At 48.8% G+C, this 56,879-nt stretch carries 54 protein-coding genes, 2 pseudogenes and 1 other annotated feature; of the genes and pseudogenes, 21 read left to right on the plus strand and 35 right to left on the minus strand.

Going from position 1 to position 56,879, the window contains the following annotated elements; all coding sequences use genetic code 11:
• Nucleotides 1-137: 137 nt before the first annotated feature.
• Both ADA01nite_RS10245 and comER read left to right on the plus strand, forming a co-directional pair.
• Nucleotides 138-386, plus strand: a complete 249-nt coding sequence (locus ADA01nite_RS10245) for a DUF2533 family protein (RefSeq protein WP_146809869.1) — start codon at nt 138-140, stop codon at nt 384-386.
• 102 nt (nt 387-488) lie between these two features.
• The gene (comER, locus tag ADA01nite_RS10250) at nt 489-1,325 is read left to right on the plus strand and encodes a late competence protein ComER (protein ID WP_146809870.1); all 837 of its coding nucleotides are present in this window, start codon (nt 489-491) and stop codon (nt 1,323-1,325) included.
• A gap of 32 nt (nt 1,326-1,357) precedes the next feature.
• On the opposite strand, the gene ADA01nite_RS10255 is transcribed toward comER, so the two are convergent.
• From ADA01nite_RS10255 to ADA01nite_RS10310, 12 genes and pseudogenes are all read right to left on the minus strand, one after another.
• Nucleotides 1,358-2,368, minus strand: a complete 1,011-nt coding sequence (locus tag ADA01nite_RS10255) for an ABC transporter substrate-binding protein (RefSeq protein WP_146809871.1) — start codon at nt 2,366-2,368, stop codon at nt 1,358-1,360.
• A gap of 92 nt (nt 2,369-2,460) precedes the next feature.
• A complete protein-coding gene (leuS, locus tag ADA01nite_RS10260) occupies nt 2,461-4,920 on the minus strand; it encodes a leucine--tRNA ligase (RefSeq protein WP_174760604.1) in 2,460 nt (819 codons plus the stop codon).
• A gap of 200 nt (nt 4,921-5,120) precedes the next feature.
• Nucleotides 5,121-5,352, minus strand: a binding site (T-box leader).
• Between the two features lie 57 nt (nt 5,353-5,409).
• Nucleotides 5,410-6,171, minus strand: a complete 762-nt coding sequence (locus ADA01nite_RS10265; protein ID WP_246147294.1) for a class I SAM-dependent DNA methyltransferase — start codon at nt 6,169-6,171, stop codon at nt 5,410-5,412.
• Nucleotides 6,155-6,496, minus strand: coding sequence for a ribosome silencing factor (gene rsfS / locus ADA01nite_RS10270; RefSeq protein ID WP_146809874.1), 342 nt, complete (start codon nt 6,494-6,496; stop codon nt 6,155-6,157). The genes ADA01nite_RS10265 and rsfS overlap by 17 nt, the downstream gene beginning before the upstream one ends.
• A gap of 5 nt (nt 6,497-6,501) precedes the next feature.
• A complete protein-coding gene (gene yqeK / locus ADA01nite_RS10275; RefSeq protein WP_246147299.1) occupies nt 6,502-7,074 on the minus strand; it encodes a bis(5'-nucleosyl)-tetraphosphatase (symmetrical) YqeK in 573 nt (190 codons plus the stop codon).
• Nucleotides 6,989-7,678 (minus strand): annotated as a pseudogene (locus ADA01nite_RS10280) (nicotinate-nucleotide adenylyltransferase). The gene yqeK and the pseudogene ADA01nite_RS10280 overlap by 86 nt, the downstream one beginning before the upstream one ends.
• Nucleotides 7,662-7,955, minus strand: a complete 294-nt coding sequence (gene yhbY, locus ADA01nite_RS10285) for a ribosome assembly RNA-binding protein YhbY (RefSeq protein WP_146809877.1) — start codon at nt 7,953-7,955, stop codon at nt 7,662-7,664. Before yhbY ends, ADA01nite_RS10280 begins: the two are co-directional and overlap by 17 nt.
• An 11-nt stretch (nt 7,956-7,966) precedes the next feature.
• A complete protein-coding gene (gene aroE / locus ADA01nite_RS10290; RefSeq protein WP_146809878.1) occupies nt 7,967-8,830 on the minus strand; it encodes a shikimate dehydrogenase in 864 nt (287 codons plus the stop codon).
• A 98-nt stretch (nt 8,831-8,928) separates the two neighbouring features.
• Nucleotides 8,929-10,038, minus strand: a complete 1,110-nt coding sequence (yqeH, locus tag ADA01nite_RS10295; protein WP_146809879.1) for a ribosome biogenesis GTPase YqeH — start codon at nt 10,036-10,038, stop codon at nt 8,929-8,931.
• Nucleotides 10,031-10,558 (minus strand): YqeG family HAD IIIA-type phosphatase, encoded by a 528-nt coding sequence (locus ADA01nite_RS10300; protein ID WP_146809880.1) that lies wholly within the window; start codon nt 10,556-10,558, stop codon nt 10,031-10,033. Before ADA01nite_RS10300 ends, yqeH begins: the two co-directional genes overlap by 8 nt.
• Nucleotides 10,559-10,881: 323 nt before the next feature.
• Complete coding sequence (locus ADA01nite_RS10305) at nt 10,882-12,255, minus strand: S-layer homology domain-containing protein (RefSeq protein WP_146809881.1); 1,374 nt, start codon at nt 12,253-12,255, stop codon at nt 10,882-10,884.
• A gap of 70 nt (nt 12,256-12,325) precedes the next feature.
• Nucleotides 12,326-13,753 carry a nicotinate phosphoribosyltransferase gene (locus ADA01nite_RS10310; RefSeq protein WP_146809882.1) on the minus strand — a complete coding sequence of 476 codons (1,428 nt, stop codon included), beginning with the start codon at nt 13,751-13,753 and terminating at the stop codon, nt 12,326-12,328.
• A gap of 102 nt (nt 13,754-13,855) precedes the next feature.
• On the opposite strand from ADA01nite_RS10310, the gene ADA01nite_RS10315 reads away from it, so the two are divergent.
• From ADA01nite_RS10315 to ADA01nite_RS10330, 4 genes are all read left to right on the plus strand, one after another.
• The gene (locus tag ADA01nite_RS10315; RefSeq protein WP_246147295.1) at nt 13,856-15,535 is read left to right on the plus strand and encodes a sensor histidine kinase; all 1,680 of its coding nucleotides are present in this window, start codon (nt 13,856-13,858) and stop codon (nt 15,533-15,535) included.
• Nucleotides 15,536-16,333 carry a LytR/AlgR family response regulator transcription factor gene (locus ADA01nite_RS10320; RefSeq protein ID WP_246147296.1) on the plus strand — a complete coding sequence of 266 codons (798 nt, stop codon included), beginning with the start codon at nt 15,536-15,538 and terminating at the stop codon, nt 16,331-16,333. It abuts the gene before it with no gap.
• A 237-nt stretch (nt 16,334-16,570) separates the two neighbouring features.
• The gene (locus ADA01nite_RS10325; RefSeq protein ID WP_146809883.1) at nt 16,571-18,670 is read left to right on the plus strand and encodes a carbon starvation CstA family protein; all 2,100 of its coding nucleotides are present in this window, start codon (nt 16,571-16,573) and stop codon (nt 18,668-18,670) included.
• Nucleotides 18,671-18,688: 18 nt separating this feature from the next.
• On the plus strand, nt 18,689-18,949 hold the full coding sequence (locus ADA01nite_RS10330; RefSeq protein ID WP_146809884.1) for a CstA-like transporter-associated (seleno)protein: 261 nt from the start codon (nt 18,689-18,691) through the stop codon (nt 18,947-18,949).
• Nucleotides 18,950-19,091: 142 nt separating this feature from the next.
• Here the strand turns inward: ADA01nite_RS10330 and ADA01nite_RS10335 are convergent, their stop codons facing one another.
• Nucleotides 19,092-19,529: a DUF2621 family protein gene (locus ADA01nite_RS10335; protein ID WP_146809885.1), complete on the minus strand. Its 438-nt coding sequence runs from the start codon at nt 19,527-19,529 to the stop codon at nt 19,092-19,094.
• 221 nt (nt 19,530-19,750) lie between these two features.
• On the opposite strand from ADA01nite_RS10335, the gene trhO reads away from it, so the two are divergent.
• Both trhO and ADA01nite_RS23040 read left to right on the plus strand, forming a co-directional pair.
• Nucleotides 19,751-20,710 (plus strand): oxygen-dependent tRNA uridine(34) hydroxylase TrhO, encoded by a 960-nt coding sequence (gene trhO / locus ADA01nite_RS10340; RefSeq protein ID WP_146809886.1) that lies wholly within the window; start codon nt 19,751-19,753, stop codon nt 20,708-20,710.
• Nucleotides 20,711-21,328: 618 nt separating this feature from the next.
• Nucleotides 21,329-21,542, plus strand: a pseudogene (locus ADA01nite_RS23040) (methyl-accepting chemotaxis protein); the annotation flags it as partial.
• 264 nt (nt 21,543-21,806) lie between these two features.
• Here the strand turns inward: ADA01nite_RS23040 and lpdA are convergent.
• From lpdA to pdhA, 4 genes are read right to left on the minus strand one after another with little or no spacing between them, the layout of a single operon-like run.
• The gene (gene lpdA, locus ADA01nite_RS10350; protein WP_146809888.1) at nt 21,807-23,219 is read right to left on the minus strand and encodes a dihydrolipoyl dehydrogenase; all 1,413 of its coding nucleotides are present in this window, start codon (nt 23,217-23,219) and stop codon (nt 21,807-21,809) included.
• Between the two features lie 3 nt (nt 23,220-23,222).
• Nucleotides 23,223-24,584 (minus strand): dihydrolipoamide acetyltransferase family protein, encoded by a 1,362-nt coding sequence (locus ADA01nite_RS10355; RefSeq protein ID WP_146809889.1) that lies wholly within the window; start codon nt 24,582-24,584, stop codon nt 23,223-23,225.
• A 57-nt stretch (nt 24,585-24,641) separates the two neighbouring features.
• The gene (locus ADA01nite_RS10360; RefSeq protein WP_146809890.1) at nt 24,642-25,622 is read right to left on the minus strand and encodes an alpha-ketoacid dehydrogenase subunit beta; all 981 of its coding nucleotides are present in this window, start codon (nt 25,620-25,622) and stop codon (nt 24,642-24,644) included.
• Nucleotides 25,623-25,625: 3 nt separating this feature from the next.
• Nucleotides 25,626-26,672: a pyruvate dehydrogenase (acetyl-transferring) E1 component subunit alpha gene (gene pdhA / locus ADA01nite_RS10365; protein ID WP_146809891.1), complete on the minus strand. Its 1,047-nt coding sequence runs from the start codon at nt 26,670-26,672 to the stop codon at nt 25,626-25,628.
• Nucleotides 26,673-26,870: 198 nt separating this feature from the next.
• Between pdhA and ADA01nite_RS10370 the strand changes: the two genes are divergently transcribed.
• Both ADA01nite_RS10370 and ADA01nite_RS10375 read left to right on the plus strand, forming a co-directional pair.
• Nucleotides 26,871-27,590 carry an alpha/beta hydrolase gene (locus ADA01nite_RS10370; RefSeq protein WP_146809892.1) on the plus strand — a complete coding sequence of 240 codons (720 nt, stop codon included), beginning with the start codon at nt 26,871-26,873 and terminating at the stop codon, nt 27,588-27,590.
• A 4-nt stretch (nt 27,591-27,594) separates the two neighbouring features.
• The gene (locus ADA01nite_RS10375; RefSeq protein ID WP_146809893.1) at nt 27,595-28,197 is read left to right on the plus strand and encodes a TVP38/TMEM64 family protein; all 603 of its coding nucleotides are present in this window, start codon (nt 27,595-27,597) and stop codon (nt 28,195-28,197) included.
• 149 nt (nt 28,198-28,346) lie between these two features.
• On the opposite strand, the gene lepB is transcribed toward ADA01nite_RS10375, so the two are convergent.
• Nucleotides 28,347-28,859, minus strand: coding sequence for a signal peptidase I (gene lepB / locus ADA01nite_RS10380; protein WP_146809894.1), 513 nt, complete (start codon nt 28,857-28,859; stop codon nt 28,347-28,349).
• A 250-nt stretch (nt 28,860-29,109) separates the two neighbouring features.
• Between lepB and ADA01nite_RS10385 the strand changes: the two genes are divergently transcribed.
• Nucleotides 29,110-30,183 carry a YkvI family membrane protein gene (locus tag ADA01nite_RS10385; protein WP_146809895.1) on the plus strand — a complete coding sequence of 358 codons (1,074 nt, stop codon included), beginning with the start codon at nt 29,110-29,112 and terminating at the stop codon, nt 30,181-30,183.
• A gap of 43 nt (nt 30,184-30,226) precedes the next feature.
• On the opposite strand, the gene ADA01nite_RS10390 is transcribed toward ADA01nite_RS10385, so the two are convergent.
• From ADA01nite_RS10390 to ADA01nite_RS10400, 3 genes are all read right to left on the minus strand, one after another.
• Nucleotides 30,227-30,913, minus strand: a complete 687-nt coding sequence (locus ADA01nite_RS10390; RefSeq protein ID WP_246147297.1) for a L,D-transpeptidase family protein — start codon at nt 30,911-30,913, stop codon at nt 30,227-30,229.
• Between the two features lie 165 nt (nt 30,914-31,078).
• A complete protein-coding gene (locus ADA01nite_RS10395) occupies nt 31,079-31,816 on the minus strand; it encodes an NADPH-dependent oxidoreductase (protein ID WP_146809896.1) in 738 nt (245 codons plus the stop codon).
• Between the two features lie 198 nt (nt 31,817-32,014).
• Nucleotides 32,015-33,295 (minus strand): ArsB/NhaD family transporter, encoded by a 1,281-nt coding sequence (locus tag ADA01nite_RS10400; RefSeq protein WP_146809897.1) that lies wholly within the window; start codon nt 33,293-33,295, stop codon nt 32,015-32,017.
• Nucleotides 33,296-33,530: 235 nt separating this feature from the next.
• On the opposite strand from ADA01nite_RS10400, the gene ADA01nite_RS10405 reads away from it, so the two are divergent.
• A complete protein-coding gene (locus ADA01nite_RS10405) occupies nt 33,531-34,295 on the plus strand; it encodes a TSUP family transporter (RefSeq protein WP_146809898.1) in 765 nt (254 codons plus the stop codon).
• Here the strand turns inward: ADA01nite_RS10405 and ADA01nite_RS10410 are convergent.
• The gene (locus tag ADA01nite_RS10410; protein ID WP_146809899.1) at nt 34,292-35,515 is read right to left on the minus strand and encodes a M14 family metallopeptidase; all 1,224 of its coding nucleotides are present in this window, start codon (nt 35,513-35,515) and stop codon (nt 34,292-34,294) included. The genes ADA01nite_RS10405 and ADA01nite_RS10410 overlap by 4 nt on opposite strands.
• Before the next feature lie 15 nt (nt 35,516-35,530).
• Nucleotides 35,531-35,794, minus strand: a complete 264-nt coding sequence (locus ADA01nite_RS10415; RefSeq protein WP_146809900.1) for a YqhV family protein — start codon at nt 35,792-35,794, stop codon at nt 35,531-35,533.
• A 127-nt stretch (nt 35,795-35,921) separates the two neighbouring features.
• Here ADA01nite_RS10415 and ADA01nite_RS10420 point away from each other — a divergent pair, with 127 nt between their 5' ends.
• Entirely contained in the window at nt 35,922-36,635 is a 714-nt protein-coding gene (locus tag ADA01nite_RS10420) for a 2-phosphosulfolactate phosphatase (protein WP_146809901.1), read from the plus strand.
• A gap of 421 nt (nt 36,636-37,056) precedes the next feature.
• On the opposite strand, the gene ADA01nite_RS10425 is transcribed toward ADA01nite_RS10420, so the two are convergent.
• The 4 genes from ADA01nite_RS10425 to ADA01nite_RS10440 all read right to left on the minus strand — a co-directional run bounded on the left by ADA01nite_RS10425 (nt 37,057) and on the right by ADA01nite_RS10440 (nt 39,944).
• Nucleotides 37,057-37,347 (minus strand): hypothetical protein, encoded by a 291-nt coding sequence (locus ADA01nite_RS10425; protein WP_146809902.1) that lies wholly within the window; start codon nt 37,345-37,347, stop codon nt 37,057-37,059.
• Between the two features lie 335 nt (nt 37,348-37,682).
• Nucleotides 37,683-38,369 carry a transposase gene (locus ADA01nite_RS10430; RefSeq protein WP_170230222.1) on the minus strand — a complete coding sequence of 229 codons (687 nt, stop codon included), beginning with the start codon at nt 38,367-38,369 and terminating at the stop codon, nt 37,683-37,685.
• The gene (locus tag ADA01nite_RS10435) at nt 38,324-38,869 is read right to left on the minus strand and encodes a hypothetical protein (protein ID WP_146809904.1); all 546 of its coding nucleotides are present in this window, start codon (nt 38,867-38,869) and stop codon (nt 38,324-38,326) included. Before ADA01nite_RS10435 ends, ADA01nite_RS10430 begins: the two co-directional genes overlap by 46 nt.
• Before the next feature lie 496 nt (nt 38,870-39,365).
• The gene (locus ADA01nite_RS10440) at nt 39,366-39,944 is read right to left on the minus strand and encodes a pyridoxamine 5'-phosphate oxidase family protein (protein WP_146809905.1); all 579 of its coding nucleotides are present in this window, start codon (nt 39,942-39,944) and stop codon (nt 39,366-39,368) included.
• Nucleotides 39,945-40,262: 318 nt separating this feature from the next.
• Between ADA01nite_RS10440 and ADA01nite_RS10445 the strand changes: the two genes are divergently transcribed.
• The 4 genes from ADA01nite_RS10445 to hemY all read left to right on the plus strand — a co-directional run bounded on the left by ADA01nite_RS10445 (nt 40,263) and on the right by hemY (nt 44,578).
• On the plus strand, nt 40,263-41,045 hold the full coding sequence (locus ADA01nite_RS10445; protein WP_371863552.1) for a M15 family metallopeptidase: 783 nt from the start codon (nt 40,263-40,265) through the stop codon (nt 41,043-41,045).
• A gap of 89 nt (nt 41,046-41,134) precedes the next feature.
• Nucleotides 41,135-42,172 (plus strand): uroporphyrinogen decarboxylase, encoded by a 1,038-nt coding sequence (gene hemE, locus ADA01nite_RS10450; protein WP_146809906.1) that lies wholly within the window; start codon nt 41,135-41,137, stop codon nt 42,170-42,172.
• A gap of 21 nt (nt 42,173-42,193) precedes the next feature.
• Nucleotides 42,194-43,129 carry a ferrochelatase gene (hemH, locus tag ADA01nite_RS10455; protein WP_146809907.1) on the plus strand — a complete coding sequence of 312 codons (936 nt, stop codon included), beginning with the start codon at nt 42,194-42,196 and terminating at the stop codon, nt 43,127-43,129.
• A 6-nt stretch (nt 43,130-43,135) separates the two neighbouring features.
• Entirely contained in the window at nt 43,136-44,578 is a 1,443-nt protein-coding gene (gene hemY / locus ADA01nite_RS10460) for a protoporphyrinogen oxidase (protein ID WP_146809924.1), read from the plus strand.
• A 105-nt stretch (nt 44,579-44,683) separates the two neighbouring features.
• Here hemY and ADA01nite_RS10465 read toward each other — a convergent pair whose 3' ends face one another.
• From ADA01nite_RS10465 to ADA01nite_RS10480, 4 genes are all read right to left on the minus strand, one after another.
• Nucleotides 44,684-44,875 carry an alpha/beta-type small acid-soluble spore protein gene (locus ADA01nite_RS10465; RefSeq protein ID WP_146809908.1) on the minus strand — a complete coding sequence of 64 codons (192 nt, stop codon included), beginning with the start codon at nt 44,873-44,875 and terminating at the stop codon, nt 44,684-44,686.
• 214 nt (nt 44,876-45,089) lie between these two features.
• Nucleotides 45,090-46,514: an aspartate ammonia-lyase gene (aspA, locus tag ADA01nite_RS10470; RefSeq protein WP_146809909.1), complete on the minus strand. Its 1,425-nt coding sequence runs from the start codon at nt 46,512-46,514 to the stop codon at nt 45,090-45,092.
• 40 nt (nt 46,515-46,554) lie between these two features.
• The gene (locus ADA01nite_RS10475; RefSeq protein ID WP_146809910.1) at nt 46,555-47,871 is read right to left on the minus strand and encodes an anaerobic C4-dicarboxylate transporter family protein; all 1,317 of its coding nucleotides are present in this window, start codon (nt 47,869-47,871) and stop codon (nt 46,555-46,557) included.
• A gap of 263 nt (nt 47,872-48,134) precedes the next feature.
• Nucleotides 48,135-48,404: a hypothetical protein gene (locus ADA01nite_RS10480; protein ID WP_146809911.1), complete on the minus strand. Its 270-nt coding sequence runs from the start codon at nt 48,402-48,404 to the stop codon at nt 48,135-48,137.
• A 259-nt stretch (nt 48,405-48,663) separates the two neighbouring features.
• Between ADA01nite_RS10480 and ADA01nite_RS10485 the strand changes: the two genes are divergently transcribed.
• Nucleotides 48,664-48,894, plus strand: a complete 231-nt coding sequence (locus ADA01nite_RS10485) for a hypothetical protein (RefSeq protein ID WP_146809912.1) — start codon at nt 48,664-48,666, stop codon at nt 48,892-48,894.
• On the opposite strand, the gene ADA01nite_RS10490 is transcribed toward ADA01nite_RS10485, so the two are convergent.
• Entirely contained in the window at nt 48,886-49,473 is a 588-nt protein-coding gene (locus ADA01nite_RS10490; protein ID WP_146809913.1) for a PilZ domain-containing protein, read from the minus strand. The two genes, ADA01nite_RS10485 and ADA01nite_RS10490, sit on opposite strands and share 9 nt — an antisense overlap.
• A gap of 351 nt (nt 49,474-49,824) precedes the next feature.
• Here ADA01nite_RS10490 and ADA01nite_RS10495 point away from each other — a divergent pair, with 351 nt between their 5' ends.
• Together ADA01nite_RS10495 and ADA01nite_RS10500 are read left to right on the plus strand one after the other, a co-directional pair.
• Nucleotides 49,825-51,270, plus strand: coding sequence for a hypothetical protein (locus tag ADA01nite_RS10495; protein WP_146809914.1), 1,446 nt, complete (start codon nt 49,825-49,827; stop codon nt 51,268-51,270).
• A gap of 122 nt (nt 51,271-51,392) precedes the next feature.
• Nucleotides 51,393-51,590: a hypothetical protein gene (locus ADA01nite_RS10500; RefSeq protein WP_146809915.1), complete on the plus strand. Its 198-nt coding sequence runs from the start codon at nt 51,393-51,395 to the stop codon at nt 51,588-51,590.
• Between the two features lie 84 nt (nt 51,591-51,674).
• Here the strand turns inward: ADA01nite_RS10500 and ADA01nite_RS10505 are convergent, their stop codons facing one another.
• The 3 genes from ADA01nite_RS10505 to ADA01nite_RS10515 form a co-directional block, all read right to left on the minus strand.
• The gene (locus ADA01nite_RS10505; RefSeq protein WP_246147298.1) at nt 51,675-52,706 is read right to left on the minus strand and encodes a cytochrome d ubiquinol oxidase subunit II; all 1,032 of its coding nucleotides are present in this window, start codon (nt 52,704-52,706) and stop codon (nt 51,675-51,677) included.
• Nucleotides 52,707-52,740: 34 nt separating this feature from the next.
• Nucleotides 52,741-54,078: a cytochrome ubiquinol oxidase subunit I gene (locus ADA01nite_RS10510; protein ID WP_146809917.1), complete on the minus strand. Its 1,338-nt coding sequence runs from the start codon at nt 54,076-54,078 to the stop codon at nt 52,741-52,743.
• Between the two features lie 132 nt (nt 54,079-54,210).
• Nucleotides 54,211-56,193, minus strand: a complete 1,983-nt coding sequence (locus ADA01nite_RS10515; protein WP_146809918.1) for a methyl-accepting chemotaxis protein — start codon at nt 56,191-56,193, stop codon at nt 54,211-54,213.
• Between the two features lie 387 nt (nt 56,194-56,580).
• On the opposite strand from ADA01nite_RS10515, the gene ADA01nite_RS10520 reads away from it, so the two are divergent.
• Nucleotides 56,581-56,778, plus strand: a complete 198-nt coding sequence (locus ADA01nite_RS10520) for a hypothetical protein (protein ID WP_146809919.1) — start codon at nt 56,581-56,583, stop codon at nt 56,776-56,778.
• Nucleotides 56,779-56,879 lie beyond the last annotated feature (101 nt).

The following is a 56,879-nucleotide window of genomic DNA, read 5'->3' on the forward strand; positions in this document are numbered from 1 at the left end:
CTACTAATAATCCACTTTTTCCTGGCCACCAGCAGACTTCTCATTATGCTTACCCCTTTGCTTGTGGTTTTTTTACAGATTACCTATAATTTTTATATAAACATTCTGAATGGATATGAAAAAAGGAGGATGTAAAAATGAGCGTTCATAAAGCCATTACTGCCCACTCAGCCAAACAAGCTGAATACATCACACTGTACCGGAAATTGGATGCCATGCGGGAAGCCTGGATCGAGAAGGCGGTAGAGCAGTGCAAAAATGGAGAAGAAATCAATGTCGAAGAAATTAACAAAGTAACCGAGCAAATTAACCAGCTGGCACAGCGTTATCACCTGCCACCGCGCAAAACTGTAACAGTTGATATGGTACGGGATATATGCAAATAATTACCGTATATCGGTATTTTAGCACAATTGGAAAAATATGTGTACTGAATTCCCCAATCTCTCCATACACATTAAACAATTATAATCGCCGGGGGGATTCAGATGCACATTGGCTTTATTGGAACGGGAAGTATGGGAACGATTCTCATCGAAGCCTTTATTGAATCCGGCGCCGTACCGCCCGCTCACATCATTGCCTCGAACCGGACGCCGGAAAAGCTGCGTGCGCTCGCATCTAAACACACTGCGCTTAGAACCGGAACAAATACGGTCGTCGCACAGGAGGCGGACGTGCTGTTCTTATGCACCAAACCGCTTGAATACAGAACGGTACTGGATGAAATTCAACATGATTTGACCCCCGATAAACTGCTGCTCTCTGTCACCAGCTCCGTCAATGTGCAGCAGTTGGAGGCTTATACCCCCTGCAAAGTGGCCCGCGTCATTCCAAGCATTACCAATACAGCGCTCAGCGGAGCTTCGCTTGTGACGTTCGGAAGCCGTTTCCATGATGCCGACCGTACAAGGTTGATTACGCTGTTATCTGCCATCAGCACACCAATTGAAATTGAAGAACAGGACACCCGTATCTCTTCCGACATTGTTAGCTGCGGCCCTGCCTTCTTCAGTTTTCTGCTGCAGCGTTTCATTGACAGCGCGGTGGCGAAAACAACCCTTACGGAGGAGCAGGCGACGAAGCTGATAACAGAGATGATTATCGGACTTGGGCGCCTGCTTGAAGACGGACGTTTTTCCCTGCCAGCTCTACAGGCCAAGGTGTGTGTACCAGGCGGCGTAACCGGTATTGGTCTGCATGTACTTGATAAGGAGACGCGGGACGTATTCCTCCACCTAATCGAAGCGACTCACCGCAAATTTGATGTGGATGTTCTTGAAGTAAAAGAGATGTTCGCCGACAAAAAAAACTCCTTCCACTAAACGGGGAAGGAGTCTTTTCACATCTGCACCGGTTATTTGACAACCTGGGCATTCGCTTTCAATTTGTCAGGGACGGACAATCCAAAATTCTTGGCTGCAGCTTCATTCATGACCAACTGTACGTCTTTCAGCGTTTCCACCGGCATGGAACCCGGCTTCTCGCCTTTCAGTACGCGGGACGCCATTACACCGGTTTGCCGGCCAAGCTTATAATAATCGATGCCGTAGGTGGCTACTGCGCCGCGCTTTACCGTGTCGCTGTCGGAAGCGAACACCGGCACCTTAGACGCCTTGGCTGCGGTTAGCAGCGCTTCAAACGAAGATACAACCGTGTTGTCGACAGGAATAAGAATGGCATCCACCTTGCCCACAATCGACTCGGTACGCTGTTTTACTTCGTTCGAGCTGGACACACCGGCTTTTTCCACCGTTACTCCCAGCGCTTTGGCCGCTTCCTCAATCATACCCACCTGTACTTCGGCATTGACCTCGCCCGTGTTGTAGATCACACCAAGTTTTTTCAAAGAAGGAATAAACTCTTTCACAAGCTGCACCTGTTTATCCATTGGAGATACATCGGACGTGCCTGTAATATTTTCCGCCGGTTTATCCAGCGCCGGCACAATCTTGGCTGCCACCGGATCGGTTACCGCAGAGAATACAACCGGAATCTCCTTCGCCTGCTGGGCAACCGCCTGTGCAGACGGCGTCGTAATCGGGATAATCAAATCCTTCTTGTCCGCTACCATCTGCTGGGCAATTGTCGCCACATTGTTCATATCGTTCTGGGCGTTCAGATATTCCAGCTGCATCGTCTCCCCGTCTTTAAATCCTTCTTCTGCCAGCTGGTCAATAATTCCTTTGCGAATCGAATCAAGCGCCGGATGCTCGGCAATCTGCGTAATGCCGACCTTAACCTTCTTCTCCGGGCTTGCCTGTTCCGCCTTCTGCTGCACGGATTCCGTTTTCGTCGCCTGACCGCACCCTGCCAGGGCGAGCAACATCGCCACAAGCAAAGCTATGATAACCTGCACTCTTCTCATCTTCTCTCTCCTCCGTACTCTCTCATCTCAAATTTTAAAGCTTGAATGCTCTTCAAAAGTATAGCACGCAAGGTATCAAAATTCTATAACATTTATCCCACAACAATATTCACGAGCTTTCCGGGAACGGCGATGACTTTACGGATTGTCTTTCCGGCCGTCAATTCTTTAATCTTCTCGTTTTCGTTCGCGATCGCTTCCATCTCCTGCTTGGTCGCATTCGCTGGAATTACCATTTTCTCGCGTACTTTACCGTTAATCTGCACGACGATTTCTACTTCATCAAGCACGAGAGCGGACTCGTCAAATGCAGGCCAGCTTTGATGATGAACGCTGTCTTCGTGGCCGATGGTACGCCACATCTCTTCGGTAATATGCGGCGCGAACGGTGCAAGCAAGATAATTGTGCTTTCAACCGCGTGTGCCAGCATGCCGGGATCACCATCTTTCGGGTATGCATAGATTTTGTTGACGAGTTCCATAATGGAGCTAATCGCCGTATTGAATTGACGGCGCTCACCGATGTCCTCGCTCACCTTTTTAATTGTAGCATGTAGCGTCCGGTTCAAATCTTTGGCGGCACTATCGGACAGATTGATTTGCGGATGAGTTGCCACTAAGTCGGCATGGTTATCCACCATACGCCATACACGGTTGAGGAAACGATAGCTGCCCTCCACCCCGCTGTCGCTCCATTCGAGATCCCGATCCGGCGGAGCCGCGAACAGGATAAAGAGGCGTCCGGTATCTGCACCATACTTAGCGATAATTTCGTCCGGACTGACGACGTTGCCTTTCGATTTGGACATTTTTGCGCCGTCTTTCAGTACCATGCCCTGGGTAAGCAGGCTCTTGAACGGCTCCGTGAAATTTATCATCCCCGCGTCATACAACACTTTGGTGAAAAAACGGGAATACAACAGGTGCAGAATCGCATGTTCGATACCGCCGATGTATTCGTCTACCGGCAGCCATTTGTTCGCTTTTTCCGAATCAAACGGGATTTCATCATTTTTCGCATCGGTAAAACGCAGGTAATACCAGGAAGAATCAATGAACGTATCCATCGTATCTGTCTCCCTGCGTGCATGGCCACCGCAGGACGGGCAGGTTGTGTTGACAAACTCTTCGGACTTGGCCAACGGGTTGCTCATCCCGTCAATGACGACATTCTCCGGTAACATCACCGGCAAATCTTCTTTCGGCACCGGAACGATACCGCAATCATCGCAGTAAATTATCGGAATCGGCGCTCCCCAGTAGCGCTGGCGGGATACGAGCCAGTCGCGCAGGCGGTAGGAAACGGTCGCCCCACCCAATCCATTCTCTTTTAGATGCTCTGCGATTTTCTCAAGCGCTTCACGGTTCGGCATTCCGTCGAATGAACCGGATTGCACCAGTACTCCGTCTTCCGTATACGCTTCCGTCATCGTCTCGTTTGCATCAAATGTTTCACCTTCCGGCACGATGACCCGCGTAATCGGCAAATTGTACTGACGTGCAAAAGCGAAGTCACGCGTATCGTGTGCAGGTACCGCCATGACCGCTCCTGTGCCGTAATCCATCAATACATAGTTGGCAATCCAGATCGGCACATCCTGGCCGGTCAGCGGATGACGGGCATACGCGCCGGTAAACATGCCTTCTTTCGGCGCATCGGCCGCAGTCCGGATAATGTCGGATTCTTTTTTCGTTTTCTCGATGAATGCGAGCACATCCGCTTCGTTTTCTTTGCCTTTCACCAGCTTGCGCACAATCGGATGCTCCGGCGCCAGAACCATAAACGTCACGCCGTACAGCGTATCCGGACGGGTAGTAAATACGGTCAGCTTCTCGCCTGCTTCCGGCACGTCAAACGTTACCTCGGCACCGGTGCTGCGCCCGATCCAGTTGCGCTGCATCGTTTTGACCTTTTCCGGCCAGCCAGTCAATTGATCCAGATCGTTCAGCAGGCGATCGGCGTAGTCAGTAATTTTGAAATACCACTGCTCAAGGTCGATTTTAGTTACTTCGGTACCGCAGCGCCAGCAGCATCCGTCTTCTACCTGCTCGTTGGCGAGCACCGTTTGATCGTGCGGACACCAGTTAACCGTACCGTTCTTGCGGTACGCCAGGCCTTTTTCATAGAAAAGCAGGAACAACTGCTGGGTCATTTTGTAGTATTCCGGCGAGCAGGTCGCAATTTCACGCTCCCAGTCATAGCTTACACCCAGCTGCTTCTGCTGATTTTTCATAAAGTCAATGTTTTCATATGTCCATTTGGCCGGCTGCGCGCCCAATTTGATCGCTGCGTTTTCTGCCGGCATGCCGAACGCATCCCATCCCATGGGGTGCAGAACCTGATAGCCATTCATCCGCTTGTAGCGAGCTACCACATCTCCGATAGAGTATACGCGCATATGCCCCATATGAAGGCGTCCGGAAGGATACGGGAACTGCTCCAGGCAGTAGAATTTTTCTTTTGTATCGTCCTCGTTCGTACGATGTGCGTTCGTTTCATTCCAATACTGCTGCCATTTTTTTTCGATTTCGTGCGGCTTGTAAGCTTTCATCAATGACTAACCTCCATCATGCATAGTTCAATCGAGAAGCGGAATGCGAGAGAAAGCACAACGGCTGATACGTTGTACTCTCTATGTAGTTTGAAACTTAGAAATATAAAAGAGAAAGCAGAACATAAGGTTTCTACCTCATGTTTTTCTTGCTTTTTGTTCTCAATTTCACATAAAAAACGCCTCTCATCCCTGTATCATCCAGGGACGAGAGGCGTGACTCCCGCGGTACCACCCTAGTTAACGCCACGCAATTGTGCTACCGGCGTCCACTTTAGCATCCGTAACATGGATGAGGCGGATAACGGTACTCGCTGCCTTTCCCGCTATCGGCTCCAAGGCGAGTTCATTGCCCGAAACGGTTAACTCACACCGACCGTTAACTCTCTGCTTCGCTTCCTGACAACTACTGCTCCTTATCAAAGCCATGATTTGCAATTTATCTAAAATTATATGCAACTTACCTATCCTATGTCAACTTCTCCATCATTACGGTTTTTGAGCCGCGAAAAATGCACGCTCACTCTCTTCTTCTACCGCCTGTGACGAGAAATCGGCCGTTAGAGACAGCAGGGTAAAACCGGCTTCAACAAGCCAGTCCCGCAGGTCATCAAGCCGATACGCCCGCTGGCGATGCAACTCATGAAACCGCCGGAAAAGACCATCCCGCTCCGCTACAAACAGCGTTAAATCATGCTCTACCGTCTCTGTATATTCGTCATATGAACTCTGCCAGATATACGCCACCTGCTCATCTTGATAGCAAAACGACTCGTTGCCGAATACTTCGGCGATTTTATATGGCGTATGCACATCAAACAGGAAGGTGCCGCCGGGTTTCAACGCTTCGAACACTCCCGCGAACACCTGACGTATTCCCTCGGCGTCCGGGATATAATTCAGCGTATCACAAAAGCTCACGATGCTGTCCATCTGCCCGGGGAGCGAAAGGCGGCGGATATCCTGGTTGAGCCAGTGTACGGGCGCCCCCGGATGACTGCGCTCCACCTTCTCCCGCGCCACTTCCAGCATATCGGCGGATAAATCTACGCCCCATACTTCCAACTTCCGTTCGAGCAGATAGCGGGTAAGCGATCCTGTACCGCAGCCTAGCTCAGCGACGCGATGCGGGGCCGTGCCGGTCAAGCGCCACACTTCCGCCGCAAACTGCATCCATTGGTCGTATGGTGCGTCCGCCATAAGATGATCATATACATCGGCCAATTGCCGGTAACTACTGGACGGCGACAACGGGAGCATCCTTCCAAAGGCGTTCGATATTGTAGAACTCACGCTCGTCACGATGGAATACGTGAACAACCACATCGCCTAAATCAACAAGCACCCAGCGGGCTTCATCGTAGCCCTCCCGGCCGCGCACCGTAAGCCCGGCCTCTTCTACGCTGTCTTTAATATTGTCAACGATGGCCTGAACCTGCGTCTCGGAATTTCCATGGCAGACCACGAAGTAATCCGCGATAATGGAAAGACCTTTCAAGTCCAGGATTACTACATTATTCCCTTTCTTATCCTCGGCCGCCTTTGCGGCCAGCTGTGCGATTTGAAGTTCTGTCATATTCGCTATTCTTCCTCCTTTACGTTTTTCATTTTCGGTTTTACCAAGGAGTTGCGGGCCAGAACGGTGAGGGGATATATTCTTTTTTCCCGATTAACAAGAAATGTAATCGTCCCTCCCAGTCCTTTCGCCAGGGCGCGGTCCAAATCTTCCTCCGCTGCCGTTCGCAGTTCGTCAACACCGGGAAACTGCCGGCCGGGCTCAATATAGTCGGCCAGACAGACTACTTTTTCAAGCAATGTCATGTTCTCACGGCCCGAAGTGTGATAGCGGATCGCGTCCAAGATTTCCTCATCCTCGATACCTAAATCCCTTCGTACAACCTCAGCCCCAACATGCGCATGCCACAGCTCTGTATCATATTCAAGCAGATCTTTCGGAATGTGCGGTGTATTCTCAATAATGTTACGCATTTTGTCTTCCGGCCAGAATTTGCAGTAGTCATGGAGAATGGCCGCTGTTTCCGCTTTCTCTTTGTCGGCGCCGTATTTTTCAGCGAGCCGAATCGCGGTCTCTACCACACCGAGCGTATGCTCGTAGCGGTGCTTGGTAATCTGTCCGCGTACGGCTTCCAACAATTGTTCACGCTTCATACAATCGCTTCTCCTCTATATACATTCTTACCGCATCCGGAACAAGATACCGGATGGACCTACCTGCCGACGCTTTTTCGCGAATCATGGTCGAAGAAACATCCAGCTGCGGCATTTCCGTTTCAATCACACGCTGCATATATTTGTTCTCCATCGTATAACCGGGACGCGCCAATGCCACGAACTGTACCATCTGAACCAGTTCATCGATCCGGTGCCACTTAGGCAGGTAGTTCGCCATATCCCCGCCGATGATGAAATAAAAATCCACTTCAGGATGCCGCACCTTTAGCAACCGTACGGTATCATACGTATAGGAAGGCTGCCCGGAGTCTCTCTCAAGTTCGACCGTATTTAGCAAAAAACGCGGATTGTCTGCGATAGCAAGCCTGATCATCTCGACCCGGTGAATATCGGCCGTAATCCGTCTGGAGCGTTTATGAGGTGGAATATGCGCAGGCAGAAACCATATTTCATCAAGATTCAACGCATCCCGGGCCTGCTCGGCGACGATTAAGTGGACGGTATGAATGGGATCGAACGTGCCGCCGTACAGCCCGACCTTTTTTTGCTCATTTTGGAAGCTCAATCGTCTTATGCTCCCTCGATTCTTTATAGAGCACGATCGTATTGCCGATAATCTGCACGATTTCTGCGCCGCTCCCGGCCGCGATTGCTTCCGCCACCTCTTCCTTATCTTCGCCGCAATTGTTCAATACCGATACTTTAAGCAGTTCACGTACCTCAAGCGTCTCTTCAATTTGCTTGATTAAATTTTCATTGACCCCGCCTTTGCCTACCTGGAAAATCGGACTCAAGTGGTGCGCCTGTGAACGCAGATAACGCTTTTGCTTTCCTGTTAGCATGATGTTCCTCCTTATTCTTGCCGCCGGCTGTACAGCGCATCCGATACGGCTTTGCGCATCGCTTCTACGGGAGCCGGCTGTCCTGTCCAATATTCAAAGCTGAGTGCGCCCTGATAGATAAACATGCCCAAACCATGGTGGATACGAGCACCTTTTTCTTTCGCGTCACGCAATAGTTTCGTCTCAAGCGGATTATAAATTAAGTCGCTGACCAGCAAACGTTCGTGCAACGCTTCTGCCGCGACCGGGCTCGCGTCTATGTTCGGATGCATGCCGATGGATGTTGTCTGTACCAGGAGCGTGGCATCCGTAAGCGCATCTGCAATCTCCTTCATCGGCAGCGCAGCTATCCGGGCCTGCGGGTTCATCGCCTGCAACTGCTCGGCCAATCGCTCGGCTTTCTCTTCCGTACGATTGGCGATGGCAAGCGAGGGAAGACCGGCACGCAGTAGAGACACCGCTACACCTCGTGCAGCACCGCCTGCGCCTACCAGTATGGCAGACTGCCGCTTCACATCGATGCCCGTTTCTTCAATCAACGAACGCACAAAGCCCCTTCCATCCGTATTGTAACCGATGAGTTTACCACCTTCATTGACAATCGTATTGACGGCACCGATCGCTTTTGCCTCTTCCTCCACTTCATCCAGATAGTCCATCACCGCTACTTTATACGGGATGGTAACATTGACACCCCGCAAACCTAGAGCGCGGATAGCTGCGACCGCTTCCCGTACCTGACCCGGATCGATATCGAATGCGGCATAATGAAAGTTAACTCCGAGCTCCGCAAACGCCCGGTTATGCATCAGCGGCGACAACGAGTGGCCCACCGGATGTCCGAATAACCCGGTCAGTATCGTTTGACTGTTCATCGACTCTCTCCTCTTCTCTGCTATTGTTTCCTATTCCTTTTGTTACCTCACCCGTTATGTATAAAAAACCCCCTGAAGACCAGGGGTAAACAAACCGCTTATATTAGCGAGTGTCTAAGGCCTACAGCTACGCCCTTCGGCACATGTACGTTTACGTTTGCGCCTTTTCCGTGCAGCGCAATCCAGCCCAGACCGGAAATGACGATGTCGTGCGTACCGGATGGAACTTTGAATGTGAATGTATCCCAGACGATTTTCTCTGCCGCTTCCCTGCCCGGAGGGGCAAGCAATTCCCCCTTATGCTTTGCGTACAGCTCATCCGCTTTGGCAAGCTTCGTACGATGCACGTTCAAATGGTTCGACAAGTAAAATACAAACGGCTGCCGCTCGCCCTTAACAAAATCGATGCGGGCCAGACCGCCGACAAACAGCGTCTGTTCGGCATTCAACTGGTACACTCTTGGCTTAATCGGCTTGTCAGGCATAATCAATTTAAGTTCCTGCGGCGCAACTTTGTGTACCAGCTGGTCACGGTTCACAATACCTGGCGTATCGAACAGCGATGACGTCGTATCCAGCGGAATCTCGATGACATCAAGCGTTGTGCCGGGGAACTGGGATGTCGTAATATCCATCTCCGATTCACCGAATTGCTTAAGCAGCCGGTTGATTAAGGACGACTTTCCGACATTGGTAACACCCACGATGTAAATGTCCCGTCCTTTGCGGTGTTCGTTCATCGCCGCCACCAGACGATCTATACCTTCTCCTTTGCGCGCGCTCACCAGCACGACGTCAAGCGGCTTCAACCCAAGATCGGCAGCCGATTTGCGCATCCAATTAACCAACCGGTTACGATTGACATTCTTCGGCAGAAGATCGACTTTGTTACCGACCAGGAGAATCGGATTGCCGCCGACGAACCGGGGCAGACCGCGCAACCAACTGCCGTTGAAATCAAAAATGTCCACGACCTGCACAACCAGCGATTTTGTGTTGCCGATGCTGTTCAAAATACGCACGAAATCATCGTCGCCCAGCGTGACGGTAGAGGCTTCATTGTAATGTTTAATTCGGTGGCATCGCTGGCAAATCACCGTTTCTCTTTCCAGTGCCTGCGGCGGTGCGTAGCCCAGCTTTTCCCTGTCTTCCGTTTGGATGGCTACGCCGCAGCCGACGCAGTGCAGTTCCATTTCTTGCTTATCCATTTTGATCCTCCCACGGAATTTTTCCGCGTTTTCTCATCCAATTTAACGCTACTTTCTCCATTCTTCGGTTAAAGCGGGTTATTAATCCGTCGCTCTGCGCGACCGGAACAACCAGAATGGTATAAAAGCCCATCCGCTTTCCGCCCAGCACATCGGTGAAAAGCTGGTCACCAATGACGACCGTCTCATGCACGGACAGGCCCATCTGATGTGTGGCTCGGCGGAAGGCGGACGATGTCGGCTTCTTCGCCTGATGAATGAACGGTACCCCAAGCGGCTCTGCTACTTTGGATACGCGGGTTCTTCGGTTGTTCGAGACGATGACAACGGCAAAGCCCTGCTCCTTAAGCTCTTTCATCCATTTCACAAGTTCAGGGGTTGCATCAGGACGGTCCCACTCAATTAGCGTGTTGTCCAGATCCGTGATAATCCCCTTAATGCCACGCTTTTTAAGTTCAAATAAATCGATATCGTACACGGATTCGACATGCAGATCCGGCAACAATAATGAGTAGAGCATGCAACCACTCCATACTTCCATCTGTAGTTGTTGGCTTACGAATAGAGTTTGTATAAATCCGGCATTTACTATACCATATTCCTGCTGCCGCTGTCATCAATATACCTGTAGTCGATTCTATTGACATTCTATAGCGGATAGCTGACTTTTGCGGCACGAAGGAAAAAAGAAGAGAATAAGGGCTGATTTCAATGGGGAAAAGGCGAACACCTTCTTCTTCCCTCGATTTTATTTCTTCTTTCCTCTCCTTCTTCCTCACCATTGACACATAAAAAAGCATGCATGTTTGCATGCTTTTTTATGTGTATTCGCGATACAACCCGCTAATTTTTTGCTGGCTGTTCAAAAGCTTGTGTATCGGCAGAAACTGCAGGCATTTCTTTAGCTTTCTTGGCCGCTTCCGGAAGTTCGACTTTCACGTCACCGTTATAATCGCTGTACGCAATATCCTGAGACAGTGTGATTTGTTTAAACGGTATATCTTCTGCGCCGCCGTCTTTATCTTTGAGAGTAACGACTACCTGCATTTTGGTATCTTTGGGCAGCTTGGTGTTTGAATCCAGCGTCATAACGCCCTGCATGTAAATTGATTGGATGACGTTTTCCGCTTCCTTAAGTGAGGCCGTCATATCCTCCATGCCCTGTACGCCATTCATCATGGAAGCCAAATCGGTCAATTTGTCGATGCGACCCTGGAACGCTAACTGGCCATTGCCTAGATCACGATAGAAGAGCTTCTTTTCTAATTGCGGCGGGATGCCCGACATCTGCTGTTCCATCATCGCTTTCATATCCATCGGAAAGGCGTCTTTCATCTTCACCCAACCGGTCGGATTTTCCGGATCGGCAGGCGCACCTTCCGGCATCTTCATATACATGTCTTTGCCGATAATGTATTGTTCAATATCCATCGGCCCCGTTTCTGTACCCGGCATCAGAGGGAGTGCGTTAATATTCGTCTTCATATACATTGCGTCCGGAACCATGAAGGCGCCCTCGAATGTCATGGACATGGGCTTACCATCGATTTTCTCGAACATTTCACGGTCTTCGGCCGGCATATCAGCAATCGCCTTCTCTTTCAAAGCCATACCAAGCGACATGGAACCTTTCATTTGGAACGATTTGACGGCCTGCTGGGCTTTCTGGCTTTCCTCCAGCAATTTTTTTGCGCTGTCTGAAGTGGAAAGCATCTGTTTAATCAGTCCCTGCGCTTCCTGTCTGGTCAGCGTGCGATCCAGGTTGTCCCATGCAAAATCGACTTTGGCGCTAGTTAGCCAGGCTGCGATATGGCGTGCCCAGTGTGAAGACGGCAGCGGAGAAGCCGTGCCCGGTGCCGGCTGATTCGGGATTCCTAAGGCACCGCTAATCAGCGCAACCGCTTCGCTTGCTCTTATCTCACGCTCCGGTCGAACGGTACCGTCCCTGTATCCGTGAAGAATGCCGGCTGCCTGCAGCTTACCCACGATTCCGGACAATTCGCTGTGCTGCGCTATATCTTTGTATGTATGCTGCGACCCGGCTTCCGGCAAATCAACGGCCTCATTCAACATCTTAAAAAATTCGCCGCGCGTAAGCCTATCCGACTGCGGTTGTACAACGGCGGACGGCTCCGCCGCCAGCACATTCACCGCAGGCATTCCCGCAAGCACCGCCAGGCTCAGCATTCCTGCTGTCATCGCTCTTCTTTTTTTCATTCCGATTCCCCCTCCAAATTTTTTCCTTACATTTCTTTTTACGGAAGGAGATTGGGAAAAGTTGCATTTTTTATTCGCGCTCCTGATGAATTAAACGCTGCTTTAAATCCCACAGTTTCTGGCTCAAATCGACATGATACTCATGCGGGTTAGTCAGACGCTTGATCTCGGGCGAGAAACGGGCCAAATCTTTGCGGGAATATTCTCGGATATCATCCAGCGAAGGTGTTTTATAGCAACGTTGACCTCGCTCAATCATCGGATGCAGCAGCGATTCGATCCGATAATTGCAGATTGTCTTACGCTTATGCGGAAACAACGGATGGAACAAAGTAATTTTGTCGCGCGGAATTTCCTCGTCCTCAAGCGCAATCAAATCCGCCAGGGGTCTATCCGTCGCCAGATCATAGAAGCGCACGACCTGCTTATAGCCCGGATTCGTAATCTTAGTCGGGTTCTCGGAAATCTTCAGACGCGGCAGCCATTCGCCGTCTTTCTCCACTGCAGCCAGCTTATATACGCCTCCTAACGCAGGGCAATCGGATGACGTAATCAGGTTCGTTCCTACGCCCCATATCGTAATCTGCGCTTCCTGGCTTTTCAAATCCTGGATCAGGTGCTCATCCAAATCGCTCGAAGCAATAATAGCTACATCCTCAAGCCCCGCATCGTCCAGCATGCGGCGCGCTTCCTTGGATAAATACGCAAGGTCACCGGAGTCAAGCCGGATGCCGAGCAGTTTCTTTCCTTTTTCTTTCATGGCAAGGCCAAGCTTGATGGCATGCGGAATACCTACGCCCAGCGTGTCATACGTATCGACGAGCAGCACCGTCTCATCCGGGAATGCCTCGCTATATGCCGTAAACGCATCCAATTCGTGTTCGAAAAGCTGTACAAAGCTGTGTGCGTGCGTGCCCCGTACCGGAATACCAAAATCGCGGCCTGCCATCACATTCGACGTGGCATGCACGCCCCCGATGTACGCGGCACGCGCACCGTAATAACCCGCATCCGCCCCCTGAGCTCGGCGCAGGCCGAATTCAAGAACAATATCTCCTTTCGCTGCACCGACAATCCTTGCCGCTTTCGTGGCGATAAGTGTCTGGTGATTAATGATTGTCAGCATGGTTGTCTCGATTAATTGCGCTTCACAAACGGGCGCCTCTATGCGAATCAGCGGCTCGCCAGGAAAGACGATTGTTCCTTCTTTCATCGCAGAGATACTTCCGGTAAAGCGGAAATTCCGCAGCATGTCAAGAAAACCTTCTTCATATGGATAGACGCTTCTAAGATATGCGATGTCTTCTTCCGTAAAGCGAATGTTTTCAATATAATCAAGCACCTGTTCAAGTCCTGCAAAAACCGCATAACCGTTGCCACAGGGGGCCTTACGGAAAAAAACATCAAATACCGTGCGCTGCCGATCCATCCCTTTTTTATAGTAGGCATACATCATATTAATCTGATATAAATCTGTACTCATTGTCAGGTTGTTCATCTGCTCATCTCCTTGTATCCTCTCTTCTCAAAATTGACGGGGCACATACGAATGATATACTTTGAGTAACAACGTTACCGCTCATAATAAGGAGGCGTACGTATGCCGCTGCTTCATCCGCTGTTTATCGATTTGGCTGAGCGCACTGCTACTCTTGTCGTGCTGGGCTTTTTTCTCTCTCGTTTCCGCTTCTTCCGGCGCATGCTCAGACGCACGGATGGACCGCGTGATAAAGTAATTACGATTATAGTATGTACACTTATCGGTATTTACGGGACGTACGCGGCGATCCCCATTGAGGGGGCGCTCGCCAATTCCCGTGTTATCGGTCCCGTCATGGCAGGTCTTCTGGGAGGTCCGCTTGTCGGTACCGTAACCGGTTTTTTGGCCGGTCTGCACAGGTATTTTCTCGGCGGATTTACCGATGTGGCCTGTGCTGTCTCAACAACGGTAGAAGGACTGCTTGCCGGTCTTGTGTACCTCAGATATCACCAGCGTTCCATGCATTGGGGTGTTGCCTGGATGGTCGGCTTTCTGGCCGAAGGCGTTCAGATGCTTATTATTCTTGCCATCGCGCGACCGTTTCCGGAAGCGCTTCGCCTTGTCGAAATTATTGCACTCCCGATGATGCTCGTCAATGCCTCAGCTATCGCGTTGCTCGTCATGATCGTGCAAGCAGCAAAGGCGGAAGAAGAAAAAATCGGGTCGATGCAGGCGCAGCGCGCACTGCAAATTGCAGACATTACACTGCCAATTCTGCGCCAGGGATTGGATGAATATTCCGCAGAGAAGGCAGCTCGAGTCATCTACAACATGACCGAGGCGGCCGCGGTAGCCATTACAGACCGGGAGAAAATCCTTGCCCACATCGGTGCCGGAAACAGTCACCATCGCAGAGGCACACCGCTGCAGACGGAAGCGACACTTGAAGCGCTGCGCACTCAGAAAGTACTCTGGGCGAAGAACAAAGAGGAAATCGGCTGCAGCAGCAAGGACTGCCCTCTCCATTCCGCGATTGTCGTGCCGCTGAAAAAGAAAGACTCGACGGTTGGAACGTTGAAATTGTATTTTAAGCGTCATCACGAGGTTTCAGTGGTTGATTGGGAACTGGCCCGCGGACTGGCTCAGCTATTCTCAACCCAGCTTGAAATCGCGGATCTGGAAAAACAAGCGGCGCTTCTGGCCGACGCAGAGATTCGCGCTCTACACGCGCAGATTAATCCGCACTTCCTGTTTAACGCTCTGAACACCATCTCTTCATTCATTCGCACAAAACCGGAAACGGCCCGCCGCCTTATCGTGAATTTGGCCGAATTTTTCCGGCGGAATCTGCACCAGGGCGACCGAATGATTACAGTAGAAGAAGAGATGAAGCATGTCGAGGCCTATCTTGAGATTGAGCAGGCCCGCTTCGGCGATAAGCTCCGGGTTGAAACTTCCATTCATCCGGATGCCTGGAAGCAGCATATCCCCGGCTTGATTCTTCAACCGATTGTAGAGAATGCGGTCAAGCATGGCCTGCTTCCAAAAAAGAAAGGCGGCACGATTCATATCTTTATCGGCAAAGAGAAGGGCGTACTCACCGTACGCGTCACTGACAACGGTGTGGGATTTACGCCGCACACTCATACACCTCCACTGTCCGGCATCGGACTTGCGAATGTGCGGAGCCGACTGCATGCATTGTACGGCAAGCCGTACGATCTGGTAATCGAGAGCAATCCGGGCGGCGGTACCGTTTGTACTCTCACCATGCCCTGGGAAGAAAGGAATGTATCGTAAATGATGCTGCGAGTAGTTATTGTCGACGATGAAGCTCCGGCGAGGTCGGAGCTTCGCTATTTGCTGGAACAATATAACGATGTTGAGATTGCGGACGAAGCCGCAAGCGGCGAAGAAGCACTGGAAGTAATCGCCGACTGCAAGCCGGATGTGGTATTCCTCGACATTCATCTGCATGATATGGAAGGTCTTGAAGTGGCGGAAAAGCTGGCCGCGGGTGGCGCAAGCCCCTATATCGTCTATGCTACCGCATATGATTCCTATGCTCTGCAGGCGTTTGAGACGGAAGCTGTGGATTATATTTTAAAACCGTTTAACGAGGAGCGATTGGACAAAACAATGGAGCGGCTGCGTAAACACATGCGCAGCACGCAAAAGGGCGTGCCGAATGAGCCGCACGCCTTGGAGCATACTTTGCGCCAGATTATCGAGACAATGCAGCCGGTGTCGAGATCATCCTCTTCCTTCTCCCGCATTCCTGTGGAAAAAGCGACAAGCGTAGCATTCGTTGACATTGATGACATCGTTTATGCTGCCGCCGAAGGACGGAATGCACGAATTTACGCCCGGTATGAAAACTACATTACATCGTTTTCCCTTCAGGACTTAGAGAAAAAACTGCCAAAGGAGAAATTCTACCGCATCCACCGCACCTACATTGTCAATCTACGTCATATTATGGAATTTATCCCGTGGTTCAAAGGCACAGTTCAGGTTAAAATGAACAACACAGAAGAAACCGTCCTCCCCGTAAGCAGAACAGTAGTCAAAGATTTGAAATCCCGGCTTGGTTTTTAGAAATTGCACTCCACAAGACAGAACTCAGGCAGCCAACACGTGTGAACCCTTTTTAGGCACATGCTGGCTGCCTCCATTGTTCTCTGCAAATAATTACGATTTTTTTACTGTTCATGTATCATTTACTACCATTTATTCAAAAACGATAGTGGAGATCCTTTTCATATATTACAATAAGTTAAAATTTTAGAAAATTTAAAATCATAGAATTTAACAGAAAGAAAGAGGGGATTCATTATGAAAAGCCGTATACTCTCCATTCTCATCTGGGGTGCGATTTCGATCGTCGGCGCGGTAGCCTGGGGATGGCTGGCGCTTGTACGCGGTGAAGAAATCAACGCAGCCTGGCTACTGGTTGCCGCCCTGGCCAGCTATGCGGTGGCTTACCGGTTTTATAGCCGATTTATCGCCCATAAAGTCTTCAACCTAAATGACAGACGGGCCACGCCCGCCGAAGTTCACAATGATGGCAAAGACTATATCCCAACAAATAAATGGGTGGTATTCGGCCATCACTTTGCGGCAATTGCCGGTGCCGGTCCGCTGGTCGGTCCAACGCTTGCCGCCCAGATGGGATATCTTCCCGGCACGATCTGGATTGTTGTAGGCGTTATTCTTGCAGGTGCCGTACAGGACTTCATCATCCTCATCGGTTCCATGCGCCGCGACGGAAAAAGCCTGGGACAAATCGCGAAGGAGGAAATCGGACCCGTAGGCGGCTTGATTGCCATGGTTGGTATTCTTGCCATTATGATTATTTTAATTGCCGTACTGGCGCTTGTCGTCGTTAATGCGCTGGCCGAAAGTCCATGGGGTACCTTCACGATTGCCATGACGATTCCGATTGCGCTCTTTATGGGCTTCTACATGCGCTATATCCGTCCAGGACGCGTTGGTGAAACTTCGTTCATCGGTTTTGCTCTCATGATGTTTGCGCTTGTGGCCGGCCAATGGGTGGCGGAATCTCCGACTCTCGGACCTATGTTCACGCTCAGTCCGGAAGCGCTTGCTATTTTAATGATTATCTATGGTTTTATCGCATCCATTCTGCCTGTATGGATGCTGCTCGCACCGCGTGACTATTTGAGCTCGTTCCTGAAGATTGGAACCATCGGCTTGCTCGGCATCGGTATCATCCTGACGCTGCCGAATCTGCAAATGCCTGCGGTAACGAAATTCATCGACGGAACCGGACCGGTTTTCACAGGTAATCTATTCCCGTTCTTGTTTATTACAATTGCCTGCGGTTCCATCTCCGGGTTCCACTCGCTCATATCGAGCGGTACGACGCCGAAGTTGATTGCAAAAGAAAGCCACAGCCGTATGATCGGTTACGGTGGCATGCTAATGGAATCGTTCGTAGCCATTATGGCTCTCATCGCTGCAACCATTCTGACGCCGGGCACATACTTTGCGATTAATAGTCCGGCCGCCGCTATCGGCACCGACGCTGTGACCGCAGCCCGCACGATTACAGAATGGGGCTTTACCATCTCTGCCGCCGAATTGACGCAGTTGGCCGAAGACGTAGGGGAGAATTCAATCCTATCCCGCACAGGCGGTGCACCGTCGCTTGCGGTCGGTATGTCCGTCATCTTCTCGGCTATTGTCGGCGGTAAAGCGCTGATGGCATTCTGGTATCACTTTGCGATTTTGTTCGAAGCTGTATTTATATTGACTACCATCGACGCCGGTACGCGGGTCGGGCGCTTCATGGTAAGCGAATTGATCGGCAACTTCGCTCCGAAATTTAAAGACACGACATGGCTGCCCGGCAATATCATTTCCAGTGCCGTAATTAGCGTGGCCTGGGGATACTTCCTGTATGCCGGGGTTATCGACCCGCTAGGTGGTATTAAGACACTGTGGCCACTGTTCGGTATTGCGAATCAGATGCTGGCTGCGATTGCTCTGGCGGTCGGAACGACGATTATCCTGAAGATGGGCAAAAAAGCGTATGCCTGGGTTACGCTCGTGCCGCTCTCCTGGCTGCTCACCGTTACGATGACAGCGGCCTGGCAGAAGCTGTTCCATCCCGATCCAAAAATCGGCTTCCTCTCTCATGCCTCCGCTTTCTCAAAAGCGGTGGAGCAAGGTCAGCTGCCTAAGGGCGTAAAAACGATAGAAGCCGCAAAACAGATGATTTTCAACGACCGTGTAGACGCTGTAATGACCGCAATTTTCGCAGGCATCGTGATTTTGCTTATTATCGACTGCCTGAGAGTCTGGATTAGCATTCTGCGCGGCACATACCGCGGTTCGCTGCAGGAGGCGCCTTACGTGGAATCCAAGGGCGACGCGTCTCTCATCTACAACAACCATTCGCACACTGCGTAAAGTAAGGAGGAATAATGTATGTGGCGCGATGAATCATGTCCGCAGCGCACCTATGTTCCGCCGGAAAAAATCAAGGAGTTGTCCGCAAACCATTCGCTTATGCGCCGGGTTCGGTCTACAATCCGGATGATTTTCGGCATCCCGGACTATGAGCTGTATCTTGATTACTGGTACGCGGCGCCTCCAAAAGACGAAGCGGCTCCGCTGTCGGAGAAGGAATTCTTCCGGCAGGCGATTGACGAACGGTACGGAAACGGAAACCGCACACGCTGCTGCTAAGCGGCAGGCATTAAAATAAAAACAACCCCGAATATGGTAACCATCTCCGTTTCCTGAGTCATCTATGTTTTTACTTTTCCCCGTAACCGTTTAAAACACGAAAGAGAAGGGCATTCAAGCGAACGCTCCTTCTCTTTTTCCGTTATTCTACATTAATTTTTAAATGCTGTTTGTACGGCGAAAAATCAATCTGCTTTTTCTTTAAATGAGCGACCAAAAACTTATGATCGCGTGCCGGTGTCGCCAGAATATACCCTTTGATGACAAGGTCATTCGTCATCTTCTCCGCACCTTCCTCAAGCGCCAGCTTGCCGATTTTGGCGGCAATGCTGCGGCGGGCCACATCGCGGAACAACTCCGGAACCGGGCTGACCAGTTCGTTCAGCAGCTCCATCGTATCTTCCGTCCACATATGACGCGTCCTATCAATATAGTGATCCTGCCAATCCAAGTCTGACATTCCATCCTGTTTCGGCATCGATTTCAAAAACTTTCGAAACATGAAGTAACCGCCGATGGCGAACAATGAAATAAGAAGAATCATCCAGCCGATAATGAAAGAACCGAACCATGCTGACATTTCTACAAATCCCCACTTCCCTTTTCGGCATTGACTGTGATATGATGTAGTACCGTAATATAAACAACATAATTATATTGTTTAATATACACAGCCAGTTCCCGTATAACATAAACTGGTTGTTTCTTATTATGCATGATTTTCGTATCGCTTGTCTATATGAGCTATACCCGGGAAATTCATTAATGCAGCAAAACTATACCACAGGGAGGAATGTTCTCATGCAGCAAACGCATAGAGAGAAGGAAAAGCCGTATCGCGTGCTTTTATATTATAAATACGTCCATATTGAGAATCCGGAAGAATTCACAGCTGAACATTTAGTATTCTGCAAAGAACTTGGAGTGAAAGGCCGGATTATCATCGCCGAAGAAGGGATTAACGGCACGCTGTCTGGAACAAAGGAACAAACGGACGCTTACATGGCAGAACTGCGCAAAGACCCGCGCTTTACCGATATCTTCTTCAAAATCGATGAGGCCGATAAGCACACATTCAAAAAAATCTTTGTCCGCCACAAAAAAGAAATTGTAACCTGGCGTTTCGACGAAGACATAGACCCGAACGAGACGACAGGAAAATATCTAAGTCCGAAAGAATTCTACGAGCATCTGCAGCGTGATGATGTGATTGTCATTGACGGTCGTAACGACTACGAGTACGAACTCGGCCATTTCCGTGGCGCCATTCGCCCCGGCGTTAAAACCTCACGTGAGTTCCCGGAATGGATCCGCGAGAATCTGGGCCAGTACAAAGATAAAAAAGTTATCACGTACTGCACAGGCGGCATCCGCTGCGAAAAGCTGTCCGGTTTTCTGATTAAAGAAGGGTTCAGGGACGTAGCGCAGCTGCACGGCGGAATTGTCACATACGGCAAAGATCCGGAAGTGCAGGGACGCCTGTTTGACGGTAAATGCTACGTATTCGACGAGCGAATTTCCGTACCGATTAACCGAACCGAAGAAGATGTAATCATCTCTACCTGTAAACACTGCGGCACGCCAAGCGACCGCTATGTGAACTGTGCGAACCCGTGGTGCAATGTACAGCATTTCTGCTGTGAAGCATGCGAAGATGAACATAAGCGTTCTTGCTCGCCAGAATGTGCGGAGCACAAAGACAACCGCTATGTGAAGGAACAACTTGCAAAACAAGAAGCAAAGGCTGCAGCAGTTAAATAATGTAATTCAAAAGCCGGGGATAGCTCCCCGGCTTCGTTGTATACTTATAGAACTAAATTTATCTATTTCTTTGTTCTCTTATTCCATGTTTTGGTTTATGATAAAAGGAGCAGAAAATACCAGTCAAAAAACATACCATTTCTTAAATTGAATAGGAGTGTGCTCCCTATGATTATGGAAACCGAAAGAAACCAGAATCTTCACGATGAACTTGACTCACTGAAGAGAGCTTGTCTGCGCCTTTACGAATTATTTAATGAAGAAAACACGTTTGTGCTGACCGATACAGAAAAAGTGATTGGATACTGGGAAGGAAAACATGTGAAATTTGGTTTTAAGGTCGGAAGCCCCATCCCCGAAAATAGCACACTGCGCCGCACGCTGGACCAGAAACGGAAGATTAATCAAATCATCAGCGAGAAAGAATCGCCGTTCGGATTCGGTTATTCTGCCAACACGGTTCCCCTGTTTGACGAAACCCGTCGCCTCATCGGCGCCATGGCTATTGCCATGCCGATTCACAAGCAGGAACAGCTGAAGAAGATGGCGTCCGAACTGATGCAGACTTCCGAACAGACCACTCAGGCCACCGAAGAAATTGCGGCGGGAGCAACAGGTATGGCAGACGCGGTCAGCGCTCTTTCCGTAAACTCTCAGAAGGCGCAGAATGCACTGAGCACCGTAGGCAAAGTCATCAACTTAATCAAGCAGGTGGCCGATCAAACCAATCTTCTCGCTCTCAATGCGGCAATCGAGGCGGCACGTGCAGGCGATGCCGGACGGGGATTTGCGGTTGTCGCCGACGAGGTGCGCAAGCTGGCCTCCAGTACGCGGGAAAATGTAGAAGAAATCTCGAAAAATCTCATGGAAATGTCCAGTACCATCGAAGAGATTGTAAAAGAGGTCAAAAACCTCGATAGCCTGGCCCAACAACAGGCCGCAGCCACGGAGCAAATCAGCGCTTCCATGACGTCCCTGGAAGAAAACTCCCGCAAAATGGCGGACGTGTCCGAATCGCTTATTTAGCTAAAAGAAGGAATGTAGAAAAAGAGCAGGCTGAGTATAACTTCGCCTGCTCTTTCTGTTCTATATTGTCTTACTTCGATAACGAGTGAATACTGTGTCCGAGCGCCGCTTCCGCAGCTTCCATCGTCACTTCCGCCAGTGTAGGATGCGCATGGATAGTCAGTGCAATGTCTTCGAGCGTCGCGCCCATCTCGATCGCAAGGCCTGCTTCTGCAATCAGGTCAGACGCTTCCGGACCAACAATTTGTACGCCCAGCACGCGGCCATCTTCCTCGTTAGCCACCACTTTTACAAAGCCGTCCGTTTCATTGACGCTCAGCGCGCGTCCATTTGCAGCAAACGAGAAGCGGCCGGTTTTCACCTTGTAGCCTTCTTCTTTCGCCTGCTCTTCTGTCAAACCAACCGTCGCCATTTCCGGGTCAGAGAAGACGACCGCTGGAATCGCCATGTAGTCGATTTCGCTCGGCTGACCGGCAATGACCTCTGCCGCCACCTTGCCCTCGTAAGATGCTTTATGAGCAAGCGCCGGACCTGCCACAACGTCGCCGATCGCGTAGATGTTCGGTACGCTTGTCCTGCACTGTTTGTCGATTTCGATCAGGCCGCGATCCGTCAGCTTCATGTCGATCGCTTCAAGACCGAGTCCGTCCGTATTCGGGCGGCGTCCAACCGTTACCAGGCAATAATCCGCTTCGAATACCTCTTCTTTGTCTTTAATTTTCGCCGTTACTTTTACGCCGTTCTCCGTCACTTCACTTGACTGCGCCATTGCTTCGGTGTGAATTTCCACACCGAGCTTTTTAAGTTTCTTGCGCACCATTTGCACCATCGGCTTCTCAAAGCCCGGCAGAATGTTCGTCATACCTTCAAGCACGGTTACTTTCGATCCCAGCTTGGCGAATGCCGTTCCCAGCTCGATGCCGATATATCCTCCGCCGACGACCAGCATTTTTTCCGGAATGTGATCAAGCATTAGCGCTTCGGTCGAAGACAGAATGCGCTCGCCGAACGGAAGCGCCGGAATTTCAATCGGACGCGAGCCTGTGGCGATAATGCAGTGGTTAAATTTATAACGGTTTACTTCATAGCCGTGGAATACGCGCACTTCATTTTCGCTTACGAATAACGCCTCGCCCGGAATTACTTCAACGCCGTTTCCTTTAAGAAGGGTTCCTACCCCGCCTGTCAGCTTATTTACAACGCTCTGCTTCCACTCTTGCACTTTCTTCATATCGACAGTTACGCCTTCGACATGAATACCGATGCTTGCGCCTTCTTTCGCCTGTTCGTACTGCTTAGCGGCCGAAATCAGCGATTTGGACGGAATGCAGCCGCGGTTCAAGCATACGCCGCCGACTTCCGCTTTATCCACAACCGCTACCTTCTTGCCGAGCTGGGCGGCACGAATCGCCGCCACATATCCGCCCGGACCCGCTCCGATAACCAGCACGTCAAGCTCTGTTGTAAACTCTCCTACTACCATGCTTTACACCTCCATGACAAGCATTTCAGGATTTTGCAGCAGTCCTTTGATGTAGTTCACGTACAATTGTGCCATTTCACCGTCAATCAAGCGGTGATCGAAGCTTAAGGACAACGCCATAACCGGAGCCACCACGATTTCATCGTTTTCATTTACAACCGGCTTCTTCGTAATGCGGCCTACGCCGAGAATGGCCACTTCCGGATAGTTGATAACCGGAGTGAAGAACATGCCTCCGGCAGATCCGATATTCGTAATGGAGAATGTGCTTCCTTTAAGCTCGTCGGCAGACGCTTTACGCTCACGCGCTTTGGTTGCCAGTTCTGAAATCTCGCCTGCAATCTTCCACAACGGTTTGCGGTCCGCATCTTTGATGACCGGCACGAGCAGGCCTTCATCTGTCGCCGTTGCGATCCCGATGTTATAGTATTTCTTCAATACGATTTCGTTCTTCTCGTCGTCGATGCTTGCGTTCAACTCCGGGAACTCGCGCAGTCCGGCGATCGCCGCTTTGACGATAAACGGCAGGTATGTCAGCTTGACTTCTTTTTTCTCCGCAATCGGCTTGAAGCGTGTACGCATCTCCACCAGCTTCGTTACGTCTACTTCGTCCATAATCGTCACGTGCGGAGCGGTGTACACAGACTTTGTCATTGCGGTTGCGATCGCTTTGCGGATACCTTTCAACGGCTTGCGCTCTTCGAGTCCGCCCTGCGCCGCCTGTGCCGCTGCCGGAGCGGCTGCTGCCTGTTTCGGCTCGGCCGCCGCAGATGCAGGTGCCGCTTGATCCGCCTGTTTCGTCTGATCAGTTTGCGGTGCTGCCGCTTGTGCTTTGCCGCCGCCCTGAGCGAACCTCTCTACATCCTCACGGGTAATCCGTCCGTTTTTGCCCGTTCCCTGCACCTGACGGATGTTGATTCCTTTTTCACGTGCAAACTTGCGTACAGCCGGTGTCGCGTATACGCGCTTATTTTCATCCACAGGTTCAACTTCCTGCTGTACCGGTGCTTTCCCCTGTTCGGTCATCGGTGTTTGTTCTACTTCCGCCCGGTCCGCTTTCTCATTCAGCTCTTCGCCTGCAGCGCGGTCGGTAGCATCCACTGTCCCGCTTTCCGGTTGAGATGCGCCTGCTGCATCGAATTCAACCAGAACGTCGCCGACTACGGCTACTGTTCCCTCTTCCACTTTAATGGACAGTACTTTCCCGTTTACCGGGGATGGAATCTCAACGACAGCCTTGTCGTTTTGCACTTCCATAATAATCTGGTCTTCTTCGACCTGATCGCCTTCTTTAATATGCCATTTTACGATTTCACCTTCGTGAATCCCTTCACCAATATCCGGCATTTTAAATTGGAACGCCATAGATGGAACCTCCTCCTTAGTATTACCGCGAGTTATCTTTCGCAGACAGGATAGACTTTAGAAATCAAGTACTTTATTCAAACCTTCAATCACGCGGGCCGGGTCCGGTAACCAGACATCTTCCGCCGCCGCAAACGGGAACACGGTATCCGGAGACGTTACGCGCAATACCGGAGCTTCCAGGGAAAGAATGGCTTTCTCGTTAATTTGAGCGATAACTTCTGCAGCCACGCCCGCTTGTTTCTGTGCTTCCTGCACGACGATAGCGCGGTTCGTTTTCTCAACCGACTTGATGATCGTTTCCGTATCCAGCGGGCTGATGGTCCGTAAATCGATGACTTCAACCGATACGCCGCGGTCTTTTTCAATCTGTTCCGCCGCTTTCAGAGAAGTCTGTACCATGGCGCCGTACGTAATGATCGTGACATCCTTTCCTTCTTTCACTACATTCGCTTTACCGATTGGAACCGTGTAGGATCCTTCCGGCACTTCACCGCGGAAGGAACGGTACAACTTCATATGCTCCAGGAAGATAACCGGATCGTTGTCGCGAATCGCAGAAATCAGCAGACCTTTGGCATCGTACGGGTTAGAAGGAATAACGACCTTCACGCCCGGTGTCTGCAGGAACAGACCTTCCAGGCTGTCTGCATGCAACTCCGGCGTTTTTACGCCGCCGCCGAACGGAGCGCGGAATGTAACCGGAGAATTGTATTTTCCGCCGGAACGGTAGCGCATACGCGCCGCCTGGGATGCAATGGCGTCAAATGTTTCAAATACAAATCCGAAGAATTGAATTTCGGCAACCGGACGGAACCCCTGCAGACCAAGGCCGACCGCCATCCCGCCGATAGCGGATTCCGCAAGCGGCGTATCGAATACACGTTCTTCACCGAACTCTTTCTGGAGTCCGTCCGTTGCGCGGAATACCCCGCCGTTTACCCCTACATCTTCACCGAACACAAGCACGCTCGGATCTGCTCTCATTTCTGTACGCAGTGCATCTGTAATGGCTTGGATCATGGTCATTTGTGCCATTGTCTATTTCATCTCCTTCTGCTTATACTCATCGTATTGCTCCTGCAGAGCCGGAGTCTTCTCTTCAAACATAATGTCGATCAGGTCGGTCACTTTTTGTTTCGGTTGAGCATCGGCTTTCTTAATCGCCTCGGCGATTTCATTTTTCGCCTGCTCAATTGTTTGATCTTCTTCCTCTTTGGACCAGAGGTTTTTGCTTTCAAGGTACGAACGGAAGCGAACAAGCGGGTCTTTCTGCTCCCACTCCGTCATTTCTTCCTGCGCACGGTAACGGGTCGGATCATCGCCCGCCATCGTATGCGGTCCGTAACGGAACGTCAGGGCTTCGATCAATGTCGGACCTTCGCCAGCAAGCGCACGCTCTCTTGCTTCACGTACGGTCTCGTATACGGCCAGCACGTCCATACCGTCGATTTGCACGCCTTTGATACCTGCCGCTTGCGCTTTGGCCGCGATGGATTCAGCTGCGGTTTGCTTGGAGAACGGTGTAGAAATCGCATAACGGTTATTCTGTACGAAGAAGACGGCCGGTACTTTGTACACGCCGGCGAAGTTTAAACCTTCGTAGAAATCACCCTGCGACGTACCACCATCACCTATGTACGTAATCGCGATACGCTTTTCTTTTTTCAACTTGAAGCCCATTGCAACGCCCATCGCCTGTGTGATTTGGGCAGCAATGATAATTTGCGGCATTAAAACGTTTACATCGTCCGGAATCTGACCGCCGTGGAAGTGTCCGCGAGAATACAGAAACGCCTGATACAACGGCAACCCATGCCAGACGATTTGCGGGATATCACGGTAGCTTGGCAGAATGAAGTCTTCCTTGGCAAGCGCGCTCTGACTTCCGATCATGCATGCCTCCTGTCCCGCTACCGGAGCATAGAATCCGAGACGTCCCTGACGGTTCAAACTGATTGCGCGCTGGTCCCACACACGGGTGTATACCATCCTGCGCATCAATTCTTTCAAAGTGGCGTCGTCGACTTGAGGCATTTGCTTTTGGTCCGTAACCTTGCCTTCAGGCGAAAGAATTTGTAACATCATGACAACTCCTTTTTTAATAAGATTATGAGAAAAGAATATTTACACTACTGTAATAGAACAATATCCCAATGAAACACCTCTTGTTGCACAACAAGTACAGTTTCACGTTTTTGGATTCGCGATGAGTATAGCACTTCCTCATTATCATGTCCAATTTTTTTCACCCATACATATAAAAAACACGGAGGATTGATTCAAATGGACGAGAAACTGCGCAAGCGGACCATCGTGCGCCGCGAGCTTGAAAGCTCCTATCTAAAAGAAACACGCTCTTACAAAGTATATCTGCCGCCGGACTATGATTCTTCACGCGCTTATCCGGCACTGTACGCGCAGGACGGAGAGCAATTCCTCAACTTCGGACGCGGGGCCACAGTCGCTCAGGAAATGATTTTAAACGGCAAACTGTTTCCTTTCATCATTGTCGCTGTTACAGTTTCAAAAGAAAACCGGACGGAAGAATACGGTACCGGGCGCAGCCGAAACGATATTTATAAATCCTTCTTTGTTGAGGAACTGCTCCCGGCTGTCGAAAAAGAATTTGCCGTAAACGATCGCATACTGATTGGCGACTCGCTCGGCGGTACGGTTAGCCTGGACCTTGCATTGGACAGGCCGGATTTGTTTAGTAAAGTGCTGTCATTATCGGGCGCTTTCTACCCTGATGTAATGAAAGGCGTACTGCGCAGGCCGAAACTTTCGCACTTAACTATCTATATGCTTATCGGCCTTCAGGAAACAGCGGTCCCGGTCGGCAGTCAAACAGTTGATTTCCTTAGTTACAACCGTGACATGAAACAAGTGCTCGAACAGCGCGGCGCTTCTGTCACATACGTCGAAAAAGAAGGTGGGCATGATTGGGGCTTCTGGCAAAGCCAACTTCCTAGTGCACTTTCCTTCTTTTTTGGGGTAAAATGAAAGTATGAATTGGACAGAGTTAAAAGCCTATTTTTCTGAAGAAAACTTATTGGCGCTGCTCGCCAAATACGAATCATTCGGGCCGCTGCCGGGAATTTTCATGACGTTTATCGAATCGTTCTTCCCGCCGCTGCCGCTGGTGGCCATTGTTGCAGGCAATGCCGCCGCATACGGCCTGTGGCTCGGATTTCTGTATTCGTGGATTGGCGCATGTCTGGGCGCGGTTCTCGTATTCTCCATTTGCCGCAAGCTCGGACAGCACCGCTTCCTGAACTTTCTTACCCGTCACCCGAAGGTGAATGAGGCGATGAATTGGATGAACCGGCATGGCTTCAGCGCCATTTTTCTGTTCTCCTGCTTCCCGTTTACACCGTCGTCACTTGTAAACGTGGTAGCCGGTCTTTCAAATATTCCAATTAGCCATTTTGTCTCCGCTATCATGCTTGGTAAAGCGATTATGATTTTTGTCGTCGCTTTTATTGGTCATGATGTCATGTCGTTCATCGATCATCCGTGGAAGCTATTGCTGGTGGCTCTCGCCATTTTTGGGCTCTGGCTCATTGGTAAGAAAGTCGAAGCGCGTCTTACCACAATCAAAGAAGGGTAAAAACGTGCAAAAGTGGTAAGCCTTCAAATAAGGCTTACCACTTTTCCTTGTATTGAAATCCGCGCCCCCAAACTTCACTTCATCTACAACGTTATCTATTTGTTGATCACAGCCTGTTCAGCCCGCTTGCCGTACTACCTCGTTTTTCATTACATGGGCTGCATGTCGGTAAAAGGATAAAAGCGGAAACGAGCTTTGCCTTCGATGGCGCTTGCGTCTACAAACGGATCCGGCCATAGATGAGAGTCATAGCTTTCATTCCGATTGTCTCCAAGGAAGAAAAATTTTCCTTTAGGTACGGTAACAGGGCCAAAGTCATACTTCATCGGCTCCTTGATATATGGCTCATCCACCTTTTTTCCATTGCGGTATAGCGCCCCGTCTTTTATCTCGATCGTATCACCGCCGATGCCGATTAGCCGCTTGATGAAACGTTCATCTTTCTTGTCAGGCAGCGGCGGATAAAACACAACAATGTCGCCTCGCTGCAAATCATTCGGGCCGGTCATCTTGTCGACCGCCAGCCTGTCATTAATGTGAATTGTCGGCAGCATAGATCCGCTCGGTACAACGACAGCTTCCCCGATATATGTACGAATGGTCATACTTAACACGATTGCCAACAGAATTACGGGCACCCATTCTTTTATCCACTTTATCATTCGTTTGTGTCCTCCTGCTTTCTCCTAAAATCGAGCAATGCCTGCTCTATTTCTCTTTATTGTAAAACAAAGCAAGAACAAAGTAACGAGATTTTTTAATCTGCACAGGGCCAGTCTACCGGGGTGGACAATCTCATACAATAGCAAAGAAGAGATAAGGAAAGAAGGGTGAGAAGATTTCAACGTGGAAAAAAGAGGATTCTTTTTTCTTCTTTGAATCTTCTTTCCTCATAATTTTCACAGAAGAGAGGTGAGAAGCACGAAGACGAAACATTATACCCTGGCCCGGTGGAAGGCAATCCTGCAGGTGGGGTTTACGTATATTGGAACGATTGTTGGCGCCGGATTCGCGAGCGGGCAGGAAATCTTTCAGTTCGTCACCCGTTACGGCAGCAAAAGCGTGCTGATTATCGCGGTTAGCGTACTGCTGTTTATCCTCGCAGGAGCTAAAATCATGCTGCTCGCCCACAGCATTGGCGCGTCTTCTTATCACCAGTTTAACCAGTATGTATTCGGCAGCCGAGCCGGTTTCTGGATTAACACGTTCACACTGCTTACACTGCTCTGTACGACCGGTGTGATGCTGGCAGGGAGCGGAGCCTTGTTCGCACAGCAACTCGGGGGATTTTACCAGGCCGGCGTCATCGCGACAGCTTTGCTCGTCTACTTTATTACCTCGCGCGGCATGCACGCCATTATGACTGTCAATACATTGGTCGTTCCTCTTATGCTCGGTTTTACCGTATTGATTGGCATACGCACATTTATAATGAATGGTATGGATTTTCCTCCGTTCAACGGCTCTATCAACGCAGCAGGCTGGGCACTCTCCCCCTTCCTCTATGTTGCATTTAACCTCTCGCTCGCGCTGGCCGTGCTTGTGCCGTTGGGCAGCGAAATGCAGGATCGCCGGGTTTTGATAGGAGGAAGCGTGGTAGGCGGTATCGGGCTTGGCATCCTGCTTCTGCTCAGCAATTATGTGCTGCTCGTCCACAGTGCTGATGCCCTGCGGGCAGAGGTGCCAATGGCCATGATTGTCTCTTTGCTGGGTCCATTTGTGCAATGGATGTTCAGCCTTATTATTCTGGGAGAAATTTTCACGACATTGGTCGGCAACGTATTCGGCTTAACGCGACAATTGCAGGTTTTTCCTTCCTTTCAGGTAGACTCCCGTTTCATTATCGTCGGACTGCTGATGGTCTGCTATATCATCAGTCAATTTGGTTTTTCTACACTTGTACACCACCTTTATCCGCTGTTTAGCTATCTCGGAGCAGGAACACTGCTCATGATTTTTCTTACTAAACACAAACCGTCAGGATAAACAAAAATGCGAGAGGCTCATACAACCTCTCGCATTTTTCTCTCTATTTGATATACGAAGCCAGATAGGCAGCCGGACCCTGTACAATAACAGGCTCTTTCTTCGGATCCAACCATCTCAGCACGGCCAGCAGATTTGACTCGGACAATGCGACGCATCCGGCCGTATAACTTTGCGGGCTGCGCCAGATATGCATAAAAATCGCGCTCCCCTTGCCGGGAACGACCGGATTATCATTATATCGGATAACAAGAGCGTATTTATAAAGAGGAATAGCCAGACGCTCAAAGGATTTCCACCTTTTTTTAGGATCACCGCCGTAATGCACCCATGTATTGTAATCCGGGGATGTCTTGTCGTCCACCCAATAGTCTTGGCGCGTAACCGGGCGGTATGGCAGCGTTACGCCTCCGGGCTTTACTGCCGTGCCGAATGCGGTGCCGATTTTATAAATCCCGGCGGGTGACTTGTAGTCGCCCTCTTTTTTATCCTCCGGCAGCGCAAATCCATTCTTCCCTACCACGGCAGGCATCGGCGAAAACGCCGACAGCCATTTTCCGCCTGCTTTCTCAAAGGCCTGAAGACGAGCCTGGCGGCTTTTCCAATCGGGCGTTGTCACCACGATAATCTGCTTTACTTCTTTATCGGGTCCGGAAGAAACGGCAAAATGCTCGATGGGCCTCTCTTCACTTCGTCTATTTTCTTCCATGCAATCGTTCTTTGCTTGCATAACATCCTGCCCCCTTCTTTTCACACAAAAAATCAAAACAACAAACTTTGTATATAGTATGTTTTTGATAGAAGGGGGGCAAAGAAAAATAAACCTGGATTTTGAAGAATAAAAGAGACACAGTTGATTCGTAATCGAATCAGCTGTCTTTTTATGGGACCGTTTTTATTTATAATCAAAGCCTTGCTTATCCAGCATCGGACGTACTTTCGGATAATAGATTTGCTTATAGAAGGAAGAAACAGTTTGTGACCAGTTGCGTGATTCCTGGCCGCCGGTCCGCTCTCTCATATAATCTGCCATCTGTTTGTCATACTTCTCAATTAAGCCGCGCAGGTCCCGATTATACGCTTCATGATGGTATACGGCTTCACGCGGCAGACGCGGTTTCAAAGCGGACGGATCTGCCGGATGCCCGACCACCAATCCGGCCACCGGAAACACATACTCCGGAATATCCAGTAACTCTATAAGCTCCTGCGGATTTCGGCGCGCGCCGCCGATCGGCACGATGCCAAGTCCCATCGACTCGGCTGCGGTAATCGCATTGCTCATCGCAATGCCGACATCGGACGCCCCTACGATGATAGATTCAACGCTGTCTGTTATCACTAATTCTTCGCCGTTTAATTCTGCTGCAATCTTTGCGCGGTAAAAATCAGCGCAGAACAGCAGGAATACAGGCGCCTGATCAACCCACGCCTGATTGCCGACCAATTCGGCAATCTTCTTTTTCTTAACCGGGTCTTTCACGCAGATGACCGTTACATGCTGTCCGTTAATGGAAGTGGGCGCAGCCTGCACTGCATCCATAATGGCGTTCAACTGTTCATCGTTCACCGGTTCGTTTGTATAGCTACGAATGGAACGATGATTGGTCATCACTTTTAGTACGTCATTCATACTGCCTCGCCTTCCTTTCCTCTTGCAATGTATAAAACCATACTAAATAACACAACTTACATTAGTCAAGGTGCGAACTTTTTGTAACCGATTAAAAATGGCGCCTGCAAACTCTTTCGCAGGCGCCGTCCCTATTATACCCATTCCATATTAGATAAAATTCTATTCATAAAACTGCCAATCCTTCCACTTTTGGTTCTACATTAGATAACGCAGGTAAACATAAACCGTCGAAATGATAATGGACAAAATCATCAGCGGAAAGCCCACCATCATAAATGTAACAAACGAAATATGATGACCTTCTTTCGCCGCCATCCCTGCCACGATGACATTCGCGCTTGCACCGATTAGCGTACCGTTACCGCCCAGACATGCGCCAAGCGCCAGGGACCACCAGAGCGGTTCTAAGTCAGAAATGCCGATCTTGCCCATCTCCTGAATCATCGGAATCATCGTCGCAACGAACGGAATATTATCAACAAACGCAGACGCGATAGCGCTCATCCAAAGGATTAACATGGCTGTTGCTGTTACATCGCCGTCCGTCAACTCAATAGCCTGTTGCGCAAGCTTGGCGATAACGCCCGTTTCCACCAATCCTGATACCAGCACGAACAAACCGACAAAGAAAAAGATTGTTGTCCACTCCACGCGGGTCAACGCTTCTTCAAGATAATGCTCACCTGTAATAAGCAACAGCAGGAAAGCCCCCGTCAGCGCCACGGTCGCCGACTCAATATGCAACGCCTGATGGGCGAAGAACCCACCAATGGTCAGCGCCAAAATTACCAGACACTTCTTCAACAGCGTCGGGTCGGAAAGCTCGTCTTCCGCACTCATATGCATCAATTCTTGCTTCAGTTCCGGTGTCGTCTTTAACTGCTTGCGGTACCAGACGGCGAGAATGCCAACGGTAACCAGCAAAATAACAATGACAACCGGTGTAAGATTAATAATAAAAGCGGCGAACGTTAATTCTTTGACTGCGCTTCCAATCATAATGTTCGGCGGATCACCAATTAATGTAGCCGTACCTCCGATATTGGACGTAAATACCTGCGTCAGCAAATACGGCAGGGGCGATACACGCAATTGGCGCGTAATACTGAATGTTACCGGTACCATCAAGAGAACCGTTGTAACATTGTCAAGGAAAGCGGACGCCGTAGCGGTAATGAGTCCTAGCGCTACAAGAATGCGCACCGGATCCCCCTTTGCTTTCTTGGCCGCCCAAATCGCTATATACTTAAAAAGGCCGGTCTGCGCAGTAATCGTTACAATGATCATCATGCCTGTCAGCAGTCCCAGCGTATTGAAGTCGACATGATGCAGGGCCGTTTCCTGATCGACAATTCCGAATACAATCATCAGCGCCGCACCGAGCATTGCCACAACGGTACGGTGGATTTTTTCCGAGATGATGAGCGCATACGTAAGTAAGAAAATAACGATGGCGTAAATCGCTTGCTGTTCCATATGTCCCTCCTAAACCCCGATGAAAACCTTATATTATAACCAGGTACTTATTATACTCTATATAAAGCCCGGAATAAATGCGTTTATTTTACAAAAGCGTTATGATTGCAAAAAAAAAGAACAGTCTATATTGTCTAACGAATGTTCTCGGCCGAAGCTTTTTTCATATTTTGTTCGCAAATTATAGTATAGTAGAAAATAGGCTTTTATTTTTTATCATTGTCGGAGGGATAATATGGAGCAAATCAGTATAGAGATGCTGCTGTTTCTTATGGCGGCCGGCTTTCTCGCATCATTTATCGATTCGGTCGTCGGCGGCGGAGGCTTGATTTCGATTCCGGCGCTGCTGTTAACGGGGCTTCCGTCTACGGTCGTGCTCGGAACCAACAAGCTGGCAAGCACGATGTCTTCGTGCACGAGCACAATTTCATTTATCCGTTCGGGCAAAGTGAATGTCCGAATGGTAGCGTGGCTGTTCCCGCTTTCACTTATCGGATCTGCGGCGGGCGCATATACGGTAACGAAGATTCCACCCGAATTCCTTAAGCCGCTCGTTGTCGTTCTGTTAATTCTGGTGACGATTTATACACTCATAAAGAAAAATTGGGGCAGCGAGTCTACCTACAAAGGCGTAACCAAGCGTATTGTGTTCTTCGCGGTTATGACAGCGCTTGTTATCGGGTTTTATGACGGATTTTTCGGACCCGGCACAGGCTCGTTCCTTTTATTCGCTTTTTTGCTGATGGGATTTGATTTCGTCGGATCGGCGGGCAATGCGAAAGTGCTTAATTTCGCAAGTAATATCGCCGGGCTGGCTATGTTTGCAGCTCTCGGATCGGTGAATTATGAATACGGCATCCTAATGGGCATCGCCATGATCGCGGGCGCTATCCTCGGTTCACGGATCGCCATCCGCAAAGGGGCCAGCTACGTAAAACCTCTGTTTATCAGCGTGACCGCCCTGTTGATCGGCAAACAGCTCTGGGATATGCTGCACTAAAAATGCATGTACTGCTCAAATAATAACGGAGCTTCCAGCAGAATAGGCTGATTCTGATTATAAATCATATCAAACTGTGCGAGCGGTACCGGATTGACGCCTATCCCCACTTCAATCGTATACCCCGGACGGCGGTACTGCTGAATGAACCAATCTTTATAGCCTGCGAAACTGTCCGCCGTATGTATGGGTGTATACGTACTTACCGTCTGCATCCTGCGGACAATTTCCTCGCTGCCCTTGGGCTCCATATGTTGAAAACCCCAGAAAATTTCCTGTCCTTGTGCATGGTACGCCAGTACTCCAAGAAAATTCCGCTCGTTTGTAAATTCGTAAACCGCCTGCGCTTCCGGCTCAGACAACGGATGCCGGCCGCCATAATGGCGGGGAGCAGGTGCCTTCGGGCTTGTTTTTGCCTCTTCCTCCCACAATGCCGGCCACTGATGGTTCAAGTCAACACCGCGAATGTTAGCTGTCCATCCTGTAAAATTGTGCGTTCCGTTGTTGATTGCCATCACTTCCTGATAGTATGGGTGCGAACATTCAATTCCAAGCAATGACAGCTCTACCCCGTCCGGGTTTACCATCGGCATCACCCATACGCTAAACCGGTGCCACCACTCCTCAATATCGTACCCGCGTAGCGTCTCTTTTTGCGCATAGGCACGTGCCATGTCTTCCACAAATTTCATAAGTACGGACGCCGTAATCCACTCATTGGCATGCCATGCACCGCTGTAAAACGCCTCTTTTGGCCCCTGTCCCAACCGAATAGCATACAAAGGTTTCCCCATAACAGAATGCCCGATTGTTCGGATCTGCAGAAACGGATACCGTCCTTTCAGCATGGCTGCGTTCCGGGTAAGATCATACGGTGTGTACTCTGCATCTGTATCCACAATACGTTCTGTGTGAACGTGAGGAATCACCAGCACCGTACCTGATATAAGTTCCGCTTCCGGCGCAAGACTTTTAAGCGACGGGTTTGCTTCCTGTAAATCCTGCGGTGCTACACCGAAGTTCTTCGCAATACAATAAAGAGTATCACCGGACTGTATTTCATAGGAGACAACCGCTTCAGGCACTGTCACCACCTGGCCGGGAATTAGATACGTGCGCCGCATAAGCGCCGGATTAGCGCTGAGCAGGGCTGTCACGCCAATACCAAAACGATTCGCTATTTTTAGCACCGTATCCCCTTTTTGCACTACATAACGCATACATGTACCTCCTCCCTATTTGCGAACCCCGATTAAAATACAGACCATACCAATAAGAATCCATAAGACCTTTGCGAAGCTAATCCGGTCCGCCATCCCCATTAACCCGATAGTGGTCGTCAGCAAAAGCACCGGAGGTCCGACTAGCACCAGGCTAGAATTGATGAGCAGCGCCTTCTCCACTTCGTTGAATTTAATGATTAACAGTGCGGCCAAAATTTCAAGCGAACCTGAGATTAGACGCAATGACGCCATACCGATAATCGCTTTTTCAAGCATGCGTATCCCTCCCCTCTTTTCAACGTATGCATGTACAACATGGAATATATCCGGGGAAGGGAACGCCCATATTTTATCCGGCATACTATAAACACATAAAACCGAAGGGAAAGAGGAAGAGAGAACCATGAGGATTGAAATCGTGCAGACAATCGAAGAGATCCGGCAGGAGCAAATTGTGGGGCGAACAGTCGTTGTCATCGATGTACTGAAAGCAGCAAGCACAATTGTGGCTGCGCTGGGGGCAGGCTTCACCTCCGTTCTTCCCGTTGAAACGATTGGGCAGGCGCAAGGACTGCGCACAGAAGGGGTCATCTGTGCCGGGGAAAGGCACGGAAAAAAAGTGGCAGAATTTGAATACAGCAATTCCCCTACCGCATTCCGCGCTTTTAAGCAGCCCGGTAAACAGCTTGTGCTAACAACCACTGACGGAACCATCGCCATCAGTAAGGCGGCACGTGCCGCACATGTATTTGTCGGATGCTTCCTTAACGCAGAGGCCTGCATTCGGGAAGCCATCAAGCGACAATTAGACATCACGCTGTATTGTGCGGGTACGCGCCATGAATTCGCGCTTGAAGACGGATTGGCCGCCGGGCTGATGGTGCATCGAGCCCGTCAGCTTCTTCCCTCAAGCAAAGTATGCGATCTAGGCATAGCACTTGAAGCAAGCTATTTACAGCTTGGCGGCGCGCTTCCCGGGCTTCTGCTTAAGACCGCAACAGGAAAACGCCTTGCCCAGCAGCATGGAGAGGAAGATGTGCTTTATTGCGGCCAACTCAACGAATTCGATATTGTACCGACCCTTGTAAATAAATACCTTACCAAAGCTACCATATAGTTTCACATATTTTATGTAAAAAATTGAACGCTCAAAGAAAAATATGTTAAGATCATATTACGTTTATCCTATAAATTTGGAGACGAGCATGGCGCCGTATGGCGTATGCTCCATTTTTATGCCTGTATATTCAAATCACTCAGTAAGTAGAAAAGAGGTTATTCATTTTGAAACACCAAAAAAAATGGCTGGCAGCAATTCTGCTCTCGACATCCCTTACGGTCGGATGCTCGTCCGAACCGGCAAACCAGCAGTCTTCCGGAGGCCCAGACGTCAGCCAGACCGCCAAACAGGAGAAATCGGACGTCAATTCGCCGAATGATCGCCTCGGGGGGTAAACCCTCTCGGGTAGGGGTCAGGCCCCAAACGGATGCTCATATTTAGCGTGTTTACCATAAGTAGTATTATTGGGAATTTTCGCTTATTTTACAGGGTCTTTTTGCAAGTAAATGGTGTTTTCTTCAGGAATAAATTTTGCAACATATGTTTTTCTTTCAGTTTGGGGTAGCTGAATTTCTGTGCCAACTTCTATATGGTAAAAGTAATTTGATGAAAATGACGTTAAGCCTCTACCTAGTGCAATTTCAGAACGATGCGCTGTATAAATAATGGTAATAGTATTATCATTAATAAATCCACCAAAAGACCAAGTGGCTTTCCATTCACCTACGCTTCCTTCAAAAAGAATATTTCCTGGCTTAAAAGATAGCATTTTTCATCACCGCTTTATTTTCTCTCTATTTTTAATTTTTTTCCGAAAAAAGAAAATATTGTTTTGTTTTTAGTAATGGATTTTTGATTTAAAATTAAATGTCACTGATAATATAATGAAAATATCATAAAACCCAAATAATTTATCAAATAATAAAAAGGGTTCAGTAACATTTTGCGGGGTATCCAACAAAATTCGACATAGTCGTTACAGTAAACACCTGTAAGAGAAAGTGGATGTCGAATTGTGGGTCAGGCTAATTTTTGATGGATGCGCTCTTGGTACTTTCACCACCAAGTTAGTGCTGTCTTCTGTTCTTTCATCTCCATTCGTCCCTACAACGAGTGAACAGAATAGCCAAAACCTTGTTTATTCATAGCCCGAAGTTGGTTATTCTTCCCTTCCGTTTTGGCGTTGGAGATTTTGCATATAAAACGGTTCATGATTTCTGGAAGCCAATTCCATATTGTTTTTAGCAACTTGTGGAATGACTCTAAGGAAGTAGCTAGCACTTCACGTTCCCATTCGGCCAGAAGTGAAAGTGCATCTTCGTAATCTCGACAACGGTACAAGGCTCTAAGCTTTTGGTGGAGGGAGATCGCTTGGGCTAATTCTGGCATGGATTGTTGCCATGCTTGCAATCGTTCCCCTTCTTCTGGCGTTAGTTCTTCAATGGGCTTTGAGAACAAATCCTTATCTTGCTTTAATGCAAGCGATTGTTCCTTGCTTACCTTCGCTTGGACTTTTTTGCGAACCTCATCTACGGCTTTGGTGGAAGCCTGCACGACATGAAAGGCGTCGATCACGACGAGCACATGTGGTAATGCCGTCTCAATCGCTGTCTTGTAAGGTTCCCACATATCAATCGCAATACCAATGATGCACTCAGGTATGGAAAAACTTTGTAGAATCGAGATCACGTCTTCTTTTTTGCGAGTATCGTGAATGAGCAATAACTGAGGACGCCATGGAACGGTCAGATCGTACACGACCAAACGATAGCTGCCCTTGCCTTTGGCCAAGCTAATTTCGTCGATTCCCATAAAAACAGGCGTGGTTTTTTCCCCGACATCACGGCCTGAGCGGCTTGATCATAACGGCGGAGATGAACTTTGACATTTTGTCCGCTGCGCCCAAAGGCTTCGCCAACTGCTTGAAAGGTGCTATCGCTGATGGAGTACAATAAAGCGGTTCTTCCTGATTCCGTCAGTCGCTGATACGGCTTCAGCCAAGAAAGGCGTTCCATGAATGTACGGTGGCAGCCATTACATTGAAATCGTCGATGAATGAAATAGTCAGAGATGGGTGTGCCGTTATAGGTTCCTGAGATTACCACTTTCGGATGATATTCATGAACCGTAGTTGTCCAAGTGCTGCAATGCGGACAATACGTCCCGTCGTTCGTAAATATAAGTAGACGGTGTAATCGAGCATCCGGGTATCCAAAAGGAATTTCTTCTTGATGAACAATGCGGTAAGGAACTGTTTTCGATTCAGCTTCAATGGTATAATGGTTAAGCATCCAAATCATCCTTTCGTAAAGGGAAGTAGGGGTACTTACCCAATACGATGATGATTTGGATTTTCCTTTTTTGTCCACTATGTCGAACTATGTTCCCCATGAATTGTTGCTGAACCTATATTTTTAATACATATTATATGGTAAAATTATACATTATAAAGAAGTAGTTTAAATATATTAGCAATAAATTCAATTATTACAAATTTATGAATTTTATTTTTCTCCACCATAAACCATGCTTGACTGCTATATATACAAGGGTTGTTGGGATGGGTAACGGAATGCTTTTAGCGATCATTGAGCGAAAGGGAACGGCCTACACTTCCTAGCAGAGCGTAACGAAGTGACATGCCTATTCCTTCTCCATTTCCCATCACCGCACTTTGTGTACATGTCAAACGGTCAAGCATATTTTTTGGTGTTGAGCCAATTTTATAGATACTGATCACCTCGGGGGTAACCCCTCTCTGGTAGGGGTCAGACCCCGAACGGATGCTCACTCGTCGAAAAGAATGGTTTCAGATATTTTTTGACCTAGCGGAGTAACAATCCCATCCATGCTTATAGAATTTTTCTCCTGACGATAAGCTGTAAGATCTTGTTCACTTTTCTTATTGGCCCATTGCTTAAGAGTGTCGCGATTACCCTGATATGAGAAGAAAGGCACGCTAAAACCACATGAAGTTTTCACCGCATGTATAGTAGCACTAATAATTTGACGTACGCCCGGAAAAAGATTAAAATTTTTGGTTAACTCGTTCCATTCATCCGTATCGGGTAGTATTACACGCCCGATCCCGTATAGACGCAGAATCATCGGAGGACCTTCAAAAGAAACAAACATGAATGTGATTCTACCATTGTCTTTAATATGCGCACTCGTTTCATTGCCGCTGCCTGTCAGGTCTAAGTAGGCAACTTCTGTAGGTGAAAATATGCGCAATACATCATATCCCTTCGGGGAAATGTTCACGTGACCCTCTGCATCTAAAGGAGCTGAACCAACAAAAAATATTCGTTGCTGCTTAATAAACTTTTCATGCTCTGGAAGTATAGCCGAAAAAAGTTTTCCCACTATGATCACCTCATAGTAAGATATCTTAGCTCTATTATAGTTTTTTCCATTGAAAAATAATAACTCAAAAAACATAATATATAGTTGTATATATCAGTCATTAACACCTGTATATAGTATGTTTTTCGTGGGCATGACCTTTTTGGGGGCGAATCATAGATTTTATGTAAAAAATTGAACGCTCAAAGAAAAATATGTTAAGATCATATTACGTTTATCCTATAAATTTGGAGACGAGCATGGCGCCGTATGGCGTATGCTCCATTTTTATGCCTGTATATTCAAATCACTCAGTAAGTAGAAAAGAGGTTATTCATTTTGAAACACCAAAAAAAATGGCTGGCAGCAATTCTGCTCTCGACATCCCTTACGGTCGGATGCTCGTCCGAACCGGCAAACCAGCAGTCTTCCGGAGGCCCAGGCGCCAGCCAGACCGCCAAACAGGAGAAATCGGACGCCAATTCGCCAAAAGTGCGGGCAGCGCTGGCCACCACTGTCGCTCCGGGTAAAGACGGCGCAATGGAAGTAACCAATATGCTCGACACGCTTGTCGTCGTCAACAAGAAGCGCAATCTCAAGCCGGAGTACGAGCCGCCGGACCTGGTTCAACCGAATGTTCCGTTTTCATTTGAAGGCAAAAGCCCGAAAAAGCTTATGCGAAAAGAGGCGGCCCGCGCGCTTGAGAATCTGTTCGCCCAAGCCAGGCAGGACAATATTGACATTGTCGGGCAATCCGCCTATCGCAGCTACGATACACAAGAAGCTATTTTCAAGCGTCTTGCGCAAAAATACGGCAGCGAGGAAAAAGCCAACACCGTTAGCGCTCATCCCGGACAGAGCGAACATCAGACCGGACTTGCGATTGACATTACGAGCAAACGCGTCGGCTATACGCTGGAAGAAAACTTCGGTGACACGCCGGAAGGCAAATGGCTCGCCAAAAACGCGGCAAAACACGGATTCATCATCCGTTACCCGAAAGGCAAAGAAGCCGTGACAGGCTATTCATACGAGCCTTGGCACATACGTTATGTGGGCAAGGAAGCCGCAGAAGAAATCACACGTAAAGGCATCACGCTCGAAGAGTACTTGTCACAATAACTCCTTATCTTTTGGAAGAGAGATGTGCTATCGTACAATAGGAAGGTTTTTATCGTTTTTACGTTTACCGAAAGGAAAGGTGTGGCAAAATGAGCACAAAGCCATTTAATGATAATTTTTTAAAAGCCTGTCGTGGAGAAGCGCATGCCCATGTACCTGTTTGGTATATGAGACAAGCAGGCCGCTACCAGCCTGAATATCGAAAGATTCGCGAGAAATACTCGCTATTTGAAATTACGCACCATCCGGAAGTATGCGCGGAAGTTACTATGCTTCCCATCCGGCAGTTAGGCGTAGACGCGGCCATTTTATTTGCCGACATTATGACGCCGATGCCGGCCATGGGTGTGAATGTTGAAATCAAATCCAGCATCGGCCCGGTCATCGACCATCCAATTACCTGTCGGGAAGACGTCGAGAAACTGCAACCGCTTAATCCGACGGAAGATGTGCCGTATATTCTCGATACGATTAAACTGCTGCGCGAACAACTGCCGGTCCCGCTTATCGGATTCGCAGGCGCACCGTTCACGCTGGCCAGCTATTTAATTGAAGGGGGCCCTTCGCGCAATTACTATAAAACGAAAGCGTTCATGCATTCCAACCCGGAAACGTGGCATCTGCTAATGGATAAACTGGGCGAGATGACGATCGCTTATCTGCAGGCGCAAATCCGTGCAGGCGCTCAGGCAGTACAGGTATTCGATTCGTGGGTAGGTGCATTAAATGCCCAAGATTATGCGACATTCGTCGCTCCGATTATGAACCGTATTTTCTCCGCTCTTAAAGAAGAGGAAGCACCGAAGATTATGTTCGGTGTCGGGGCCGGCCACCTGCTTCAAGAATGGAACAAGCTGCCGCTTGATGTTATCGGACTCGATTGGAGAACAAGCATTGCTTCGGCTCGCCAGCAGGGCGTCACCAAGACGGTTCAGGGCAACCTCGATCCCGGTCTTCTGCTCGCTGATTGGCCGCAGCTCAAGCAAAAAGTGAAAGAGATTTTGGATCAAGGAATGGAGACTCCGGGGTTCATTTTTAACCTTGGACACGGTGTGTATCCGCAAGTGAAAGTTGAAACTCTACAGCGCTTAACCGCGTTTATTCACGAATATTCAACAGGAAAATAATAAAAAAGCGGGGCTATGAGGATGACGACAAAACGAATGGGGCTTCTCGTGATGGCATACGGAACGCCGCGCAGCACCGAAGAGATTGAACCGTATTATACACATATCCGCCGTGGCCGCAGACCAACGCCGGAACTGCTGCAGGAGCTGACCGAGCGCTACGAAAAAATCGGAGGCATCTCCCCGCTCGCCCGCATTACGGAAGAGCAGGCCAAATCGCTTGAAATAGCGCTTAATCGTATGCAGGACGAATATGAATTCAAATCGTATCTCGGCCTAAAGCATATTACGCCGTTTATCGAGGACGGTGTAAAGCGTATGCACGCGGACGGCATCAAGGAAGCGGTGAGTATCGTATTGGCCCCCCACTACTCGACATTCAGCGCCAGATCGTATAACAGCCGCGCTCATGAAGAAAGCGGGAAACTCGGCGGTCCTGTTATCCATTCCATCGACAGTTGGCATGAAGAGCCTGCCTTCATCCGCTATTGGGCGGAGCAGTTGAAAGAAACTGTTGCGGCCATTCCGGAAGCGGAACTCGACAAAACCATTGTTATTTTCTCGGCGCACAGCCTGCCGGAAAAAATTATTCAGATGAATGATCCGTATCCGGACCAGATTGCAGACAACGCACGGATGATTGCCGAGAAGGCCGGTGTACCGCATTATACAACCGCCTGGCAAAGCGCGGGCCGTACACCGGAGCCATGGCTCGGTCCGGACATATTGGACAAAATGCGCGAACTGCATAGCGAAGGCTACACTACCATGGTGTTCTGTCCGATCGGTTTTGTATCCGATCATCTTGAAGTACTGTACGACAATGATTATGAGTGTAAAAACTTGGCTGATGAGTTAGGCATCCGCTACCTGCGCCCGCCGATGCCGAATACGCATGACACGTTTATTGAAGCACTCGCATCTGCCGTACTTAAGAAGCTAGAAGAAAGAAAGTGATGAATGATGAGCACGCAAGAAACCCTTATAGTCGCGATTGTCGGGGGCGGCATTACCGGATTGACAACCGCGTATTACCTGCAGAAAGCGATTCGTGAACAGAAGCTGCCCATCAACTATATATTGTTGGAAGCAACCGACCGTCTGGGCGGCCAGGTACAGACCGATTATACAAACGGGTTTGTTATAGAACGTGGGCCGGATTCTTTCCTGGCGCGCAAAACAAGCGCTTCTCGTCTGGTAAAAGAAGTAGGGCTTGAGGATGACCTGGTGCGCAACCAGACAGGACAAGCGTATATCCTGAATAATGACCGCCTGTATCCAATTCCGGGCGGTGCTATCATGGGTATTCCAACCAAGCTGGCACCGTTTGTGACCACCTCGCTATTCTCGCCAGCCGGAAAGATACGCGCTGCGCTTGATCTGGTACTGCCGCGCGGAGAACAAAAAGACGGAGATCGCTCGCTGGGTGAATTTTTCCGCCATCGTCTCGGTAACGAAGTAGTGGAAAACTTAATTGAACCCCTTTTGTCCGGTGTGTACGCGGGAAATATTGACGATTTAAGCCTAATGTCTACTTTCCCGCAGTTTTATCAGGTAGAGCAAAAGTACCGAAGCCTGATTCTTGGCATGCGGTCCACGACGCCGAAGCAACCCAGGTCTGCCGCTGATAAAAAAACGCCAAGCGCGTTTCTCACGCTAAAGGGCGGGCTTCAATCTCTCGTAGAGGCAATTGAACAAAGATTGGACCCTGCCTGTGTCCGCAAGAATATGGAAGTAGATAAAATTTCCAAGACTGATGAGGGATACTCGCTGCGCTTATCTGACGGTACCACCATTTCAGTCGATAGCATCATTATGACGACACCGGCGCAGACGACCCGTGAGGTGCTATGCGACTACCCATTTATCAACTTGCTCAAAGAGATGCCGACAACATCCGTGGCAACCGTTGCTCTTGCATTCACTGAATCGGCCATTCAACAGGATATCAACGGAACCGGTTTTATCGTCTCCCGTAATGCACACTATAACATTACAGCATGTACATGGGTGCACAAGAAATGGCCTCATACAACACCGAAAGGCAAAGTACTGCTGCGCTGTTTTGTAGGGCGTGCAGGAGAAGAAGAGATTGTGTATGAATCGGACGAAAAGATTATTAAAGCGGTGCTTACCGACCTGAATAAAATCATGAAAATTGATCAGGAGCCCGAGTTCTATCGTATTACTCGTTGGAAGCAAATCCGGCCTCAGTACGTGGTCGGCCATCAGCGGCGCATGGATAAATTAGAGAGCGAGCTAAACGCTCACCTGCCCGGCATTTTCCTCGCCGGTGCTCCGTACCATGGCGCCGGACTTCCGGACTGCATCGATCAGGGTGAGGCTGTCGTGAACAAAGTGCTGAAGTTCTTGCACATTCCGGAGCTTGTAGCTGAAACGATATGATTGTTATAACGAAAGCGACGAATTTCTTTATTCCGTCGCTTTCTTACTGTTTTTATGTAAAGAGGCGTCATACAGGACGCCCCATCCATGCGACTTTTTCATGTGTTATTTTCCGCTAAGCTGCTGCTGAGACATTTGCACCAAGCGCTTTGTGATTTCGCCGCCAACAGAGCCGTTAGAGCGGGCATATGTGTCAGCGCCCAGCTGTACGCCGAATTCGGCTGCAATTTCGTATTTATACTGATCAAGCAGTTGTCCCGCCTGCGGAACAAGCAGCTTGTTTCTTCCTTGTGCCATACTTCTTCACCTCCTGCTTGAAGTACTGTTAGTGTGTGTCGGAGGTGAAGTTTTATGAAGCGAACATGTTTCCAAGCAGGGAAAAGAGACACAGTATCATGTCTGTTCCTTTTCCTGGTTTTTGGAATGGTAAAAATTCTATATGGTTTTATCTGACGAGTGTGTAAACAAAAAAGGAGAGCGATGGAACTCTCCTCTAAAAAGCGATTGGTATTTAATCTTTAAACAAAAGGGATGCACCGGAAATGCCCGGGTCTGTCATTTCGTACGGATCAAGAATCAAATCCAGCTCTTCTTCCGTTAGCACATTATAGTATAAGCACAGCTCACGCACCGATTTACCGGTAAGAATAGCTTCACGGGCGATGCGTGCCGCTGTCTCATAACCGAGATGCGGATTGACGGCCGTGATAACACCCACACTTTTGTCCACGTATTCTTTTAGCTTCTCTTCATTGGCAACAATGCCTTCCACACAGTATTCACGGAACACGCGGAAGCCGTTATTCATAATGCTGATCGATTGCAGAAGATTGAAGACAAGCACCGGCTCCATTACATTCAGCTCCAGTTGACCGGCTTCGGAAGCGAGACAAATCGTATGATCGTTACCGATAACCTGGAATGCGATTTGATTGATAACCTCGGCCATAACCGGATTCACTTTCCCCGGCATAATCGAGGAGCCCGGCTGACGGGCCGGAAGCGAGATTTCACCCAGGCCTACGCGCGGGCCGGAAGCCATCAAGCGCAGATCATTCGCTACCTTCGACATATTCATCATACATACTTTCAGTGCAGCCGACACTTCCGTATACGCGTCCGTATTTTGCGTCGCATCCACCAAATGTTCCGCTCCGACAATGGGGAAGCCGCTGATTTCAGCGAGATGCTTCACAACGCTCTTAATGTAACGCGGATCGGCGTTTAAGCCTGTCCCTACGGCGGTGGCTCCCATGTTTACTTCGTACAGGTGCTGGCGGGATTGTTTAATGCGCTTCATGTCCCGCTCCAATACACGGCGATATGCTTCGAATTCCTGACCGAGACGAATCGGCACAGCGTCCTGCAGATGAGTACGCCCCATTTTGATAATATGATCAAATTCTTTTGCCTTTTTCGCAAACGTATCATGCAGTTCTTGCATGGTTGCCAACAGCTTTTCCAACATAGAAAGCGTCGCTAAATGAATCGCCGTCGGGAATGCATCGTTCGTCGATTGAGCCATGTTGACATGCGTATTCGGACTTAATTGAAAGTAATTCCCCTTCGCTTCCCCGATAATTTCAAGACCGCGGTTAGCAATGACCTCATTCGTATTCATGTTGATGGATGTACCGGCGCCCCCCTGAATCGGATCAACGATAAACTGATCATGCAGCTTGCCGTCGATAATTTCTTGCGCCGCCTGGACAATGGCATTGCCGAGGCGCGGATTAAGCTGCCCGGTCTCCATATTGGCGAGCGCGGCCGCTTTTTTTACCATGGCCATTGCCACAATGAGCGACTCGTGAATACGGTAACCCGTAATCGGGAAATTTTCCACCGCCCGCATCGTTTGCACGCCATAATAAGCGTGAATCGGCACCTCTTTTTCACCAAGGAAATCCTTCTCTATGCGGTAATTTTTGTCTTTCATATCTGGTAACATCTCCTATAGCGTAATATAAGGTTCATAGTTAGAAAAGAATTTGGATTAGCAGAAAACCAATGACCACAGCGGATGCAGTGGACACGAGACCCGGAATCATAAAGCTATGATTTAAAATATACTTTCCGATGCGTGTCGTACCCGTACGGTCAAAGTTAATCGCTGCGATTATCGTACCATAATTCGGGATAAAGAAGTAGCCGTTTACGGCCGGAAACATCGCAATAAGAAATGGAGCCGGAATGCCGAGCGCAATGCCAAGCGGCATAAGCGCACGAACGGTGGCGGCCTGGCTATAGAGCAGAATCGACAGCAGGAACAACGCGAAAGCGAACAACCAAGGTACGCTGGTCACCATACTCTTAATCGATCCACTGAGCAAGTCCATATTACCGGCAAAGAATGTATCGCCCATCCAGGCAATCCCAAAGATGCCGACAACCGCCTGTACACCGGCAATAAACACATTCCCTTTCACTACATCATCCACATTCACTTTGCACAACAGAATAATCAGTGCTGCAGTTGTCAGCATGACAATTTCAATTGCTACCGGCATTGCCATCCGCTCCAGTTTGCCTCCCGCATCCCATGCCGGACGAAGGTCCGGGAAGGTGCCAAGCAGCACCACGGCAAACGCCGCAGCCAGGAACAGGAAAACAGATAGCTTAGCCTGTTTGCTTACCTGCTGATGCGCTTGCTGCTGGTTCATCGGTGGAACGAGACCTGCTTCCATCCGACTTAAATATTCTGGATCTTTATCCAGATCTTTTCCCATCCGACTGGCAAACACGGCGCCAATCATACAGCCGAGGAAAGTAGCGGGTATACTAATGATTAGGATGTCAATTAACTGGATATCATATCCGGCGATAAGACCTAAGAGCGCTACCGTAGCGGCTGAAATCGGACTTGCGGTAATCGCCTGCTGCGAAGCGATAACTGCAATGGACATCGGTCTCTCCGGACGCACACCGGATTCACGCGCCACCTCGGCGATAACGGGGAGAACGGAATATGCCACATGTCCTGTGCCCGCACACAGTGTAAACAGATAGGTGACGATCGGTCCCATAAAAGTAATACGGGACGGATTCTTGCGCAGCATTCTCTCAGCAACCTGAACAAGATAGTCCATGCCTCCCGCCGCCTGCAACGCTCCCGCTGCCGTAATCACGGCAACAATCATCAGCATAACATCAATCGGTGGGGACGTCGGCTGTAGATGAAATACGAACGTCAGCACGGTCAATCCGACCCCTCCCATAACTCCAAGGCCCACTCCTCCAAGACGCGCACCAACAAAAATACTAAGAAGCACAACGAGGAATTCAAGCCAGAACATAAAAAACACCTCACAGTATAAACACAATCAAAAATATAATGAATGCCATAAGCAGGGTGTATTACTTACCGCATCTTCATTATACTTCCGGCTTTTTCCTGTGCACGTACAATATGTGAAAAAATGGTGAGCAAACAATTAAACATTATTCACAAACTAATTATGCACCGTGTAATATTAAGGTACTTCGTTATCCCCTATCCCAATCACGGATACGGCATCCTTATAGCAAAACAAAAAACCTGCCCATAGAAACAGGCAGGTCATTTTTTTACGGAAGTTTGCGTTTGTGTTATCGCAATCGGATTAGGGCCTGGTTTATCTCCGGCCATTTCGTTGTACTGCTGCACTTTTACGGCACCAAAGGCAAATACCGCAAAGAACATGCCCGACAACAAAACGCCCACGATGCTGTTTAGAAAACTTCCTTTCTTCGTGAAGACAGAAAGAAGAGAAAGTAACGAAAATCCCAGAAACACCAGCGTACAAAAAAAGCCCATCAAACTAATCGGTCCCCAGATCATCATGTCCACCCCGTTTCTCCTCTTCCATCTCTTTGCAATACAATATAAGTATTATATTCATAGTTTCCAGGAATTAATAACCATATAAAAAACAAGTCTTTATACCTTAATTATAGGTATTTTATCTCGACAAACAATAGGCTTTACGAAGAAAAGTGGATTTTCTGCGAATCCGGCTATGGATTCCCTTCGATTCTTACACGATTTTTTATACAATAAGATTGCTAACATAAAGTGGTTAGTAGACAAAGTAAGGAGGAACTGACTGTTGGAACTTGCGCAATGCATTCGAGACGTTCATGCCAGGATGCCCGAAGGGTACATCGAAATCCCTTCCACTCCATTGCTATTTAAGAAAGGGCATATTTATCCTGTATTTAAAGATGAAGCCAATAACTGGCTCACAACAGACGAGGAAGGATTCCAGCACATTGTCGCTTCAGGGGTTGAGCGTGTGCTTGAGGATTACTGGTTCTCCCGGCATTTCAAATTACTCTGACAGCGAATAGCTCCCGCCCTTGACCAACTGCTGCAGCAGCACATAGCGGCGCAGCGCGGTGAAATCCTGTTTTGTAATCGATAAGATTTCGCAGCCGTACCGGTATCCGTCATCGGCCAATTTCTCATGCCGAAGAATTGTTTTTGTTTTAATGGCTAAGTCAGGCACATCAAATAGAATATAATAAGAATGATTTACTTTCAGAGGATCGTGTGAGACAAATCCAAAGCCCTGTATACTTACATCAATAATACGAATACGTAAATCTGCAGGGATTTCATACACTTTTTCACTTAAATAGTCATTAATAAACGCCGACAGTTCGACTTTGACACGGGGCCACCTGCGCCGATTATTCGGAAAATTTGTCTCGAATAAAGGGACAAACAGGCAAATATACTTTTCACTTTTTTTTACGATTTTTACAGAAAACTTCCTGCCCCCATAAAAAAAAACGAGAAAATCACCCACCGTAAACGCTTCTGGATTTTTTACCTCAAGATACAGAAGCTCTCCTTCCGCCATCTCCATTCTTCCTAGTTCCAATTTCCCCCTATACTCAAATTGCACAATCTCCATATGTCTCACCTCATCCACCGCATAAAAATAAAAGCAAGGACTTCAGTGAAATTTTACCCAATAACAAGGAATTTTGGAATGGATAATAAGCTTCAATAATTTAGAGAAATATTGAACTTTTTATTCCAAAAAAGGATTTCCTATTGTTTTCATAGAATGTAATACTCTACCGGAATTACACCTTTTGTATCTAAGACTAACATCGTATTTATTTATTTCTTTATTTCATTTAAAATGCTTTTTATCTTTTATACATCCTGAAAAAAGAGAGAGTTAAGCGTGCGAAAAAAACAACCCCTTCTTATTGTCCTATGTCTCTTTTGTTGCCTGTTGTTTGCTTTGAGTTTCTTATTGGAAAGAAAGGTCTCTGCCGAAGAACGCTCTTCTGCCGCGTATCCGCTGGATGTGGATAAGGACGGCATGCAGGAATATCGGCTTGAAGCGAAAGGATGGATAACATCCGTTACACCCGTCGTCACATCTAATACGTATGAACATGCCGTTTACACTCATTATCATTACAAAAAAAATGGGCGTTCTTTCCACCTGACATTTGCGCAAATGGAAAACGGAAGCGTTCTCTATTTTGTCCGGTATACCGCTTCTAGTAAGGCCGAGCCCGTACAATTGCAGATTACCGCTCTGGATACAGACATCAATCAAACCGCCTGGCTTACCACCGGCAAGGAAAAGGGTTGGAAAAAAACATCACAGATTTCCGATTCCTTCTCTTCCTCGCTGTATATAGATGCAAATCATCTGTTCTATCGAATCGGCAAGGTCGATGCGCACAAGCCGCTCGGCTATACGGTATATACCGAGCAACCGCAGGCGGAGGCAAAGGTTAAACATATGAAATTGCGATTCGGCCACCTATTTTCCCTGACACTAAGCGCAAATGCGAATACCGAGTCCACCACCTGGGGGATGCTGTCTGCAGTACCGCTTATTCGTTGGGATAACCAGCAGGCTGCCGCCAAAGCTGCCCTGCTCGAATTTGAATATGACAAAAAATTGCGAGAAGACGGAGCGTACTACCTCAACGAGACGACATACCGACCGTATGAACCGCACTCTTTCTACCGAAATCCTGCCAACGGTGACGGTCTGCGTGCTCTTTCCTTCCTGTCCGGCCAGGAAAACGGCGTATGGTTCGTCAATGTCGCTTCTCATCTTGCTTATGCATCCCTTAGAACGCAAACTAGTGAAGGATATTGGGAAACACAGCCACGATCCGAGTGGCTGCACAAAGAATATAATATCGGGTACCGCTATATGGATAATCGCCGAAACGCTGACAATGCTACATTCCTTCTGCGCTTCAACCAGGCGATGCCGGATCCGGCCATAAAGCAGGCGCTGCGCAAATGGGATATGTATCTTGAACGCTATTCCACACAGCACGGCATGAAAGTCGGCCAAAACGGCCTCTTTCTGCCCGATTATGTAGGTGGTGCAGGCTCGAAACAAACGCATACCTCCCTGAACCATCAGGCTGCCAATATGAATTACCTGTACGAGGCATTCGTGTATGACGGCGATGAACAGAAGAAGCAGTTGGCCGATCGGTTGCTGGAGGGGATTGTGGCCACGAAAAACCGTTGGGTCAAGCCTGATCACAACCTATACTATGCGTTATACCCGAATTTGAAGCCGCATGCGTATCCGGACTATGCATATTTGACGAGAGATGACTTAGCGCTTTCCCAGTATTTACTCAATAAAATTTACGGAGAGCCCAACGCCGATTTGCAATTTTTAATCGACAGCAAGAATGAATGGCTGCGCACCCGCTGAAAAAAACGAGGCGGCACAGGAATACGACCTGGTCCCTCGTTTTTTGTGACATACACGGAAGTTGAAACTTTTTTTACGCTGGCACGTATGCATGGTGAGTACCGAATGAAGGAGGAAAAAACATGATTAAATTGCTGCTTGGCGGCATCGTCGTCGTAGTCCTGCTCGCACTCGTATTCGGCCTTCTGCTGGTAGGCGGATTGGCGATGGGCGCCCGAAAACTGATGGGCAAAGGCCGCGGCGGTTTCTCCCCTCGCTCCTATGGACACCGTCATTACAAAAAACATAAATACTCCAGCATGAGCTTTTTCAGCAGCTAACCACCTGTTTGTCGGTTTCTTCTATATTTAAAAACAAAGCCCCGCTCTGCCGATTCGGCAAAACGGGGCTTTCCTTCATTTATTCTACCGCTGTTTCACATACCGCTTGTCTTTCATGAACATGCGCCAAAAATAAATAAATCCCGGCATTAAAATCGCAAACCCGACAATATAAGAGGCGAACAGAGCACGGAACGTATTCGGGTGAGTAAAAGCGGATTCGATCGTGACATGCGGATATACGATATACGGCAGATGCGCTTTTCCGTATGCATAACTTGCCAGCAAGTACTGAGCCACAACACCAAGCACCGCAATACGGGGTCTTCCCTGCATATGTTCTTTCTGTCCGCCGGGCCACCAGAGAGCCGTATATCCGATAAGAAACAGGGCGGCGGAGAAAAGCAGCAAATTGATCTGCTGCAGCAAATTCTCATACAGCCACGCCGCCTCGCTTTTCATTGAAGCCACCAACACCAGCCCCATAAAAAAGGAAAGAGGTCCGTTTAAAATCGCGTCGCGCCGATACAGTCGGTACGCTTCCTGCTCACTCGCTACACGTGAATAGTCCGCAAGCAAGAGTGAGGATAAAAAGAACGTGGTGCTGATGGCGAATGCCATATACGAAAGCCCGCTGGCGCTCGTCAACAGCTTGCCGAGCAGCAATTCTTCATACCCGTTCGCCGTACCGATAAATCCGCCCTGGGTTATGGGAAGCACCAGAATGAGCAGGGCGGGAATAAACAACCCGCTGATGCCTGAAACAATGGCGAGCTTTTTTTCGTACCCTTCCATCGAGTGCGAATAGACAAGGAATGCGCTGCGAATCGCCAACAGAAGCAGGATTAAGCTTCCAGGAACCAGCAGCACTGTTCCGAGCGTAAATGTGGCACCCGGGAAGAAGCTTACCAGCGCGACAACGATGAGTACGACAAATGTGTTCGTCACTTCCCACGAAGGAGAAAGATACCGGTTGGCGATATTGGTCGCTTTGCTCTGTTCATGGTTGCGGTATATCATCGACCAGAAACCGGTTCCGAAATCGATGGACGCAGCGACCGAATACACGAAGACGAACAACCAGAGTATGGCAATAGCAATGAGTTCATCGCTCACCGACCGCACATCCCTTCCCATTTTATTGTACTTCTCATGAACCGATCGCGCTCCCTTCCAGCTCCTTCTCCAGAGGATGACGCCTGAAATAATGGCGCAGCACAACCACGGTCGCAATGCCCAATATGAGATAAATGGTGACGAATAGCGCAAAAAGCAGACCGATGTTACCCGTCTGCGTCACCGAATCTGCCGTCAGCATCGTCCGGTACAGCACCCAGGGCTGGCGTCCGGTACAGGCGAAAATCCAGCCGAACTCGATCCCCATCACGGCGAGCGGTCCGGATGCGATAAACAGCCACATCAACCAGTGCGGAAACGCCTCCCGCTTCAACAGATGACGCCAGGCAAAACCGATAATCGACAGCAAAATCAACAGCGATCCGATGCCTACCATCCCGTTGAACAGCGTATGTACATACAGCGGCGGCCAGTATTCCCGCGGAAAGTCGTTAAGACCTTTCACCACTTCATCGAACCGGTTACCCGCAAGAAAACTCAGCGCCCACGGAATTTCAACCGCATACTTAACACTTTGCGTCGCTTCATCCGTATAACCGCCAATCGCAAGCGGCGCATAGGCCCGCGTCTCAAACAACCCTTCCGCGGCCGCCAGTTTCTCCGGCTGATACTCGTGCAGCATCTGCGCGGATTCGTGGCCGTTGAGTGCCGTCCCAACGGAGAATAAACCGCCGATCGCAAGCGACATCATCAGCGCTTTGCGGTGAAATAAAAACGCTTTCCCCCTGCTTTTGTGCTTCAGCATTTTAAATGCAGCCACCGAAGCAATGACAAATGCGCCCGTCATATATGCGGAGAGTCCGACATGGACCGCTGAGACTGCAAAGCTCGGATTGAAAAATCCCGCCCACGGATCGACATCCACGATCTGACCGTTCTCAATTCTGAATCCGGCGGGCGTTCCCTCAAACGCATGCACATTTGTAATGAGTACGGCAGAAGCCAGGGCTCCAAGCGCCACAAGGCTTACGCTAAGAATTCGCATCCCCGCGGAAAGCCGGTCCGCGGCATAGACATAGATCGACATAAACAAGGCTTCCAGCAGAAATGCGAAAATCTCAATCTGGAACGGCAGTGCAATCACTTTGCCCACCACTTCCATAAAACCGGGCCAAAGCAAGGATAGCTGTACGCCCGCTATCGTGCCTGACGGAATCGCCACGCCCAAAAGCACCGCGAATCCTTTCGTCCAGCGCTGAGCCATAATGCTGTAATCTTTGTCTTTCTTCCATTGATACATAATCTCCGCCGCCAGAATCATCAGCGGAAGCCCTACGCCGAGCGTGGCGAATATAATATGAAACCCCATTGTGGTCCCAAACATTGCCCGTGCCAATTGTAAATCCGTCACTATCGTCCGCTCCTCTCGTCTGGTATCACTTCCCTTTTAGTATTTGTTTTTCCAACGGAAAGATGTATGAAAATAAAAAACACCCGCCAGGAGCGCTTGACTATACGTCCCCGACAGGTGTCTCTATACTTTTTATAGTGTGAAACGCCGCAATTGCTGCTGCATTTCTTCGGCCAGATTTGCGAGCGAATGCGAAGAAGCCGCGATTTCTTCCATAGACGATAGCTGCTCGTCTGTCGCTTTGGAAATGCTCTCCAGGCTCTGATTGTTTTCGGTTGTCCTCTTGGCGATATGATTCATCGCTGCCACCACTTCTTCCGTACTGGCAGCAATTTGTTCGGTCGAGGCGGAAATCTCCTGGATTTGTCCCGTAACTTCCTGTACGGCTCTATCGATATCCAGGAACGATTCACCCGCGGCAGTGACGGTATGAATACCGCCCTCAACTTCTGACGCTCCCTGTTTCATGGCATTCACCATGCCCTCAATCTCGCGCTGGATACGGTGGATTTCCTGCTCGATGCGGTGAGATGCTTCACCGGTTTGGTTTGCCAGCTTACGCACCTCATCCGCCACTACAGCAAAGCCGCGGCCCTGATCTCCTGCTCTTGCCGCTTCGATCGCCGCGTTCAACGACAGCAGATTCGTCTGCTCTGAAATTTCATTAATGAACGCTACAATCGTTCCAATTTCTCGGGATCGTTCGCCCAGCATCTCCATCTTCTCATCCAGTTGCCGTACCGTTCCATGAATGGCGCTCATTTTCTCCGATACTGTCTCGATCGCGTGCTTGCCTTCGCCAGATAATTGACTGGCACGTACCGCCGAGTCCGATACGGTTTCGGCACGGACGGCAATATGCTGAACCGCCGTCGCCATTTCCTTGACTGTGTTCGAAGTCGCCGCTACCCGTTTTTCCTGGCTTCTATATTCTGCTACGACCCGGTGTACAATACTGGCAATGCGCCCGCTCGCTGATTTTGTCTGATCCGAACTGGCGCTTAATTGCTCGGAAGAGGCAGCCAGGTGCTCTGCCGTATCATTCATGTGAGCTACGATGTTCCGCAGGGATTCATTCATTTGGTTAAAACTATGGCCCAACTGTCCGAATTCATCCCTTGATTTGACATTCATTTGTGTGCGTAAGTCACCTTCTTTAATTTTATGTGCACCCATCATTAGTTTTTTAAGAGGCGCCGTCATGGAAGAAACGAGAAAATACACAAGAACGACGCCGATTACAGTCGTCAGCGGAACCACAACCAGCATCGTGTATAGTATCGGACGCGCCGCATCATCTGTTTCCCGCTTCAGCATGGCTCCGCCAATCTTCCAGCCGGTCTCCGCATTGGACACATATGTTACCTTTTTCTGTTCCCCTTCTATCAGAGCTTCGTACTCTCCTGCCGCGGTTTGAAGCATCGGCTGAAACCAGGAAGCATCCTTTATCCTTTCTCCTGCCTGATACTCCGGATGGACGATAACGTTTCCGTCTTTGTCTGTAATAAAAGCGTATCCGCTTTTCCCGACCTGAACCTGCTTCGTAATGTCCGCCAGCTTCTTCAGACTGACATCCATTCCGACAACGCCCTTTCCGTCCCTGGTCATCCTGGCAATGGTGACGACCATATTTTTTGATGAAGCGGCAATATAAGGGCTTGTCACTATGGTTTCTTCAGGACTGCTTACCGCATCTTTATACCACGGACGCTGTCTTGGATCGAATCCTTTTTTCATCTGGGTCATCGGCCATTTGATAAATACGCCCGCTTCTGTCCCGATGTATGTACGCTCAAGCATAGGCTGTGTTTCCTGAAACTTCGTTAGTATCTTTCTTACAGCCGGATCGTTTGCGGATTGAATGGCGTCTGCCTGAAGATATCCCGCCAAAAACTCGACTTCCTGCTTCTTGGCCTCCAGCATTTGATTAATCGTATGGTTAAGAAGCTGCACATTCTGCTTTGCTGCTTCCGTCAACTGATTCTCTACTTTGGTTCGCGCCGTCTGATAGGAAAAAATGCCAATGAGAAGACTTGGCACCAACAAAGTTATTGCAAAAGCCACATTTAACTTTGCTCTCAAACCCCATCGAACGCTGTCTTTTTCTTTTTTCATTATGTCGTATCCCCTTGTGCGCTATAAAAGAACCGATTTAGAATCTTTATTCCTAATTCATAAGGTCTAAAAATTCCATAGATAAAAATATACCGCACAATTACATAAGTCAACCAATTTTTCCATTTTTTTAATAGTTTTTATAGTCTGATTATATTACTCCCGGGCTATCTTTATTTTCTCCTCCAGTCAAAATATTAAATAAATAACCTTTATACTAAACAAGCCCCATAAGATTTGCTCTCCCGGGGCATTTCTTTTTACCTTTTTACTGTACCTTCATTCTTTTGGTAAAACTCATGAAATAGCTTTAACAGTGAAGGAAATTTCACGTTACAGACAGAAATATACAATTTGGTACATTTATAATAAAAGGAATGGTTGTATATGAGTGGTAAGGAATTAAATTACGGAATTGTCGTATTACTTGAGTTTTATCGAGAAAAACGCAGGGAATTAGCCAGCGATTTATACTCTATTGTTGGCAAGTATTCCGAAAATGTAAAAATTAAAGATGTTAAGATAGGCATTCAAAATGCTTACAAATCTTTTGAGACAGAAGTTCTTGGAATGGATACCGAATAAAAATTTATAATACGAAAAGAGTCTAGAAATAGACAAGCCGATGTCTCTTATATTAAGGGATCATCGGCTTTTATTTCGCAAGTAGCTGTTACTTCTTAATT

It is taken from the genome of Aneurinibacillus danicus, from assembly GCF_007991215.1.
Classification (GTDB): Bacteria; Bacillota; Bacilli; order Aneurinibacillales; family Aneurinibacillaceae; genus Aneurinibacillus; species Aneurinibacillus danicus.

Bases quoted from the DNA above. Each gene is read 5' to 3' on its own strand.
- ADA01nite_RS10420 (WP_146809901.1), top strand. From the start codon at position 35,922: ATGAGGATTGAAATCGTGCAGACAATCGAAGAGATCCGGCAGGAGCAA.
- aroE (WP_146809878.1), bottom strand. From the start codon at position 8,830: ATGAACAGTCAAACGATACTGACCGGGTTATTCGGACATCCGGTGGGC.
- comER (WP_146809870.1), top strand. From the start codon at position 489: ATGCACATTGGCTTTATTGGAACGGGAAGTATGGGAACGATTCTCATC.
- pdhA (WP_146809891.1), bottom strand. From the start codon at position 26,672: ATGATGTTACAAATTCTTTCGCCTGAAGGCAAGGTTACGGACCAAAAG.
- ADA01nite_RS10410 (WP_146809899.1), bottom strand. From the start codon at position 35,515: ATGCGTTATGTAGTGCAAAAAGGGGATACGGTGCTAAAAATAGCGAAT.
- hemE (WP_146809906.1), top strand. From the start codon at position 41,135: ATGAGCACAAAGCCATTTAATGATAATTTTTTAAAAGCCTGTCGTGGA.
- yhbY (WP_146809877.1), bottom strand. From the start codon at position 7,955: ATGCTAACAGGAAAGCAAAAGCGTTATCTGCGTTCACAGGCGCACCAC.
- ADA01nite_RS10405 (WP_146809898.1), top strand. From the start codon at position 33,531: ATGGAGCAAATCAGTATAGAGATGCTGCTGTTTCTTATGGCGGCCGGC.
- lpdA (WP_146809888.1), bottom strand. From the start codon at position 23,219: ATGGTAGTAGGAGAGTTTACAACAGAGCTTGACGTGCTGGTTATCGGA.
- ADA01nite_RS10500 (WP_146809915.1), top strand. From the start codon at position 51,393: ATGATTAAATTGCTGCTTGGCGGCATCGTCGTCGTAGTCCTGCTCGCA.
- ADA01nite_RS10425 (WP_146809902.1), bottom strand. From the start codon at position 37,347: ATGCTATCTTTTAAGCCAGGAAATATTCTTTTTGAAGGAAGCGTAGGT.
- ADA01nite_RS10325 (WP_146809883.1), top strand. From the start codon at position 16,571: ATGAAAAGCCGTATACTCTCCATTCTCATCTGGGGTGCGATTTCGATC.
- rsfS (WP_146809874.1), bottom strand. From the start codon at position 6,496: ATGACAGAACTTCAAATCGCACAGCTGGCCGCAAAGGCGGCCGAGGAT.
- lepB (WP_146809894.1), bottom strand. From the start codon at position 28,859: ATGATAAAGTGGATAAAAGAATGGGTGCCCGTAATTCTGTTGGCAATC.
- yqeH (WP_146809879.1), bottom strand. From the start codon at position 10,038: ATGGATAAGCAAGAAATGGAACTGCACTGCGTCGGCTGCGGCGTAGCC.
- ADA01nite_RS10490 (WP_146809913.1), bottom strand. From the start codon at position 49,473: ATGGAGATTGTGCAATTTGAGTATAGGGGGAAATTGGAACTAGGAAGA.
- aspA (WP_146809909.1), bottom strand. From the start codon at position 46,514: ATGAAAGACAAAAATTACCGCATAGAGAAGGATTTCCTTGGTGAAAAA.
- ADA01nite_RS10395 (WP_146809896.1), bottom strand. From the start codon at position 31,816: ATGAATGACGTACTAAAAGTGATGACCAATCATCGTTCCATTCGTAGC.
- ADA01nite_RS10400 (WP_146809897.1), bottom strand. From the start codon at position 33,295: ATGGAACAGCAAGCGATTTACGCCATCGTTATTTTCTTACTTACGTAT.
- ADA01nite_RS10255 (WP_146809871.1), bottom strand. From the start codon at position 2,368: ATGAGAAGAGTGCAGGTTATCATAGCTTTGCTTGTGGCGATGTTGCTC.
- ADA01nite_RS10520 (WP_146809919.1), top strand. From the start codon at position 56,581: ATGAGTGGTAAGGAATTAAATTACGGAATTGTCGTATTACTTGAGTTT.
- ADA01nite_RS10315 (WP_246147295.1), top strand. From the start codon at position 13,856: ATGCCGCTGCTTCATCCGCTGTTTATCGATTTGGCTGAGCGCACTGCT.
- leuS (WP_174760604.1), bottom strand. From the start codon at position 4,920: ATGAAAGCTTACAAGCCGCACGAAATCGAAAAAAAATGGCAGCAGTAT.
- ADA01nite_RS10320 (WP_246147296.1), top strand. From the start codon at position 15,536: ATGATGCTGCGAGTAGTTATTGTCGACGATGAAGCTCCGGCGAGGTCG.
- hemH (WP_146809907.1), top strand. From the start codon at position 42,194: ATGACGACAAAACGAATGGGGCTTCTCGTGATGGCATACGGAACGCCG.
- ADA01nite_RS10390 (WP_246147297.1), bottom strand. From the start codon at position 30,913: ATGCAAGCAAAGAACGATTGCATGGAAGAAAATAGACGAAGTGAAGAG.
- ADA01nite_RS10330 (WP_146809884.1), top strand. From the start codon at position 18,689: ATGTGGCGCGATGAATCATGTCCGCAGCGCACCTATGTTCCGCCGGAA.
- ADA01nite_RS10375 (WP_146809893.1), top strand. From the start codon at position 27,595: ATGAATTGGACAGAGTTAAAAGCCTATTTTTCTGAAGAAAACTTATTG.
- ADA01nite_RS10305 (WP_146809881.1), bottom strand. From the start codon at position 12,255: ATGAAAAAAAGAAGAGCGATGACAGCAGGAATGCTGAGCCTGGCGGTG.
- hemY (WP_146809924.1), top strand. From the start codon at position 43,136: ATGAGCACGCAAGAAACCCTTATAGTCGCGATTGTCGGGGGCGGCATT.
- ADA01nite_RS10245 (WP_146809869.1), top strand. From the start codon at position 138: ATGAGCGTTCATAAAGCCATTACTGCCCACTCAGCCAAACAAGCTGAA.
- ADA01nite_RS10415 (WP_146809900.1), bottom strand. From the start codon at position 35,794: ATGCTTGAAAAAGCGATTATCGGTATGGCGTCATTGCGTCTAATCTCA.
- ADA01nite_RS10360 (WP_146809890.1), bottom strand. From the start codon at position 25,622: ATGGCACAAATGACCATGATCCAAGCCATTACAGATGCACTGCGTACA.
- ADA01nite_RS10310 (WP_146809882.1), bottom strand. From the start codon at position 13,753: ATGAACAACCTGACAATGAGTACAGATTTATATCAGATTAATATGATG.
- ADA01nite_RS10435 (WP_146809904.1), bottom strand. From the start codon at position 38,869: ATGCTTAACCATTATACCATTGAAGCTGAATCGAAAACAGTTCCTTAC.
- ADA01nite_RS10370 (WP_146809892.1), top strand. From the start codon at position 26,871: ATGGACGAGAAACTGCGCAAGCGGACCATCGTGCGCCGCGAGCTTGAA.
- ADA01nite_RS10335 (WP_146809885.1), bottom strand. From the start codon at position 19,529: ATGTCAGCATGGTTCGGTTCTTTCATTATCGGCTGGATGATTCTTCTT.
- ADA01nite_RS10300 (WP_146809880.1), bottom strand. From the start codon at position 10,558: ATGCTCTACTCATTATTGTTGCCGGATCTGCATGTCGAATCCGTGTAC.
- ADA01nite_RS10515 (WP_146809918.1), bottom strand. From the start codon at position 56,193: ATGAAAAAAGAAAAAGACAGCGTTCGATGGGGTTTGAGAGCAAAGTTA.
- ADA01nite_RS10355 (WP_146809889.1), bottom strand. From the start codon at position 24,584: ATGGCGTTCCAATTTAAAATGCCGGATATTGGTGAAGGGATTCACGAA.
- trhO (WP_146809886.1), top strand. From the start codon at position 19,751: ATGCAGCAAACGCATAGAGAGAAGGAAAAGCCGTATCGCGTGCTTTTA.
- ADA01nite_RS10465 (WP_146809908.1), bottom strand. From the start codon at position 44,875: ATGGCACAAGGAAGAAACAAGCTGCTTGTTCCGCAGGCGGGACAACTG.
- ADA01nite_RS10475 (WP_146809910.1), bottom strand. From the start codon at position 47,871: ATGTTCTGGCTTGAATTCCTCGTTGTGCTTCTTAGTATTTTTGTTGGT.